50 protein-coding genes, 1 tRNA gene, 1 rRNA gene and 1 riboswitch are annotated in these 50,757 nt (G+C 45.5%); of the genes, 32 read left to right on the top strand and 20 right to left on the bottom strand.

Features of this window, described 5'->3' with window-relative positions; all coding sequences use genetic code 11:
* A 5S ribosomal RNA gene (gene rrf / locus AACT18_RS18135) occupies positions 1–85 on the top strand; the annotation flags it as partial.
* A gap of 92 nt (positions 86–177) precedes the next feature.
* Positions 178–268 (top strand) — tRNA-Ser (locus AACT18_RS06160).
* Between the two features lie 137 nt (positions 269–405).
* On the opposite strand, the gene AACT18_RS06155 is transcribed toward AACT18_RS06160, so the two are convergent.
* The 5 genes from AACT18_RS06155 to hemC all read right to left on the bottom strand — a co-directional run bounded on the left by AACT18_RS06155 (position 406) and on the right by hemC (position 4,956).
* On the bottom strand, positions 406–549 hold the full coding sequence (locus AACT18_RS06155) for a hypothetical protein (RefSeq protein ID WP_157722350.1): 144 nt from the start codon (positions 547–549) through the stop codon (positions 406–408).
* 357 nt (positions 550–906) lie between these two features.
* On the bottom strand, positions 907–2,088 hold the full coding sequence (locus AACT18_RS06150) for a heme biosynthesis protein HemY (protein WP_094125692.1): 1,182 nt from the start codon (positions 2,086–2,088) through the stop codon (positions 907–909).
* Positions 2,088–3,269, bottom strand: coding sequence for a uroporphyrinogen-III C-methyltransferase (locus tag AACT18_RS06145; protein WP_088720697.1), 1,182 nt, complete (start codon positions 3,267–3,269; stop codon positions 2,088–2,090). Before AACT18_RS06145 ends, AACT18_RS06150 begins: the two co-directional genes overlap by 1 nt.
* A complete protein-coding gene (locus AACT18_RS06140) occupies positions 3,253–4,014 on the bottom strand; it encodes a uroporphyrinogen-III synthase (protein WP_094125691.1) in 762 nt (253 codons plus the stop codon). Before AACT18_RS06140 ends, AACT18_RS06145 begins: the two co-directional genes overlap by 17 nt.
* Before the next feature lie 3 nt (positions 4,015–4,017).
* Entirely contained in the window at positions 4,018–4,956 is a 939-nt protein-coding gene (hemC, locus tag AACT18_RS06135) for a hydroxymethylbilane synthase (protein ID WP_094125690.1), read from the bottom strand.
* A 350-nt stretch (positions 4,957–5,306) separates the two neighbouring features.
* Here hemC and AACT18_RS06130 point away from each other — a divergent pair, with 350 nt between their 5' ends.
* A complete protein-coding gene (locus AACT18_RS06130; protein WP_094125689.1) occupies positions 5,307–7,835 on the top strand; it encodes a class I adenylate cyclase in 2,529 nt (842 codons plus the stop codon).
* Between the two features lie 44 nt (positions 7,836–7,879).
* Here the strand turns inward: AACT18_RS06130 and cyaY are convergent, their stop codons facing one another.
* Positions 7,880–8,194: an iron donor protein CyaY gene (cyaY, locus tag AACT18_RS06125; RefSeq protein ID WP_010319878.1), complete on the bottom strand. Its 315-nt coding sequence runs from the start codon at positions 8,192–8,194 to the stop codon at positions 7,880–7,882.
* A gap of 75 nt (positions 8,195–8,269) precedes the next feature.
* On the opposite strand from cyaY, the gene lptM reads away from it, so the two are divergent.
* From lptM to yigB, 6 genes are read left to right on the top strand one after another with little or no spacing between them, the layout of a single operon-like run.
* Entirely contained in the window at positions 8,270–8,389 is a 120-nt protein-coding gene (lptM, locus tag AACT18_RS18130; protein ID WP_033197445.1) for an LPS translocon maturation chaperone LptM, read from the top strand.
* Between the two features lie 29 nt (positions 8,390–8,418).
* A complete protein-coding gene (gene lysA / locus AACT18_RS06115) occupies positions 8,419–9,672 on the top strand; it encodes a diaminopimelate decarboxylase (protein WP_013855516.1) in 1,254 nt (417 codons plus the stop codon).
* A gap of 11 nt (positions 9,673–9,683) precedes the next feature.
* Positions 9,684–10,514: a diaminopimelate epimerase gene (gene dapF / locus AACT18_RS06110; RefSeq protein WP_094125688.1), complete on the top strand. Its 831-nt coding sequence runs from the start codon at positions 9,684–9,686 to the stop codon at positions 10,512–10,514.
* A 24-nt stretch (positions 10,515–10,538) separates the two neighbouring features.
* Entirely contained in the window at positions 10,539–11,243 is a 705-nt protein-coding gene (locus AACT18_RS06105) for a DUF484 family protein (protein ID WP_019281077.1), read from the top strand.
* On the top strand, positions 11,215–12,147 hold the full coding sequence (gene xerC, locus AACT18_RS06100) for a tyrosine recombinase XerC (RefSeq protein WP_010319873.1): 933 nt from the start codon (positions 11,215–11,217) through the stop codon (positions 12,145–12,147). The genes AACT18_RS06105 and xerC overlap by 29 nt, the downstream gene beginning before the upstream one ends.
* A 3-nt stretch (positions 12,148–12,150) precedes the next feature.
* Positions 12,151–12,864, top strand: a complete 714-nt coding sequence (gene yigB / locus AACT18_RS06095; RefSeq protein WP_064624083.1) for a 5-amino-6-(5-phospho-D-ribitylamino)uracil phosphatase YigB — start codon at positions 12,151–12,153, stop codon at positions 12,862–12,864.
* Here the strand turns inward: yigB and AACT18_RS06090 are convergent.
* The 4 genes from AACT18_RS06090 to AACT18_RS06075 all read right to left on the bottom strand — a co-directional run bounded on the left by AACT18_RS06090 (position 12,850) and on the right by AACT18_RS06075 (position 16,650).
* A complete protein-coding gene (locus tag AACT18_RS06090; RefSeq protein WP_017042049.1) occupies positions 12,850–13,455 on the bottom strand; it encodes a tRNA-uridine aminocarboxypropyltransferase in 606 nt (201 codons plus the stop codon). The genes yigB and AACT18_RS06090 overlap by 15 nt on opposite strands.
* Positions 13,456–14,484: a COG3650 family protein gene (locus AACT18_RS06085; protein WP_094125687.1), complete on the bottom strand. Its 1,029-nt coding sequence runs from the start codon at positions 14,482–14,484 to the stop codon at positions 13,456–13,458.
* A gap of 189 nt (positions 14,485–14,673) precedes the next feature.
* Positions 14,674–15,501, bottom strand: a complete 828-nt coding sequence (locus AACT18_RS06080; protein ID WP_094125686.1) for a Cof-type HAD-IIB family hydrolase — start codon at positions 15,499–15,501, stop codon at positions 14,674–14,676.
* A gap of 150 nt (positions 15,502–15,651) precedes the next feature.
* Positions 15,652–16,650 (bottom strand): alpha/beta fold hydrolase, encoded by a 999-nt coding sequence (locus tag AACT18_RS06075; RefSeq protein WP_026028809.1) that lies wholly within the window; start codon positions 16,648–16,650, stop codon positions 15,652–15,654.
* Between the two features lie 74 nt (positions 16,651–16,724).
* Here AACT18_RS06075 and rhtB point away from each other — a divergent pair, with 74 nt between their 5' ends.
* Entirely contained in the window at positions 16,725–17,342 is a 618-nt protein-coding gene (gene rhtB, locus AACT18_RS06070; RefSeq protein WP_094125685.1) for a homoserine/homoserine lactone efflux protein, read from the top strand.
* A 35-nt stretch (positions 17,343–17,377) separates the two neighbouring features.
* On the top strand, positions 17,378–18,604 hold the full coding sequence (locus tag AACT18_RS06065) for an EAL and HDOD domain-containing protein (RefSeq protein WP_013855508.1): 1,227 nt from the start codon (positions 17,378–17,380) through the stop codon (positions 18,602–18,604).
* 63 nt (positions 18,605–18,667) lie between these two features.
* Here the strand turns inward: AACT18_RS06065 and AACT18_RS06060 are convergent, their stop codons facing one another.
* On the bottom strand, positions 18,668–19,138 hold the full coding sequence (locus AACT18_RS06060) for a Dps family protein (protein WP_094125684.1): 471 nt from the start codon (positions 19,136–19,138) through the stop codon (positions 18,668–18,670).
* Between the two features lie 220 nt (positions 19,139–19,358).
* On the opposite strand from AACT18_RS06060, the gene AACT18_RS06055 reads away from it, so the two are divergent.
* Complete coding sequence (locus AACT18_RS06055) at positions 19,359–20,372, top strand: acyltransferase (protein WP_094125683.1); 1,014 nt, start codon at positions 19,359–19,361, stop codon at positions 20,370–20,372.
* Here the strand turns inward: AACT18_RS06055 and AACT18_RS06050 are convergent.
* Complete coding sequence (locus AACT18_RS06050; RefSeq protein ID WP_017044543.1) at positions 20,369–20,698, bottom strand: DUF2500 domain-containing protein; 330 nt, start codon at positions 20,696–20,698, stop codon at positions 20,369–20,371. The genes AACT18_RS06055 and AACT18_RS06050 overlap by 4 nt on opposite strands.
* Before the next feature lie 220 nt (positions 20,699–20,918).
* On the opposite strand from AACT18_RS06050, the gene AACT18_RS06045 reads away from it, so the two are divergent.
* The 3 genes from AACT18_RS06045 (at position 20,919) to AACT18_RS06035 (ending at position 23,522) form a co-directional block, all read left to right on the top strand.
* Positions 20,919–21,293, top strand: coding sequence for a hypothetical protein (locus tag AACT18_RS06045; protein WP_026028288.1), 375 nt, complete (start codon positions 20,919–20,921; stop codon positions 21,291–21,293).
* A 917-nt stretch (positions 21,294–22,210) separates the two neighbouring features.
* A complete protein-coding gene (locus AACT18_RS06040) occupies positions 22,211–22,834 on the top strand; it encodes a lysoplasmalogenase (protein WP_013855503.1) in 624 nt (207 codons plus the stop codon).
* 100 nt (positions 22,835–22,934) lie between these two features.
* Complete coding sequence (locus AACT18_RS06035; protein WP_017048588.1) at positions 22,935–23,522, top strand: YhgN family NAAT transporter; 588 nt, start codon at positions 22,935–22,937, stop codon at positions 23,520–23,522.
* Positions 23,523–23,597: 75 nt separating this feature from the next.
* Here the strand turns inward: AACT18_RS06035 and AACT18_RS06030 are convergent, their stop codons facing one another.
* Both AACT18_RS06030 and rsmD read right to left on the bottom strand, forming a co-directional pair.
* Positions 23,598–23,864: a DUF1145 domain-containing protein gene (locus AACT18_RS06030; RefSeq protein WP_013855495.1), complete on the bottom strand. Its 267-nt coding sequence runs from the start codon at positions 23,862–23,864 to the stop codon at positions 23,598–23,600.
* On the bottom strand, positions 23,861–24,460 hold the full coding sequence (rsmD, locus tag AACT18_RS06025; RefSeq protein WP_026028287.1) for a 16S rRNA (guanine(966)-N(2))-methyltransferase RsmD: 600 nt from the start codon (positions 24,458–24,460) through the stop codon (positions 23,861–23,863). Before rsmD ends, AACT18_RS06030 begins: the two co-directional genes overlap by 4 nt.
* Before the next feature lie 210 nt (positions 24,461–24,670).
* Here rsmD and ftsY point away from each other — a divergent pair, with 210 nt between their 5' ends.
* The 6 genes from ftsY to glpG all read left to right on the top strand — a co-directional run bounded on the left by ftsY (position 24,671) and on the right by glpG (position 30,159).
* The gene (ftsY, locus tag AACT18_RS06020; protein WP_094124870.1) at positions 24,671–25,873 is read left to right on the top strand and encodes a signal recognition particle-docking protein FtsY; all 1,203 of its coding nucleotides are present in this window, start codon (positions 24,671–24,673) and stop codon (positions 25,871–25,873) included.
* Between the two features lie 62 nt (positions 25,874–25,935).
* On the top strand, positions 25,936–26,610 hold the full coding sequence (ftsE, locus tag AACT18_RS06015) for a cell division ATP-binding protein FtsE (RefSeq protein ID WP_010316903.1): 675 nt from the start codon (positions 25,936–25,938) through the stop codon (positions 26,608–26,610).
* Complete coding sequence (ftsX, locus tag AACT18_RS06010; protein ID WP_013855492.1) at positions 26,600–27,568, top strand: permease-like cell division protein FtsX; 969 nt, start codon at positions 26,600–26,602, stop codon at positions 27,566–27,568. Before ftsE ends, ftsX begins: the two co-directional genes overlap by 11 nt.
* A 175-nt stretch (positions 27,569–27,743) precedes the next feature.
* Complete coding sequence (gene rpoH / locus AACT18_RS06005) at positions 27,744–28,601, top strand: RNA polymerase sigma factor RpoH (RefSeq protein WP_013855491.1); 858 nt, start codon at positions 27,744–27,746, stop codon at positions 28,599–28,601.
* A gap of 395 nt (positions 28,602–28,996) precedes the next feature.
* Complete coding sequence (gene glpE / locus AACT18_RS06000) at positions 28,997–29,317, top strand: thiosulfate sulfurtransferase GlpE (protein ID WP_010316900.1); 321 nt, start codon at positions 28,997–28,999, stop codon at positions 29,315–29,317.
* 8 nt (positions 29,318–29,325) lie between these two features.
* The gene (glpG, locus tag AACT18_RS05995) at positions 29,326–30,159 is read left to right on the top strand and encodes a rhomboid family intramembrane serine protease GlpG (RefSeq protein ID WP_047690446.1); all 834 of its coding nucleotides are present in this window, start codon (positions 29,326–29,328) and stop codon (positions 30,157–30,159) included.
* A gap of 31 nt (positions 30,160–30,190) precedes the next feature.
* Here glpG and AACT18_RS05990 read toward each other — a convergent pair whose 3' ends face one another.
* Complete coding sequence (locus AACT18_RS05990; RefSeq protein WP_013855488.1) at positions 30,191–30,598, bottom strand: flagellar basal body-associated protein FliL; 408 nt, start codon at positions 30,596–30,598, stop codon at positions 30,191–30,193.
* Between the two features lie 236 nt (positions 30,599–30,834).
* Between AACT18_RS05990 and AACT18_RS05985 the strand changes: the two genes are divergently transcribed.
* Positions 30,835–31,389, top strand: a complete 555-nt coding sequence (locus tag AACT18_RS05985; RefSeq protein WP_013855487.1) for a chorismate lyase — start codon at positions 30,835–30,837, stop codon at positions 31,387–31,389.
* On the top strand, positions 31,386–32,240 hold the full coding sequence (gene ubiA / locus AACT18_RS05980; protein WP_094124869.1) for a 4-hydroxybenzoate octaprenyltransferase: 855 nt from the start codon (positions 31,386–31,388) through the stop codon (positions 32,238–32,240). Before AACT18_RS05985 ends, ubiA begins: the two co-directional genes overlap by 4 nt.
* Positions 32,241–32,321: 81 nt before the next feature.
* Here the strand turns inward: ubiA and plsB are convergent, their stop codons facing one another.
* On the bottom strand, positions 32,322–34,745 hold the full coding sequence (gene plsB, locus AACT18_RS05975) for a glycerol-3-phosphate 1-O-acyltransferase PlsB (protein WP_094124868.1): 2,424 nt from the start codon (positions 34,743–34,745) through the stop codon (positions 32,322–32,324).
* A gap of 319 nt (positions 34,746–35,064) precedes the next feature.
* Here plsB and lexA point away from each other — a divergent pair, with 319 nt between their 5' ends.
* From lexA to dinF, 3 genes are all read left to right on the top strand, one after another.
* A complete protein-coding gene (gene lexA / locus AACT18_RS05970) occupies positions 35,065–35,688 on the top strand; it encodes a transcriptional repressor LexA (RefSeq protein ID WP_010316891.1) in 624 nt (207 codons plus the stop codon).
* 94 nt (positions 35,689–35,782) lie between these two features.
* Complete coding sequence (locus AACT18_RS05965) at positions 35,783–36,601, top strand: class I SAM-dependent methyltransferase (RefSeq protein ID WP_094124867.1); 819 nt, start codon at positions 35,783–35,785, stop codon at positions 36,599–36,601.
* Positions 36,602–36,663: 62 nt separating this feature from the next.
* Complete coding sequence (dinF, locus tag AACT18_RS05960) at positions 36,664–38,007, top strand: MATE family efflux transporter DinF (RefSeq protein ID WP_094124866.1); 1,344 nt, start codon at positions 36,664–36,666, stop codon at positions 38,005–38,007.
* A gap of 103 nt (positions 38,008–38,110) precedes the next feature.
* Here the strand turns inward: dinF and sthA are convergent, their stop codons facing one another.
* Positions 38,111–39,511, bottom strand: coding sequence for a Si-specific NAD(P)(+) transhydrogenase (sthA, locus tag AACT18_RS05955; RefSeq protein WP_017048582.1), 1,401 nt, complete (start codon positions 39,509–39,511; stop codon positions 38,111–38,113).
* A 286-nt stretch (positions 39,512–39,797) separates the two neighbouring features.
* Here sthA and fabR point away from each other — a divergent pair, with 286 nt between their 5' ends.
* Both fabR and AACT18_RS05945 read left to right on the top strand, forming a co-directional pair.
* Positions 39,798–40,439 (top strand): HTH-type transcriptional repressor FabR, encoded by a 642-nt coding sequence (gene fabR, locus AACT18_RS05950; protein WP_017048583.1) that lies wholly within the window; start codon positions 39,798–39,800, stop codon positions 40,437–40,439.
* On the top strand, positions 40,439–40,816 hold the full coding sequence (locus AACT18_RS05945; protein ID WP_017042075.1) for a YijD family membrane protein: 378 nt from the start codon (positions 40,439–40,441) through the stop codon (positions 40,814–40,816). Before fabR ends, AACT18_RS05945 begins: the two co-directional genes overlap by 1 nt.
* 159 nt (positions 40,817–40,975) lie before the next feature.
* On the opposite strand, the gene AACT18_RS05935 is transcribed toward AACT18_RS05945, so the two are convergent.
* Positions 40,976–44,077, bottom strand: a complete 3,102-nt coding sequence (locus AACT18_RS05935; protein ID WP_094124865.1) for a beta-galactosidase — start codon at positions 44,075–44,077, stop codon at positions 40,976–40,978.
* A gap of 453 nt (positions 44,078–44,530) precedes the next feature.
* On the opposite strand from AACT18_RS05935, the gene AACT18_RS05930 reads away from it, so the two are divergent.
* Positions 44,531–44,722, top strand: a complete 192-nt coding sequence (locus tag AACT18_RS05930; RefSeq protein ID WP_094124864.1) for a hypothetical protein — start codon at positions 44,531–44,533, stop codon at positions 44,720–44,722.
* Between the two features lie 39 nt (positions 44,723–44,761).
* Here AACT18_RS05930 and trmA read toward each other — a convergent pair whose 3' ends face one another.
* On the bottom strand, positions 44,762–45,871 hold the full coding sequence (gene trmA / locus AACT18_RS05925) for a tRNA (uridine(54)-C5)-methyltransferase TrmA (RefSeq protein ID WP_094124863.1): 1,110 nt from the start codon (positions 45,869–45,871) through the stop codon (positions 44,762–44,764).
* A 160-nt stretch (positions 45,872–46,031) separates the two neighbouring features.
* A riboswitch (cobalamin riboswitch) is annotated at positions 46,032–46,227 on the top strand.
* A 47-nt stretch (positions 46,228–46,274) separates the two neighbouring features.
* Here trmA and btuB point away from each other — a divergent pair.
* From btuB to murI, 3 genes are read left to right on the top strand one after another with little or no spacing between them, the layout of a single operon-like run.
* On the top strand, positions 46,275–48,110 hold the full coding sequence (btuB, locus tag AACT18_RS05920; protein ID WP_094124862.1) for a TonB-dependent vitamin B12 receptor: 1,836 nt from the start codon (positions 46,275–46,277) through the stop codon (positions 48,108–48,110).
* 45 nt (positions 48,111–48,155) lie between these two features.
* Positions 48,156–48,845, top strand: a complete 690-nt coding sequence (locus tag AACT18_RS05915; RefSeq protein ID WP_441351397.1) for an ATPase — start codon at positions 48,156–48,158, stop codon at positions 48,843–48,845.
* Between the two features lie 30 nt (positions 48,846–48,875).
* Positions 48,876–49,679, top strand: a complete 804-nt coding sequence (gene murI / locus AACT18_RS05910) for a glutamate racemase (protein ID WP_026028285.1) — start codon at positions 48,876–48,878, stop codon at positions 49,677–49,679.
* Here the strand turns inward: murI and AACT18_RS05905 are convergent.
* Positions 49,642–50,097 (bottom strand): RNA recognition motif domain-containing protein, encoded by a 456-nt coding sequence (locus tag AACT18_RS05905; protein WP_017044858.1) that lies wholly within the window; start codon positions 50,095–50,097, stop codon positions 49,642–49,644. The two genes, murI and AACT18_RS05905, sit on opposite strands and share 38 nt — an antisense overlap.
* Between the last annotated feature and the right edge of the window lie 660 nt (positions 50,098–50,757).

Here is a 50,757-nt window from a genome sequence, read left to right as displayed (position 1 = left end):
ATTCCATGCCGAACTCAGAAGTGAAACACAACAGCGCCGATGGTAGTGTGGGGTCTCCCCATGTGAGAGTAGGACATCGCCAGGCTTTGAATATCGCTTACATATCATTAAAAATATGAAAGCAAAACTAAAAATATAGCATTATCAAAGTAAGACTAATTTTTAGTGACAATTTGTGGAGAGATGGCTGAGTGGTTTAAAGCACCGGTCTTGAAAACCGGCGATGGTTAATAGCTATCCTAGGGTTCAAATCCCTATCTCTCCGCCACTTTTAAAGAAAAAACCGCTGTTTTTACAGCGGTTTTTTTCGTTTTATATCAACATGCCAATCTGGAAAATTAATAGCTTAATTCAATCCCTCGAACATATCTTGATCACCCTATCTGTACTTTCCAAAAATCGATTTTACACATTGAACACCTCAGACATAATGTCGTTGTGATCCGCAAAACTTTGTTGGTTAGCGTGAGCCAACTGCACACTTGCTCTATTGGATTTAGCACGGTGAGTAGGAAGAAACGTGATGACACTGACATGACTAAACTGCACTTATATACCTACCAGCACCATCCATTATAACGACGGCCTCACCTATTCCTTTTTATAGGGGCATGCCGACCCAAATAAATACGCATATTCAAATCGCTGCGGCTTCACAGTTCGAGGTTTTGTGCCGTGCTCGGCCTTAAGTTAAATGGCATTTTGATCAAGAAATTATCCAGGAAATCCCAGGTGTTCAAGCGGGTAATAGTAGAATTAGGATGGTTTTTGTTGGCTCGCCAGCGTTTTAAAATCGGTGCTATTAAGGCTATCCATCGTGATATTTAACAATGGCTAGATAGCCTTAATGAGATCGTACTTTTCTTTAATTGGTATAAGGTTATTTTTAGGTGCTTAGATTGCCATTTAAACATGCTCTATCATGGTCAGTGCCTTACGTGAGACTTCTGCGGCGGCTTTAGGGTAGTTTTGTTTTTCAAGGCTATCGGCAAGATAAGCGTAATCAGATACATTGGCACGGAGAGATAACGCTTTTTCCAAATGGTTTTGCGCCTCTGCCCATTTTTGCTCTCTCATATACAATTGAGCCAGTGCGCTGTGTGCTTCGGCGTTACCACTATCCTTACTAATGGCTTCTTGTAACAACAAAATTGCTGGGTATCTATCTGGCAAATTGAGCTCTGCCAATAATGAATACAGAGCTGGCATTGGATGTTTTTTTAATGTTTCTTTAATGACGGTAAATGCTTGCGAGTCTGCTTTTCGTTGGATCAACTGTTCGATGAAGCATTGAGTTAAAATGACGTCGTTTTTGGTTTTCCTTGGGAGCTTGTCCCAATGATTGATTAAGCCTTCGCTACCTTGTTGCTGGGCGACGTTTTTTAGTAAACCGCATTGTGCTTTTTGGTTCAGTTGTTGGCTCTCGTCCGCATTAATCTGTTTTGCTTTTTGGAGCTTAGGTAAAAGCTCAAGCAGCGGTTGCCATTGTTCTAGGTGCACGTATGTTGTCTTGAGTAAGTTGAGCACGATGGTGTTATTCGGATGAGTGGCTTGTAAGGCTGATAAAGTGCTTAGCGCCTGCTCAAACTCTCCTTCTCGTACTTGTTGTTTGGCACGAGTTAATTCAACGGCTAGGCCTGCGTTACTTTGTTGACTAGCGAGATCTAAATAATAATCTCGTTTTGCTCTGTCGCCCATTCCCTGCGCGGCTTCCGATGCAACAAGATAGCAGAGTAGCGGCATATCATGGTGGTTCGCCCAGCGAGTGACTTTCTTTTCTGCCTGCTTCCAGTCTCCCTCTAGAAGTTTAATGATACCTTCATTGGTATAACGGCGAGAGCGCTTTAACTTACGTACGCTGAACCAGTTTAATGTGTTTGAACTGGCGTAGCATGCTTTTTTGAGGAGATACTCTAAGCTAAATAATCCAGAGAGGAGTGCAATCACAAAGATCACTAAGGTGGTCACGCTCATCTCTATTGTTCTATTAGCTATAGAGATAAGAACATAACCTTGCTGGCCAGCATATTGGGTTCCGACAAATAAACCGGCCCCTAATACTACAAAAAGAAAGATGACTCTAAACATTACTTATCCTCCGTAACGCTCATTGGAGAGACTTCACGGCGTAGGCGTTCAGTGATGACATCAGCGAGTTCGTGCTGAGTTTCAAGTTTAACTGGATATTGCACTTGTATATTTTGTTTACTGAGCTGCAATAGCGCGTGATTAAACTGCTGCACACTCTGATCATCGGAATTAAAGAAGCTGGCTGACCATTTATCTGCCGTGCTCAGTGCCGTTGTATAAATTTCTTGTTGTTCTGCGTATACGGCTTTAATGGCGGTTTCTAATTTTGCTTTGAGATTTTCTTTTAGATAGAAGTGCTGTTCAGGTGACAGTAGCGGAATGGCATTACCGTCTCGAGTGCGGAAGGTAATGAAGTTCTCCGAGAAGTCTTTCAATGAGCTAACGAGATTATTTTGCCAGTCGTTAATATTTTCGGAAACTTGTGGTGCTGATTGCTGCTGAGTTTCAGGCAACATGGCATTGGCCAGCGGTAGAGTGTCAACTTGTTGCTGTAAGGTTGTTAAGCGTAACACTAGCCCTTCACGATCAATCAATGGGATGATTTTGAGCTGAGTAATGTCACGCGCCATGGCTTTGCGTAGCGGCACTAAGCTTGGGTCATTCAATTCAGCAATACGCTGATCAGCGCTTTCCATTAGCTTGGTCGCGCTGACGATGTCATGTTCCAGAAAAAGTTTACGGCCTGCTAGTTTCACTAAGTAATCTGCTTCTGCTAGTAGCCAGTCGTTGGGACGGCGGCCTTTGATATCAGCTATCGCCAGTTGCAAGCTGTCGATACTTTTTTGCTGTTGATTCAAGGCTACGTCAGTTTTGTGAGTGAGTTGGTCCGCTTTGGCTTGTGTTTCTTGCTTTATTTGATTGATTTCAGCCGCGAGCTGACTTTGGGTTTGTGTTAATTGAGTCTGCAATGCGTTGATTTTGGCTTGGTAAACAGCGTCTTTTTGCTGCATTTGATAGGCTATACCACCACTGAAAATGATGGATAGGCTAATTGCAATAACAGAAAGTTTGATGCTGCGCTTTGCTCGTTTATCACTCTTTTCTTCAGGCTGAGAAGTGGGATCCTGCACGTAACTTTTTGGTGAATCAAGGTTATCCGTTGCGTCTTTTTCTGTAACCAGAGGAGGTGTGGCTGCTTTTTCAGGTTCAATATGCGGGTTATTATTTTTGCTTGTCATGCTTAGAGTCCTGTCTAGATTGGCTAATACTAGCCGCGAGTTCTGTATTGGAGGCGCTTCCCACGTTCGTGACGCACCCAAATCCCATGTGCAGCGCCTCTTGTCGAATTCGCTCGCTTGGGACAAAAAGAGCTAAATTTAGCAGCCAGAGTCGTTGTGAATCAGAGAATTGATCCATCATAAAATTGAGTTGACCTGAGCTGGTGACAACTAACTGAGTGACTTGCTGTTGCTGCCACAGAGATATCGATTCAGCGGCACAGAAGGTGATCGTATCGCGTCGATACACTTCCTTATATACCACATCAGCACCACGCTCGATTAAGCTGTCGTGGATGAGCTCACGTCCGCCATTACCACGCAAAATCATCACCTTAAGGCCCGATATTGATTGCAACTGCGGTAGGGCAAGCAGGTGTTCACTGTCACTTATCTGCGGATAGTGTACTTTTTGTTGGCTTAATTTGCTGAAAACATGTGCGGTTTTTTGACCAACGGCAAGGTATCTGGCGTCATTTGGCCAAAAATATCGGTGATCTTGCAAAAATTGATGACTGAACGTCACCGCGTTTTGGCTAACCGCAATAATAATGTCGCATTGCTGAAGTTCTGGGAGTAAATACGGGAGATCGGCTCCTGCATTAATCTGAATCAATGGATGGTGAACGGAGCGGATACCGAGATCCGCTAATTGTTGGCAAAGTTCAATCCCTTGATTTTCGGGGCGAGTGACCAACACCGTCATGCTTTATTCGTGCTCGCAGTAGAGTTTGGACAGAATATCTCGCGCTCCATCATTGAGCAATTGATGGGCAAGCGTGATTCCTAGTTGCTCGGCATCGGAGCGGTGGCCGCGAATTTCACCTTGTACAATCTTAGAACCATCAGGCTCACCGACTAATGCTCTTAACCAAATATGATCACCATTGAGCAATGCGTAGCTACCGATAGGTACTTGGCAACCGCCTTCTAATGTTAGGTTCATGGCTCGTTCACATTTCACGCGATCAGCCGTGTCAGAATGGTTGAGTGGCGCAAGCAATGCTCTTAAACGTTCGTCATCTAAACGGCATTCAATCCCGACTGCACCTTGCCCTACTGCAGGAAGCGATTGTTCTGGTTCAATAATGCTGCGAATGCGATCTTCAAGCTTCAAACGTTTTAAACCTGCTGCGGCGAGAATAATCGCATCGTATTCACCTGCATCGAGTTTTCCAAGACGAGTACCGACATTGCCACGCAATTCTTTAATCACAAGGTCTGGTCGATATGCTTTGAGTTGGCATTGGCGACGTAGGCTGCAGGTGCCGACGATGGCACCTTGAGGCAGTTGTTCAATGCTTTGATAGGTGTTTGAAACAAAAGCATCACGTGGATCTTCGCGTTCACAAATCGTCACTAGTCCAAGCCCTTGAGGGAAATCGACGGGAACATCTTTCATTGAATGCACTGCCAAATCGGCACGGCCTTCAAGCATAGCGACTTCCAACTCTTTGACAAAAAGCCCCTTACCACCCACTTTAGCTAAAGGCGTATCTAAAATGACGTCGCCTTTGGTTACCATGGTCACTAATTCCACTTCTAGGCCAGGATGAGCCGCTTGCAGCGCATCTTTAACATAATAAGCTTGCCAAAGGGCGAGCGGGCTTTTACGTGTGGCGATTCGAATGGGTGTTGCGTGAGTCATGATAATCCCGAGTGTAGGTAATGGATGGTTTAATCCTATCATTCCCGCTATGAAAGGTTTACTACTAGATCGTAGCTGTGAAGGATTGATGAAGAGATAGCATAAATTGGTCAAAATTGTGTGATTTATATCTCGTTTATATAATGAGCTATTACGACAAAGTGTAAATAGCTACGACACTATAGCCAAGGTCATTGGAGCGCATTGTAGGCATGCTCTGCCTGAGTGTGATATGCATCGAGAGGGCTTTACCAAATGGAAAGAAAATGTTAGATTGATCACGTTTTTTTGGTGCTTTAGAATAAAATATAATCAAAGCGCGTGTTAATGTTTCAACCAAGGAATCAACCTTGCAGGCTTACACCAAGACGTTAATTCAACGATTAGACAATCTCAACCAGCAACGTACCGAGCGTGCGCTGGCGCTTATGGATTTGCAAAGTCAACGTGTATTTCATTTCATTCCTGCATTACTGCACTTCAATCACCCGATTATTCCCGGCTACTACGATGCAAAAGTCCCTTATGGTGTCTATGGTTTTGAGCCTAACGACATCCAACGTCAGCTGGTTGAAGATACAGAACTCACCTTAGGTCAACCCTTACCGACCGCAGACACCCCCGCTATTCTTGCTCTGTATACCATGGGCAGTACCTCGTCGATCGGTCAAAGCACCTCGAGTGACTTAGATATTTGGGTATGTGTAGCATCGAGTATGAGCTGTGATGAGCGGGAAAGCTTAAGCAACAAATGTTTGTTGATCACTGATTGGGCAAAGAGCCAAGGGGTGGAAGCTAACTTTTTCTTGATGGATGAGCTACGTTTTCGCAGTAATCATTCTGAGCAGATGACAGGCGAAAACTGCGGTTCATCGCAGCATCTTCTGCTATTAGACGAGTTCTATCGTTCTGCTGTTCGGTTGGCAGGTAAGCGTTTACTGTGGCAAATCGTGCCTCCTGAAATGGAAGAGTGCTACGACGAATACGTGCATGAATTGTGCAACAATGGTTACATCAACTGCAGTGAATGGATCGATTTTGGTAAATTGAACCGCATTCCTGCTGAAGAGTATTTCGGCGCAAACCTTTGGCAGCTTTATAAAAGCATCGACTCGCCTTACAAGTCAGTGTTAAAAGCGATTCTGCTTGAGGCGTATTCGTGGGAGTATCCACACACGCAATTATTAAGCATTGATACCAAACGACGGTTTTTTACTCATGAACCTGATTTGTACAGTATGGATGCTTACTATTTGATGCTTGAAAAAGTGACGCGTTACCTTGAACGCATTGGTGATTCTGCCCGTCTTGATCTGGTGCGTCGTTGTTTCTATCTCAAAACGCATGAAAAGTTATCACGTGAACCAAGCTTAGGCTCCGTGGCATGGCGTCGAGAAGCATTAAGCCACATGATTCAGCAGTGGAATTGGTCGGAATCTGTTGTTCAAGAATTAGATAATCGCCGTAATTGGAAAGTTGAACAAGTTAAAGTCGTCCATCATGCGTTGTTAGATGCGTTGATGCTGAGCTATCGAAACCTGATCCAGTTTGCGCGTCGTAATGACATCACCTCGGCCATTAGCCCACAAGATATATCAATCCTCGCGCGTAAGTTGTATGCGGTGTTTGAGGTGTTGCCGGGTAAAGTCACGCTACTGAATCCACAAATTTCGCCAGATCTGCACGAGCCGGATCTCTCGTTCATTCAAGTTCGAGAAGGGCGAACCAATAAGGCAGGCTGGTATCTGTATAAACAGCCTCTGGTTGCCCATCGTATGATTGGCCAACCTTTCCTTGAGCATAATGAATACCTCAGTAAGCTGGTCTCTTGGGCCTTCTTTAATGGTTTGATCACGGAATCAACTCATTTGCATTCAGTAGTACGTGACGCACAGTTGGATATTGATAAGTTCTATCAAATGGTTAGCGATTTGCGTAATACCTTCTCGTTGCGTAAGCGGCGGCCGACCATGCAGGCCTTAGCGAGCCCTTGTGAAATCAGCCAACTGGCGATGTTCATCAACTTTGAAAATGATCCTACCGCGGAATTAAGCGGTAAATCGCTCAAAATTGATTTGAAAAATATAGATATTTTCAGTTTCGGATCTGAACAAAAAAGCTTAGTCGGTAGTGTCGATTTAGTGTATCGCAACTCGTGGCATGAAGTACGGACTCTCCATTTTACTGGCGAAACGGCGATGCTCGACGCGTTGAAAACCGTGCTTGGCAAAATGCACCAAGATGCGCTACCGCCAGAGTCTGTCGATGTATTTTGTTACAGCAAAAGTCTGCGTGGCGTGATGCGCAACATGGTGTACCAGTTGCTGGCGGAATGTATCGATTTGCGTTTGAAACCGGTAGAGCAAGAGAAACGTCGCCGTTTTAAAGCGTTACGCATTGGCGATCAAATGTATGGTCTGTTTTTTGAGCGGCGAGGGGTTTCGGTACAGAAGTTGGAAAATTCGGTAGATTTTTACCGCAGTATTTCAACCAACAAATTGAAAGGTTCACCGCTGTTAATGCTCGATCGCGATCAAGATTATCAACTGCCGGAAATCGTCGATGGTTTTGCTAGTGAAGGCTTAGTGCAGTTTTTCTTTGAAGATACCGATAAAGGCTTCAACATTTATGTGTTGGATGAGTCGAACCAAATTGAAGTCTATCACCAGTTCAGCGGCGAAAAAGATGAGATGATCGCCAACGTCAACAGCTTTTATACCTCAGTGCGCGACGGTAACCCACTCTCCGCTAAACTTATTAACTTCAATCTGCCGCAGTATTATCAAATCGTCCATCCAGAAGAAGGGGAAAGCTATATTGTCCCTTATCGTAACGATTCCGCGCTCTATTCTCGTCCTTCAAAAGCGGTCAACGCTTAGTTCGGTAGCGCCAAGTCACACATCTGTCACTTGGCGTTGTTGCTTTACACCCAGTCGATCGTTTCGCCAGCGTGTTTTTCACATTCTTGTTTCACCATCGCAATCAATTCCAGCCCTGTTTTTGAACAAATCCAGTTTTGGTCGATCAGTTTGAAATGGAAACCGCCTGACTTTGATGCCAGCCAAATTTCATGCATTGGCTCTTGGCGGTTAATAATAATTTGGCTGCGGTCATCAAATTCTAACGTCATCACATTGCCTGAGGTTTCGTAATCAATGTCGGCACCTGCGTCGTCTATCGCTTGTTCAATGATTTCTAGCTGCTCATCGACAAGTTGGTGAAATTCAGTATCGTTCATCCTGTCTATCCTATTGCTTTTCCTGATTGTGGTGCGATTATAGGGGGCATTGACTCAATAATCACGACATGCAAAATGAAAAAATCAATCGCTGCACTTTTTATGTTGTCACTCCTTGCTCTCGCAGGGTGTGGTCAAACCGGGCCGTTATACATGCCAGCAGAGCCTGAGCAGAGTGAACAACCTCAGCCATAGTCATTGATTTAGCTTAAAGGAAACGAATTTTGGATTACTTCAATTATCAGGACGATGGTCAGCTTTGGGCTGAAAATGTCGCATTAACAGAGTTGGCTGAGCAATACGGCACGCCTTTGTATGTCTATTCTCGCGCTACTTTAGAGCGTCACTGGCATGCTTTTGATAAGTCGGTAGGCGAACACCCTCATCTGGTGTGTTATGCGGTGAAGGCTAACTCAAACTTAGGCGTATTAAACACGTTGGCGCGTTTAGGGTCAGGTTTTGATATTGTTTCGGCAGGAGAGCTAGAGCGTGTTGTGGTGGCGGGTGGTGACCCGGCGAAAGTGGTATTTTCTGGCGTCGGTAAAACGGAAGCTGAAATGAAACGCGCGTTGGAGCTCAAGATTAAATGCTTTAACGTTGAATCCGAGCCTGAATTAGCACGTTTAAATAAAGTGGCTGGCGAGCTGGGTGTCAAAGCACCGATTTCACTGCGCATCAACCCTGATGTGGATGCACAAACCCACCCTTATATTTCAACCGGTTTGCGTGACAATAAGTTTGGTATTGCTTTTGACCGTGCACTGGATGTTTATCGCTTGGCACAAAGCCTAGAGAATCTCAGCATTCACGGTATTGATTGCCACATTGGCTCTCAACTGACCGCCATTGCCCCTTTTATTGATGCAACCGATCGTTTACTTGCGTTAATTGATCAGCTTAAAGAGGAAGGGATCACCATTAAACATTTGGATGTTGGTGGTGGTTTAGGTGTGGTGTATCGCGATGAGTTACCCCCGCAGCCTTCCGATTATGCCAAAGCCTTGTTGGCGCGTTTGAGTAACCATCAAGATCTCGAACTGATTTTTGAACCGGGACGTGCTATTGCGGCTAACGCGGGCGTGTTGTTGACGAAAGTAGAGTTTCTCAAACATACCGAACACAAAAACTTTGCCATTATTGATGCGGCGATGAACGATTTGATGCGTCCAGCGCTTTATCAAGCTTGGCAAGATATTGTTCCTGTTGTGCCGCGCCAAGGTGAAGCGCTAACCTATGACTTGGTTGGGCCTATTTGTGAAACCGGTGACTTCTTGGGTAAAGATCGTTCATTGGTCTTGGATGAGGGAGATCTACTGGCGGTTCGCTCAGCAGGAGCTTACGGTTTTGTGATGTCTTCGAACTATAATACACGTACTCGCGTGGCGGAAGTGATGGTGGATGGTGCACAAACCCACCTTGTTCGTCAGCGTGAAGCACTATCGAGCCTATGGGCATTAGAGCGTATTCTGCCGGAGTAAATTGAAGCATTATGCATTTCCATTTTTCTAAAATGCACGGTTTGGGTAATGACTTCATGGTCGTTGATTGCATTACACAAAACGTCTTCTTCTCCCCTGATTTGATCCGCCGCTTGGCGGATCGTCATACTGGCGTGGGGTTTGATCAGCTATTAGTGGTTGAAGCGCCGTATGATCCGGAAAGTGATTTTCACTACCGTATTTTTAATGCCGATGGCAGCGAAGTCGAACAGTGTGGCAACGGCGCACGTTGCTTTGCTCGCTTTGTGCGGATGAAAGGGCTGACCAATAAGTACAGCATTGGAGTCACGACTAAAAAAGGCAAAATGGTTTTAAATGTTGAAGAGGATGATCAAATCACCGTCAACATGGGCATACCAGAATTTGAGCCTAATAAGATTCCATTTCGAGCCAAACAGGCAGAGAAAACCTACATCATGCGCGTTGAAGAGAAAACCTTGTTCTGCGGGGCGGTGAGTATGGGCAATCCGCATGTGGTGACAGTGGTGGAGGATGTGACAACCGCTGAGGTTGAAATTTTGGGTCCACTGCTTGAATCCCATGAGCGTTTTCCAGAGCGTGTTAACGCAGGCTTCATGCAAGTGCTGAATCGCAATGAAGTGAAGCTACGTGTTTATGAACGTGGCGCGGGTGAAACTCAAGCGTGTGGCAGTGGTGCGTGTGGCGCGGTTGCCATTGGTATTCTTCAAGGGTTATTGGCGGAAGAGGTGACAGTACACTTACCTGGTGGCTCGTTAGAGATCCACTGGCAAGGGCCGGGTAAGCCACTCTATATGACAGGCCCTGCGACTCATGTGTTTGATGGTCAAGTCTCTTGTTAGGGTTAAGTAAGATAAGGAATCATTTTGTCACACGTTGAAGCGGATGCACTCACAGCCGAAGTTGTGGCTGAATATTTACGAGATCACCCAGATTTTTTCCTCCAGCGTTCAGAGCTGGTTGACAGGCTCTCCTTGCCGCACCATCAACAAGGTGCGGTCTCTTTGGTGCATGTACAACTGAATCGTCAGCGCCAGAGAATTGAGGAGTTAGAGGAAGAGATCACAGCCTTTATGTCATTAGCGGCCAATAATGACCGCACTTTCCACGAATTTATGGATCTGCAAGAGCAGATCTTAAAATGTCATTCAATGCCGCAAGTATGCAAGGCAATAGAAAACAAAGCGCAAACCTTAGGTTTGGTAGCGTATATTCGTTTACTGGCCTCGCCTGAAACCGATTATCAATTGACCCAAGAGCAATGGCAGCGTTTTGCAACTAACCATTTTAATGGCAAAAATGCTTATTTAGGGCGTATGAAAAAGTTGGATCGCCAAGCGTTATTTGGTGAACAAACTGCTGCGCCAGAAATGGGTTCGTATGTGGTGCTACCATTAGGTAAGCGCTCATCACAAGGTGTGTTAGCGTTTGCAAGTGAAGATGGCGGCCATTTTCAACCGAGCATGGATACCCTCTTTTTACGTCATTTGGCGTTAGTTCTCTCTCATTTAATTGAGACTCTACCTTGGCAACCGATTGAGCATGACCGAATCAGCCACACCTCTGCCTAACGGCTTACAGCAGCCCTTAACTCGCTTCTATGAATATCTGCGGAGCGAGAAAGGGTTGAGCTTGCACACCCAACGCAATTACAAACAACAGCTGGAAACCATGGCGCAGCATTTAGTGCAGATGGGGCTGAATCAATGGCAACAAGTCGATGCCGCTTGGGTGCGACAGCTGGCGAGCAAAGGGATGCGTGAAGGGATGAAAGCCAGCAGTTTAGCGACGCGTCTCTCTTCATTGCGCAGTTTTTTTGATTTCTTGATCTTGCGTGGTGAACTGACAGCTAACCCGGCCAAAGGCGTTGCAGCACCGCGTAAAAAACGCCCGTTACCGAAAAACTTAGATGTGGATGAAGTCGCGCAACTACTCGAAGTCAAGGATGATGATCCGCTATCAGTGCGCGATCGAGCCATGATGGAATTGATGTATGGTGCTGGGTTGCGTTTAGCGGAGCTCGTCAGCATTAACGTAAAAGACCTGAGCTTTAGCCGCGGCGAGATTCGAGTGGTGGGTAAAGGGGATAAAGAACGTAAGGTGCCTTTTGCTGGCCAAGCCAAAGAATGGGTGGCGCATTGGTTGAAAATACGGACGCAGTTTGCGAACGCTGATGAGCAAAGCTTGTTTGTTTCAAAGCTGGGTGTTCGTATTTCTCATCGCAACGTACAAAAACGCATGGCCGAGTGGGGGCAAAAGCAGGCGGTGGCTAGCCATATTAGCCCACATAAACTGCGCCACTCTTTTGCGACTCACATGCTTGAATCGAGCAATAATTTACGTGCTGTCCAAGAGTTGCTGGGTCATGAGAACATTTCGACGACGCAAATCTATACTCATTTGGACTTTCAACATCTTGCGCAGGCCTATGACCAAGCGCACCCAAGAGCACGTAAAAAGAAACAGAGCGAGTAACGCATGCACTTTTATCGCAATATCGGCCCCATTAAAGCGATGAGCTTTGATTTGGACGACACGCTGTATGACAACCATCCAGTGATCCGTCATGTTGAGCAGCAAATGGTCGTGTGGCTGCATACTCATCATCCGCTTTCCGCGACGCGTCCGATAAGTTGGTGGCAGCAACTTAAACAGCAACTGGCGCTGCAAGAGCCACTGCTCGGCCATGATGTCACTCAGTGGCGATTTAAGCAGATAGAACAAGGCTTAATTCAATTAGGCTATTCGCCGCAACTTGCTTTACAGGCTGCGCAGAATGCCATTGAAGAAGTGTTGCGGTTACGTCACTTAATCACGGTGCCAGAGAAGACGCACCGCGTGATGACCGAACTGGCAAAGCGCATGCCGTTAGTGGCGATTACCAACGGCAATGTTGACCCGCACAAAATTGGCTTGGGGCATTATTTTCAACAAATTTTTAAAGCGGGTCCCGATGGCTTGGCCAAGCCGTATCCGGATCTTTTTGACAAAGCGCAGGCTGCATTACAGCTACCTGCAGCCTCGATTTTACACGTTGGTGATCATCTGATAACCGATGTGCAAGGCGCAAAAAGCAATGGTTTCCAAGCCTGTTGGTATAACGATCAAGGCCAAACCTTGCTCGCCAGTCGTAAGGCCAAAGTGTTGCCTGATATTGAAATCCATCAACTGGATTCACTACTGCAGCTTTAGGGCGTGACCGCTTTTATCCGCTTGAAAAGCTTTGAGATAGTAAGTGAAAAACGCGCGTAACTCTCTCGCATTATTTGGTTCTCCGAGAGAGTTGAGCAGCTCAACGCCCACTTCTAATGTGCATAAATGGCCAGCATCTTGATTTCGCCTTAATCCATACTGAGAGATTTGATTTGGGGTGAGGTGTAGCTGCGGTAAATCGGATAACCAAGGGCTCTTATTGAGCATCTTCTTGGCTTCTTGCCATGTCCCATCCAGGATAATAAACACGATTTCTTGAGTGTCAGACGTTGAGAGAGATTGGTATTCGGTGAGCGATTGACTGCGCGTCGAAGGGAAAATAACCACAGCGTTTAACTTCTCATCTAGAATTCTCTTTTGTAATGATTTCGCCGTAGAGACTCGGTCCCAGATGTACACAGAGGAATTGGGCAAGCTACGCAGCAGCAGCTTGCCAGTATTGGTCGCTCGATGCGGTTCATTTTCATGCATCAGTAGTGCAATGCGCAGTTGGCTATCCAGTGTTGGTTGCAGTGAACAGAGGCATTGATAGCTAAAATGGCAAACTGGGCAAGGGCACGGTCTGGTCACTTATGGTGTCTCGATATTTTCAGAAAATAACGTTAAACCGCCATTGGCGATAGGGTAGAGAACATCGCCCACCTTCTCTTTTTCTGCTTTCAGTTGGTAACCAGTGCGAGTAAAGAGACGTTCAGAAAGCAGATATTGTTGCTGGTGGCGCGTCATGACAACTTGGATCTGATTTAGGTTTAATGGTTGCCAAAACCCCTTTTCGACGGTCGATGGCTGACCATCGTTGTAGTCATAATGAGTGCTAGCGGTATGATCCGCATTCAGTTGCAAACGAATCGTGAAATCCCTATTTTGGGTCGAAGTAGCATGATAAGCCCCAACCCATGGAAGCGTCGCATCACTATTACCTAAGGTGGCGCATCCCTGATAGCTTTTCTCACCGACCTTCAAGGTGGAACTCCAGCCGTACAGCGAGTCACTCATCCCGTCACTGCACATTTTTTGTGTGAGGAGCAGCGAACCTTGATTTATTTGGTACTCACGCTTAGTTTCAGATAGCTGACTTTTTGTGATAGCGAATGTTTGAGTTTCACCGCTGATGGTTTGAAAGTTAAGGTTTTTCCCTTCAAAGTGGATGGACCATGACGGTTCGTTGCCAAAAGCGCGTGTCGGTTTGAGTGGTTGATTGCAGCGTTTAGGATTTTCAGCACTGAGCATATTGATGCTGGTCACGTTGAAACGTGCGCTGGAATCGGCATCGAAGCCTGTGCGGCTTGGCGCTGATAAAGTACCAATGAGTTCGCCATACAAAGGCTGATAAGGCGAGCGAGCCAAACTCAAGGCTTGCTGAGTCTGCTGTGGCGTCAGTGCTAGCCAATATTGTTGATTGCTACCACAAGGTGTAAAGGTTTGCGCCTCATGACCTACCACGACTTCTCCACGCATAATAAAGGGCTGTGCTTTGATTGAGCTGGGTTTATCCAAACTCGCCATCGGTACGGCTGGTGGCAGTGATGCGTTGTGTGTCGCACAGGCTTGCAGCATTAATGTGGTCAATAACAGCGCGGAACAGTGAAGCACTTTCATAGCAGACTCTTTTTGGGCAATGCAACGAGGCTAGATTATGGCACAAAGGCGCTGGCAAATTGAACTGATGGGTGTGAATTTAACAACCCGCGGACAAGAATCAGAGATAAATCGTGAAGCCGTTATGAACAAAAAAACAGCGCTCAAATGGCGCTGTTTTTTGTGACCACTCGTTACTGCAGGCTGCTGTTACAATAAATGTTCACGCAAATAGTGAGCCACGGCGTCTTCTGAATTGCTACCAATCACGGTGTTATTAGGCAGTGCATTGAATACTTTTTGATGCGATGTGCCCATCACCAAGCCTTTACCAGCCATCGACAGCATTTCCACATCGTTCATACCATCGCCAAACGCAATACAGTTATCTAGGGTCAGGTTTAATGATTCTGCAACGGCTTTGAGCGCATCCCCTTTCGACACTTCTGCTGCCATCACTTCCAAACACCAAGGTGTTGAGAAGGCGACGTTCAGTTTGTCGCCAAAAATATCGTTTAAGCGTTCTTCAAACTGAGCTAATAACTCATGATCTTGCGCTGGGTGGGTGAAGAATATTTTGGCGACGCCCTCGGTAGGTGCGTTATTGACATCAAATACTTGGTAGCTAAAGCCGGATTCTTCGTGGAAATCACGCAGCGTTTCATCTTCTTTATTCAATAACCACGATTCATCTTGATAGATGTGAACAAAAATATCAGGGTTTTGCTTAAACACGTCAATGACGGGCTGTACCAATTCTTGCGGTACATTTTTACTGTACATCAGGTTGTCATGTTGATCGTGAACGCGCGCGCCATTGGAAGTAATCATGTAGGCTGGAATGCCCGCTAACTGGCGAATACCCGCCACATCAACGTGATGGCGACCGGTAGCGAAGATGAAAGTAAAGCCTTTTTGGTGAAGTGCTTGTAGCGTTTGCTTGGTGAATTCGCTCAATTGGTGGTTTGGCGCAAGTAGTGTACCGTCGAGATCGGACGCCACGATATGAATCGCGTGCTCTTTACATTCGGTGGTCATAAAACCCTCATTATCATGGTCGATTTGGTTTGCAGATCGCAGATGGTGGAGAAACTTTGGTGTGGCCTAGTTTACGCCATCTTAAAGAGGAAAAAGAGGGTAAAACTCTCAATTGAAATTTCCTCTATTTGCTCAGTTCTAACATCGTGATTAAACCGTGTTCTCAAGAGATTGGAATTGCTTAAATAGCTCATCAAGTGCTTGGTTTCGATAGCAATCCTTTTCAAAAAAGAGCTCATGCTTTGCTCCTTCAATGATGACCAGCTTGCTAGATGGATTGGTTTTCGCCAGCTTAGTGACAAAGCGGATTTGATCCGCATTACTGACAATCTCATCCTGCCCTGCTTGCAAGATGAGTGTTGGTAACTTCACTTGACGAGTCATCAGTTGGCACAGCTTCGCTGCCATTAGCCCTTGCCATACCCAGCGCGTGCTAGGGCCGCCAACTTGCAATTCGGGTTTGCGTTGGTACAGGTCTCGAAACCATTGGTAACGCACCTGACTTTGACTTAATGGGTTAATCTCAAAAGGCTTTGCCGAATAGGCTTGATAGCCCGGCGCATAGGTTGGTTTGCTATACATCGCCGTCAGCACTTGGCTCAGTGTCATGGCGATAGGACGTAATTGCCATGGCATGTTGACACCAAACATTGGCGCGCTGAGCACCATAGCCGCAAATGGGTGTTGAGGGTATGTTTGTACATACCTGGTCGCAATGGCACCGCCCATCGAGTGGGCGACGAGAAAACGTTGTGCATAATGGCTTAAGTCAAAGTGCTCAATGACACGCTGCATGTCTAAAATGTAGTCATCAAATTCACCGACATGGCCGATTTGTGGATCGTCGATTAATCGATCAGAAAGCCCTTGTCCACGGTGATCAAAAGAATAAATATCATAACCTTGTTGGAAAAAATCATAAAATAGCTCCTGATATTTCCAGCAAGATTCAATTCGTCCGTTGACGACGAAGATCGCCTTTGAGTGTTGAGGCGAGGTAAGTTTGCACCAATAAAGTTTTGTTTTATCAGCAGATTTGATAAAACCTTCTTCTCTGGAGTGCCAGAAATCGGCAATCGTGGTATTGATCACTTGCTCAAAGAAAGACTCTTGAGTATAAGGTGGGGAGTTTGGACTCGTCTGATTCATAGATTATTCTTATTGGACAGATTCGAGGAATAGTTCATTTTTAGGCTAGATTAGTCTAGTTGAGAGGAATTGCAATGGATACTCATGTTTGGCTTGCCTATGTGGTGACCGCGATACTGTTTAGTTTGGCGCCGGGTTCAGGTACGGTCAATTCCATCAGCAATGGCCTTAGCTACGGTACACGTAAATCACTAGCCGCGATTGTGGGTTTACAATTGGGGTTGGCTTTTCACATCATGTTGGTGGGAGCCGGAATTGGTGCCTTAGTGGCACAATCAGCCATGGCATTTAGTGTGATTAAGTGGGTTGGTGCTACGTATCTGGTGTGGTTAGGTGTTCAAAAATGGCGCGATCGTTCAAGTATGATGGCCAATGCAACGGCTCAAATGCAAACGAGTTGGTCTTTATTGCGTCGAGCGGTGTTGATCAACCTGACAAATCCTAAATCCATCGTCTTTCTGGTGGCGCTTTTTCCACAATTTATTGACCCAACCCAAGATCAGTTCATTCAATTGTTGGTGTTAGGCGTGACCACGGTAACCATTGATTCGATTGTGATGCTTGGTTACACCTCCTTAGCCGCACGAATGGGGCGCTTTATTCGTTCAGAGAGTGTCATGAGTAAGATTAACCGAGTATTTGGCTCGATGTTTATTGGTTGTGGAGCGCTACTGGCAGTGGCGAAGTCCTAGATGGCTATGTCTCAATTATTAGTTGTTAATCACTAATGCATTATTCTTATGTCGCACGACAACCGATCTTAAATGCCAAGCAGCATACGCTTGGCTATGAATTGCTCTTTCGTGATGGGGAAAAAAACGCGTTTCCAGCGCACATTGAGTCGAATCGAGCCACGTATCGCTTGATCGTCGAAAACTTTCTTGCGGTGGGGATCAATCCCAATATTCCCAAATCACGTTGTTTTATTAATTTTCCCTACAAGAGTTTAATTCGCCGTCTGCCTTTAACGTTGCCGCGAGAACAAATTGTGGTGGAAGTGCTCGAAACCTGTGAGCCGACGGATGAACTGCTTGAGGCGATTAAAGAGTTGTATCGGCGTGGCTATCTGGTGGCGCTGGATGACTTTGTGTATGCGCCAGAATGGGAACGCTTTCTGAGTTATGTGCACATCGTCAAGCTCGATATTATGGCGCTGGGCTTAGATCACGCTTGCGAGTTTGTACGTCAGCGTTTAGCGGAAGGCAGTAAGCGTCGTTATTTAGCGGAACGAGTTGAAACGGATCACCAGTTCACCGTGACACGTAATGCCGGTTTTAGCTTTTTCCAAGGTTATTTCTTTAGTAAACCAGAAATGATCAAGCAGCGTTATGTTGGACCAGAGCAGATTATCGCCTTAGAGCTGTTTCGAGAAGTTTGTAAGCCAAATGCTGATTTTGAACGGATTGAATACATTGTCGCGCAAGATGTAGCGCTCTCATACAAGTTGCTCAGATTCGTCAACACTATGTCTGATCGCTTATCCGTGCCAATTTCCTCTTTTCGTCAAGCTTTGGTCTATCTTGGTCAAGATAAACTCAAAACCTTTGTATCACTAGCCGTTGCTTCATTTGTCTCAGCTAAAAAGCCGAAAGAGTTGTATAACCTCTCTTTGCAACGTGCTCAATTTTGCCAATTAATGTCTGGGCATCCTTCATTTCGTCAACATCGCGAGCAAGCTTTTTTAATTGGTCTTTTTTCTGTGTTAGATGCCTTACTGGATATTTCAATTGAAGAGCTGGTTGCGCAGTTACCCTTGTGTGACGTGGTCAAACTAGCACTGCAAAAGCGTGAAGGACCCATTGGCGAGCTGTTGGCACTTGAGGAGTGTTTTGAGCAAGCGGACTGGCAAGGAGTGGAAAGCCATTGTGATCTGCTAGGGCTTGAATTAAATCAAGTCAGTGATGAGCTTTCGGCGGCGCAGCGCTGGAGTCAAGATATTCATCGTTTGCTGTAATAAATTTCGTGCGAATATAAAAACCGCCGTCATGAGCGACGGCGGTTTGCCCAAACTTAGGGTTTATTGCAGCCAAGCATTCAGCATCCATACCAGTTTCTCTTGTTCGCGGATGTAGTCACTCATCAGTGCTGAAGTGCCTTCATCTCCCGCCAGCGTCGCAATTTCAAGAATTTCTCGTTGCTGGTGGATCAATACACTGAATCCCTTAACCAATCCTTGCATGGTTTCTTGACCATTAGTTGCGTTAGTGTGTTCTGACACTTGTGCTGTTGCTAAATAGGCGCTGAAGCTATGCAACGGTTGATAACCTAAAGTCAAAACTCGTTCCGCTAACTCATCAATTTTGACCTGTATGTCAGTGTAAATCTCTTCAAATTTTGCGTGCAGTTCAAAGAACTCTTTTCCTTTGATATTCCAATGATAACCACGAGTATTCATATAAAACACTTGGTAGTTAGCCAATAATTGGTTTAACGCTTGTGCAAGTTGTTGGCTTTGGTTGGTATCTAAACCGATCAAATTTGTTGTCATGTGTTCACCTCGTTGTCATGGATAAGTGATTTCTCTTGTTAAGCATTAGATTGCACCTTGAAGTGAACAAAATAAATTCGTTTTGATTGATTTATTCGATAGGTATTAGCTATTAATTATAATGGCGTTAGTGATCCTTTACCGATAACTGACTTGCGGATTACATAGCCAACTATTTCAACTTTATAGTAGAAACCTTAAAACACTGTGGATAGGCACTATGACCAAACGAGTTATTTTTTTTGATTTATTGCGCTGTTTGGCTGCTGTAGCGGTGATCGGTATTCATGTGTTGGCCCCCTATCGGCAGCAACTCGGCGATATTCCTTTTGAGCAGTGGGTGGTTGCGGTTGGCATCAATAGTGTAAGCCGTTGGGCTGTGCCAGTCTTTATATTGATCACTGGAGCCTTAATGCTCAGTGATCGTCGCCCTTTTGATGCGCGTTATTATGTTCAGCGACGTCTTGGCAAAGTTTTGCTGCCATTTATCGTTTGGTCGCTCTTCTATGCTTATTTGTCCGGCTGGAGTGCGAGTGGATTTGATGGGCAAGTTGCAAAGGCGGTGCTGAGTAACAGTACGCACCACGCAACGTATTACCATTTAGGTTTTTTCTATTACTTTATCCCACTCTATTTTGTGATCCCTTTTCTACAACTGCTGGTCCGAAGAGTTGATGATAAAGCGCTGTACGCATTAGTTGCCATGTGGCTGCTGACGACCACCTTATTTTTATGCGGTATTGATGGCCCTTGGAGTAATGAGCTATGGCTGTTTACTGGTTATTTACCGCTGGGTTACTTGCTCTATCAGAAGGTGCCACTCAAGCGGGTAACGCTATGTATGGCGATTCTGCTTGGCTGTCTGGCACTATTGACGACGGTATGGATGGTAGTCAGCCACAGTGTCGCAGCGGGTGAGTATACGATTGGTCGCTGGCTCTCTTATAAAACACTGAACGTTGTGTTAGCCGCCAGCATGATATTTATAGTGTGTCGATATTTTGCTGAGAGATTGCCCGCTCGTGCTAAGCAAGTCGTAAGTGTGATAAGCCAGCACAGCTTAGGCATCTATTTATTACATCCCATCTTTCTATGGCCTGTAAAAGAGTATGGGTGGGATCAAGGGAATCCCGCATGGGTGATCCCGTTATGGATTCTCGTAAGCGGCGCAGGATCACTGGCGGTGAGTATATGGGTTGCTCGCTCTGCAAAAACACGTTGGTTATTACCTTAACGTTTGAGTGCAAAGTGTAGAAACTTGTGTCCGCAATAAGTCAGCATTCCTTGGTCGCCTGGGTTAAGTGCATGGTAATAATGCACGCCGACTTGAAATTCCCGCTTTGGGCCAAGTTTGCCTTTTTGGACGTAAATCCAGAACTCCTGATCCTCTTCCCCAGGGCGAGCATGAGGGATGACGATGGCTTGCTTGTCGATAATCGTGACATTAGCAGTGCGTTCGGGGGCGTTTTCGCCTTGCACATGGCGACGATAGAAATAGCTAAATACCCAAATAGCAGAGATAACTAACAAAGCGACAACGATAAGTAATGAAAGCGGCATGGTGAACTCCTTAGCGATGAAGGCGACATTTTAGCGTGCAACATATGGCAAAGGGGTGTTGCTTGCTACTAAAGCGTGAGTTTGATTGGTTTGACGGTTTTTTTTCCGGCGGATATCACATTTCCTCGGCAGGTTAGCGAGCAAAAATGCTCAACTATCTCGTGGGGAAGTATGATAAAAATAGATGGAGCGCCACCAGAGTTGGCACAGGAGGGCGATAATGTCAGATATTGAGAAAGTGGTTTTGCGAACGCGTCGATTGGAAAGCTTGTTGAGAGAGCAATATCACGCTGAGGGGAAGGGGTTACATCAATTGGTGACCAGCTGTGAAGAGCGTTTACCACATGATGTGGTGGGCAAGCTGAGGTTCATTGCCACTATTCGTAACAAAGTTGTGCATGAAGATAACTATCAGTTAGAAGATCGCAAAGCATTTCTTCGTGTGTGTGATGAATGTGAGAAAGAGCTGACTCCGCGCAGCGGTCGTTTTATTTGGCGCGTAGCCATTTCATTAATGACCTTAATCACGTTAGCGGCGCTTCTTTTTTACTATCTTCATTGGGAAGCCCTATCGAAACACGTCACAATGCCATAAATGGTATTAGGTTGTTTTACTCAATCGTTAGATAAAAAAAGAGGACACGAAAGTGTCCTCTTTTTTATTGGGAATTAGATACTTAGTACATCATTGGCAGTGTCATTAGGCCTACGATAACCGCGATCATTACAAGTCCCTGTTTTTGAGATGAAGAAATCATAACACTGCTCCTTTATTCTGTGGTTTCATTCTATGAATATGAGAATAGCACTACTTTGTTTGGTTGATCAACCTCAATTTGATGAAGCATCCAAAATAACACCTTAATATCATCATATTCAGGGAATATTGGCAATGTTTAGTGCTTGTTTTGGTGTGTTTATATAATGTTCTTCTTGGTTCTGTTTTAATCTGTATTTATTTAATTCGTTGAATTTGTTTAATTTTATTAGGTTAATGTGATGTTGCTTGTATGGTTTTTTTTGGTTTTACTATCTTAGGTGGCCTATCATTGTCAGAGTTTGGTGAATTCTCATTTTTCGAGAAAAATTAATTTAATAATGAGATGTTCTCGCAAATAAAATTGGTTAAACCAGTTTTTTTGCTAGTTAGTAAGTCAGTTGTTGCTGTTTTTTTATTAGAGGATTTGAGTTCTAGTTTTTCTTTTTGTTTTTTACCTAAATCATTGTTTTTATTTTTATTTTTATTTTAATAATTTCTGTTTTAGTGTCGTTTTTTGTTGGTTTTCCTTTGTTTGTGTATTGTAAATGAGTGGAATGTCTCTGGGTAGCATTGTGGTGATTGAAAGTGAGGGTTGGTGAGTAAAGAGTGAGCTTTGATTGTTTTCGCCACTCTTTGTTGTTGAATAAAGCCAACGTTCTGATTCGCTAGCAAGATCCAATTTTTGCGTTCATCTGCTGGACTTCAATGATGACATGCCTACACTGACCGCAGATTTTTAAAGGGGAAATGAGATGTGGAGTTGGCTCTCCGTTGCTTTGTCTGGATTCATTAGTATTTCGGCTGTTGAAAGTAACAAAATCAAGCAAGCGGTAATGTTTAAAACACTCAGTATGCTGTTATTGGTGGCGATAGTTCTAAACCATACCACGCAGCTCACTTCTCCTATCTTATGGGTCACGCTCGGTCTGCTTATTTCCGCAATCGCGGACACATTGCATCTGTTGCAACGCTACTCAAAACTCTGTTTTGCTAGCTTTCTTGTCGCACAGTTGATGTACAGTAAAGCCTTCTGGGCGCAACTTTCTGACACTATGGTGTGGTGGCTACCTGCCCTTTTGATTGCGACCAGTATTGTGGCTTTTTTCCTATTGCTACCGCAAATCGACACCTTGATCTTTCCCGTAACCATTATGGGTATGATGTTAGTTCAGTTGGCGTGGGCGGCGGGAGAGTTGTGGCTGCAGACGCAAACAGTGCCTGCCTTTGCCGGGTTTGTTGGCTGTCTGGTGCTGATGCTCTCGGCCAGTTTGTTAGCCATTCACGATTACCGCAGGCCATTGCCTTGTGGGCGCTATCTTATTTCTGGCAGCTATTTATTAGCGCAAGCGTTAATCTCTGCCTCGGTGGCCTTGTAAACATTATCGATTCATCTATATCGTTACTTTCAGGAGCATCGAAATCTCATGACTGGGCTGATATACTGCTGCCACTTTAAATCGATGTGAGTAGTGAGAGATGGATATTTTATCGGCGGCGACCATGCTTTTTTTGATCATGGACCCGCTTGGCAACCTGCCGGTCATGCTCTCCATCTTAAAACACCTTGATCCCAAACGTCGCCGTGTTGTGCTCGTGCGCGAACTTTGTTTTGCGTTGATCATTTTGATGTTGTTCCTGTTTGCTGGCAAAAACATCATGGGTTTTTTGCACGTGCAACCGGAAACTCTCAGCATTTCTGGCGGTATCATTCTCTTTATCATCTCGATTAAAATGATTTTCCCTAGTGCAGGTAGCATTACTGGATTAGCGGCGGGGGAAGAGCCCTTCATCGTACCGATGGCAATTCCGATGATCGCGGGTCCTTCAGTGATTGCGGCCTTACTGCTTCTTTCGACTCAGCACCCTGACAAACTCCTTGAGCTGTCAGCCTCTGTACTGCTCGCGTGGGGCGCTACTTTCATCATTTTGATGTTCTACGGTTTCTTCCACAAAGTGCTGGGTGAACGTGGTTTAAAAGCGGTCGAGCGTTTGATGGGATTATTGCTAGTGATGATCTCAACGCAAATGTTCTTAAATGGCGTAAAAAGCTATATGGGGCTGTGATTCGGGGATAAAAAAGCCGCCTATCGTGTGAACTTGAAGCGGCTTTTCCTATGTTGCTTTCTTTATGCCGTTAACTTACGTCATGTGTTTGCGGCGGATATCGAGCAGCGCGAAGACTCCAAATACCAGAATCGACCATTTTTCCCAACGGCTCATGCTGATCTTGTCACCAAACGCACCGATAAAAATCAGCATTTGTAGTCCGTGCATAATGAACAAAAATGCCGTCATAATATAAAGTGCAATCGCCGCTTTACCGGGGAACGGCATGAAGATATTCAGTAATAGAATCAACCAAACAAAAGCAATCGCCGCTTTTGCAAGTACCAGTAACACTCTCATTCCGAGCTCCTCTCAAATAGTCGATAACTGACTTGGCCTGCGTTTTTCTCACGGTGTAGATGCCAATTAGCAGGGATGCCTTCTAGCGCCAATTCTTTTTCCGTCTCAATATAAATTAGCGCTTCATCGGCAAGCCAGCCATTTTGTTCTAAAAGCGAGACGGCTTCGCTTAATAAGCCTTGGCGAAACGGCGGATCGATGAACACCACGTGGTGAGGCGTCCCTTGCTGCTTGAGAAAGGCCAGCGCATCACTATTTATCGCTCGTAAGTTGGTCGCGTTGAGCGCACCAATATTATGTTCAAGCTGTTTGAATGCCGTCGGGTTGAGTTCAATCAGCGTCACGGATTCTGCTTGCCTTGAGGCGGCTTCAAACCCAAGGCTGCCAGAGCCTGCAAATAAATCTAAGCAGTGTGCACCAGGGATCTCCTGTGCTAACCAGTTAAAAAGAGTTTCTTTGACGCGATCCGTCGTGGGACGCAGACCTTGGGCATCATGAACAGGCAGTTTACGACCTCTCCATAAGCCACTAATAATGCGAACAAAGCCCGTTGAAGGCTTATTTTGTGATGAGTTTTGTTGGCGACGTCTTACCATAGATTTTTTGACCGCTAATAAAGTGATACTATACCCAATCTGCCAACCCGAAACGGGTTTGGTATAGCCATTGAATTTCAATAATGACAAAGTTTACCAATCTAATTGGAAAGTTTTCACTGCTTTGTCATTTTTCTTTTTCTTACGAGGGATAATCCTTCAAGAAAAGGGTCGTAGTTAGTTAGTTAGGTAGATCTAGGATATCCCCAGATGACGGAAAAAAAGAAACGTGGATTACTCTCTTGGCTCGGTTTTGGTGACGAAGAATCAAGTAAATCAACCAGCGAAACAGAACAAGTGCTTGAGCCATCTACGCTTGTAGAACCAGTTGATTCTGAGCAAGAACAAGAAACGACGGCAGTTGCTCAACCCATCGAAGAGCCACACACTGCGCTAGCAGAAGCAGAAGCAGAAGCAGAAGCAGAAGCAGAAGCAGAAGCAGAAGCAGAAGCAGAAGCAGAAGCACGAATTCAAGAGCAAGAAAAACCCAGCGAGAGTTTTTTCGCACGCTTAAAACGCAGCCTTAGCCGAACCAAAGCCAATATTGGTGCGGGTTTCTTTGGTCTGTTTAAAGGCAAGAAAATTGATGATGAGCTGTTTGAAGAGCTGGAAGAGCAACTGCTGATTGCCGATGTTGGGATGGAAACCACACTCAAAATCATCAGTAATCTGACAGAAAAAGCCTCTCGCCACGCGTTGAAAGATGGAGAGGCACTCTACGGTTTATTGAAAGACGAAATGGCTGACATTTTGGCTAAAGTAGAGCAACCGTTAGTGATCGATAGCCAAAAAACGCCCTACGTTATTTTAATGGTCGGCGTCAACGGTGTAGGCAAAACGACCACGATAGGTAAGTTGGCCAAACAGTTTCAAGCTCAAGGTAAAAAAGTGATCTTAGCGGCGGGCGATACTTTTCGTGCTGCGGCTGTTGAGCAGTTGCAAGTGTGGGGCGAGCGTAACAACGTACCAGTAATTGCACAGCACACTGGCGCAGACAGCGCATCAGTGATTTATGATGCGATTGAGGCCGCCAAAGCACGTGGCGTGGATGTGGTGATCGCCGATACCGCTGGTCGCTTGCAAAACAAGAGCAACCTCATGGAAGAGTTGCGTAAAATTGTGCGCGTCATGAAAAAAATTGATCCATCAGCGCCGCATGAAGTGATGCTGACGTTAGATGCCGCTACTGGGCAAAACGCCATCAGCCAAGCCAAACTCTTTAGTGAAGTGGCCCCGGTGACTGGGATCACCTTAACCAAGCTGGATGGCACGGCGAAAGGCGGCGTTATTTTTGCGCTGGCCGATCAGTTTGAAATTCCGATCCGCTTTATTGGGGTTGGTGAAGGGATTGACGATTTACGTCCGTTTGAAACGCAGCAATTTATTGAAGCTCTGTTTAGCCGCGAAGAGTAAGTGTGCGTGGGTGCTCAATGAGCACCTCATCATCCAATGGAGACTGGTGAGAGGAATAGCGAGTGATTAAGTTTCAACAAGTCAGCAAAGCGTATCGCGGAGGCCGTCAGGCGCTGCAAAAGGTCGACTTTCACCTACGCCGAGGAGAAATGGCGTTTTTGGGTGGGCACTCCGGAGCCGGTAAAAGTACCTTGTTGAAGTTAATCTGTGCGATTGAGCGTCCAACCGATGGGCGTATCAGCTTTAACGGTCACGATATTACGCGTATTCCCAATCAAGATATTCCCTTTTTACGCCGCAACATCGGCATCGTGTTTCAAGATCATCGCTTACTGATGGACAGAACGGTTTACGACAATGTGGCATTGCCAATGCGCATTGAATCGATTTCAGAAAATGAAATTAAGCGTCGCGTCTCAGCCGCGCTGGATAAAACTGATCTATTAGACAAAGCACGCTGTTTACCGAGCCAACTTTCTGGGGGTGAGCAGCAACGAGTGGGTATCGCAAGAGCAGTCGTGAACCGACCTACCTTACTGCTGGCCGATGAGCCTACGGGTAACTTAGACCCAGAGCTTTCTAACCGTGTGCTTAAACTGTTTGAAGAGTTTAACCGTGCCGGAGTCTCTATTTTGCTTGCGACGCACGACATCAGCTTAGTCAACACGCGTCCTCAATATCGTCATTTAGAACTTAACCAAGGTTTTTTAAGCGAGGTAGAAGACTATGGCCGTTAAGTCGTCGAATAAAAGGAACGCGAAAGCACGTGAACCGAAACGGGCCAAAACCGATAGTTTTTTAGCCATCCACTTTAAGCAGGCCAAGGCCTCATTTTCAAGTTTATGGTCACGCCCACTCGGCAATATTTTAACGCTCGCCGTTATTTCGATGGCGCTTGCGATGCCAGCCTGTATGTACCTGCTGAGCAAAAATATCGCGTCTGTAGCCAATAATGTCACCAGCCCTGCTCAAATCAGTGTCTATCTACATGAGCGCACACCTGAAGCACGAATTATGGTGTTGAAAGATGAGTTAGAAAGTTTGGCCGATGTCGCCAGCGTGGAGTACATCTCACCGCAGCAAGGATTGGATGACCTGAGTCAATACGCCGGGTTTGAACAAGCCATTAGTTTATTGGATGATTACGCTTTACCTGGCGTGCTTATTGTTACCCCGCAGGTTGAGCAGCAAGAGCAAATCAAAGCGCTGGCGAAAAAAATACAAGCAGAACAAGACGTCACGGATGTACGCTTGGATGAAGATTGGCTTGCTAGGTTAAACGCCATTCGAACTTTAGCGGCGATCATTGTCGCGAGTTTATCGGTATTGATGTTGGGCGCTGTATTTCTCATTGTGGGCAACACCTTGCGCTTTAACGTACAAGCCAATAAAGAAGAGATCCAAACCATGAAATTGATCGGTGCCACCGATCGCTACATTTTGCGTCCTTATCTCTATGCTGGTATGTGGTTTGGTTTATTGGGCGCATTCGCCGCTTGGCTGTTAACCGCTTTTGTGACTATTTTATTGAACGGTGCCGTTGAAGATCTTGCCCTACTGTATGACAGCCGTTTTCGTCTTATTGGCCTAAGTTGGGATGAATCCTTACTGCTGTTGATGCTCGGTACTTTCTTAGGATGCGTAGCGGCAAAAGTATCTGCGCAGCGTCATTTAAAAGAAATTGAACCAGTTTAGTTGAATATTGTCATATGTAGGCAATAACTGTTGGCTAGCTTTAGCCACAGCACTTGTATAGGCGACTTGTTTATGCATAATAGTTTCCCCTTGCTTGAATCTTGTTCATTTTAGGTTCAAGATTGTCGGGTTAAAAACATCCATTACTCCAGATCAGAAATTGATGAGGAATTGAATGACAAACCAAACGTATCAAATGGCTCTCGTTTCACAAGACAGCTTAGACAGCTACATTCGTTCAGTGAACAGCTACCCAATGCTGAGCGCGGAAGAAGAGCGGTCACTCGCAGAGCGATTACATTACAAAGGTGAAATTGAAGCGGCGAAAGGGTTGATCTTATCGCACCTTCGATTCGTTGTTCACGTTGCTCGTGGCTATTCTGGTTATGGCCTGCCCATGGCGGATTTAGTTCAGGAAGGCAATATTGGCTTAATGAAAGCGGTGAAGCGTTTCAACCCAGAAGTTGGGGTGAGACTGGTTTCCTTTGCTGTGCACTGGATCAAAGCTGAAATTCACGAATACGTGTTACGCAACTGGCGCATTGTAAAAATAGCGACCACGAAAGCGCAACGTAAGCTATTCTTCAACCTACGCAAATCGAAAAAGCGTTTAGGCTGGTTTAATAGCGGTGAAGTGGAAGCGGTTGCCCGTGAGTTGGGCGTTGACCCGGCTGAAGTGCGAGAAATGGAATCACGCTTAGCCGCGCAAGATGCCACCTTTGAAATGTCGGCGGAAGACGATGATTCGAGCTCTTCTTACACGGCACCTGTGCTTTATCTCGAAGATAAGCATTCGGATCTTGCGGATAACATTGAAGCGGCGAATTGGGAGCATCACACCAACAATCGTTTAAGCTTGGCGTTGGCTAGCTTAGATGAACGCAGTAAACATATTGTGCGCTCTCGTTGGTTGGATGATCAAAAAGCTACGCTACAAGAGTTAGCGGAAGAGTATGGTGTCTCAGCTGAGCGTATTCGTCAGCTAGAAAAAAATGCAATGAAGAAGCTAAAGGATGCTGTCGGCGAGTTCTAATCACTGACTCATTGTGAAGCGCATTAAAAACCGAGATCTTGCGATCTCGGTTTTTTTATTTTTGATCACTTAAAGTGATCAAATTTTCAGCGCGCTGATTGTGGATAACTCTGTGACAAAATTATTCGTGAGCTGTCATCAAGTCGGTTAAATCAAGGCTTGAACACCGTTTTATATTTGGGGATATGTATTGTGTTACACACAGAAAAGTAAGGATCATCACTACATGTTGTGGATCTATTTCTCATTTACTACTTTATCAACGCAATCCACAAGATTATCCACAAACGGCGAAAAAGTGATCAGTGGTGGATAACCTTATAAAGACCGTGTACTTGATTGCCTTGGGATAGGTTACAATCAAATGCTAAAAATAAAACCAATCAGAGGAAGCGATGGATCAGTTTCAACATATCAATGCTCAAGCAGCACAAGCTTTAATGGAACAACATGATGCGCAATTAGTGGATATTCGTGATGCGCAATCTTTTGCGGTTGCACATGCAAATGGCGCATTCCACTTAACCAACGACAGCATGGTTTCATTTATGGAAAAAAGCGAATTTGACCAACCCATTTTAGTGATGTGTTATCACGGTATTAGCAGCCAAGGTGCGGCACAGTATCTGATTAACCAAGGTTTTGAACAGGTGTATAGTGTGGATGGTGGATTCGAAGCTTGGCATCGTGCAGGCTTGCCCGTAACCAGCAATTAGGATGACTTATGTTAAGACTGATCACGCTCAATAACCCAAGAATGGCGCAAGCCTTTATTGATTACATGGCCTCTCGTGAAATTGAGATTCAAATGATGCCGGAAGGGAGTGGTCAATTTGCGTTATGGTTACTTGATGAGCAACATCAGATTGAAGCCGAAGCGGAACTCAACCATTTTCTGCACAATCCAAATGATAGAAAGTATCAAGCCGCTTCATGGGATGTGGCTGAAAGCCGCAAAAGTCACTTTCAATATCGTTCACCGAGCATGTTGGCGATGCTCAAAGCCAAAGCAGGGCCTTTAACACTGGGCGTGATGATGGTATGCGCCATTATCTTTGCATTGCAGCAGTTTGGGCTAGCCAATCAAGTATTTTCCGCATTACATTTTCCTGCTTTGGCTGGGCAGCAATGGCAGATTTGGCGCTGGTTTAGTCATGCTTTACTTCATTTCTCTGTGCTGCACATCGTCTTTAACTTGTTATGGTGGTGGCAGTTGGGGGGCGATGTTGAAAAACGGCTTGGCTCATTCAAACTTGGACAGCTATTTTTAGTGTCAGCACTGTTGTCCGGTGCGGCTCAGTACTGGGTTGAAGGAGCCAATTTTGGTGGTTTATCGGGTGTGGTCTATGCGTTGGTCGGTTATCTATGGATGCTTGGTTGGAAAGCCCCTCATCTTGGCTTGCAAATGCCCAAACCGGTGATCGGTTTTATGCTGGTGTGGTTGGTGCTCGGGTTTGTACAACCCTTTATGGCGATTGCCAACAGCGCGCATTTAGCGGGTCTATTTGCAGGAATCGCCTTTGGATTAAATGACGCCAGCCGTCATCGAACTCGTTAAGCAAAACATCAATAGAGCGGCAATCGCTGCTCTATTGATAGATGTATTTAGTAAACAGTAGGTCAGCAATAATGGTTCGGCCTATTTCAGGCAGTAACACCGCGTTGAGCTCTGTGACCAACGTTTTTCTTAAATCTTCCCGACCTGCGAGTGATTTTATCGTCTCTTCGGTCTGTTTACCGAGTAGCTCGACGATGGCATCACGAATCAGTGGTTGATGCCGTTCAACGGCGGGTAAATCGGCGTCGCTGGATACCATCACGTCGATACGAACTTGGATGTAACCTAACTTATTTCCTTTGGTGAAAAAGTTGGTGGTGAGATCCGGCTCTAAGGTAAAGTACGCTAGCCTAGGCGCTTTTTCATCTTGTGCATAACTTGGTAACGCACAAAACAAGCTTAGGGCGATAATTATTTGGGCTACATAACGTTTAAGCATATTTCTATCTTTTCTTTAGTTGGTTCACGATACTCGAATCGCTTGAGTCTTGTTACAATAGAGCATCGGATTGTAATCAAAATGCTTATCTCGTTGTTTGGAATATACCGCAGTTGTCGCTTCCCGTTTTTACAAGCGGGTTTTTAACCTCCAACCGAGGGATTCTGTGAGTGAGCGCTTTTTATGGTTGTGTTAACCAAAAATGGACCTTTATTGTATGTTGATAAAGCCACTAATTGAATACTAGTATGAATCAATCAATTTCGCTCTATCTGTCTGCTTTGCGAGAAGTAATTTGGCAACAACCTGACGTTTTTTCTTTTCCTGATCAGGTTTCTCAGTCTTGGCTTTTAGAGCAAGGATCATTATCTCGCGTGTTAGAGGCGCAGTGTCAGCAACTGAGCGTTGAACTACTGCACAATAAGCTCGTTGAGGCAGAAAAATTACAGGGCGATGAGATGGCTCTGTTATCTGATGAAGCCTGTTTGTTACGTCAGGTTGTGCTGCGTGGTGATCAACAGCCATGGGTTTTAGGCCGTACTTTAATTCCTCAATCTTCGATGCTGGGTCAGCAATATGACTTAGCGCGCCAAGGTGATATTCCGCTTGGGTTAACGGTTTTTCGTGCTGAGCACGTTAAGCGTGACGCACTACAAGTGGGCTGGGCAATGATGGAAGAGGGGCCGTTGCTTGCACGCCGTTCACGATTATGGATGAATAATAAACCGATGTTAGTTGCGGAGCTGTTTTTACCCTTTTCACCGATTTACTCTAAGGAGAGAGTGTCATGACTTTGGTTAAGGCGCGTGCTTATTGGCAACTGATGCGCATGGATCGGCCAATTGGTTCTTTGCTATTGTTGTGGCCAACCTTATGGGCATTGATTTTAGCCGCGCAAGGTTTCCCCGATCCTAAAGTATTATTGGTATTCGTGTTGGGGGTGTTGTTGATGCGCTCAGCGGGTTGCGTGATCAACGATTTTGCTGATCGCAGAGTCGATGGACATGTTAAACGAACCAAACAGCGGCCTTTGCCTGCCGGGCGTGTGACAACCAAAGAGGCGATTGCACTGTTTTTAACGCTAGGTATCACTTCTTTCCTGCTGGTTTTGACCATGAATTCACTCACGGTTCAGCTCTCCTTTGTCGGTATCGCATTAGCGTTTGTTTATCCGTTCATGAAACGTTATACACACCTTCCGCAGTTGGTATTAGGGCTGGCCTTTAGTTGGTCTATTCCGATGGCATGGGCGGCGCAAGCCAACGAATTGCCAGCGGTGATGTGGGGGCTATTTTTGATCAATGCGTTGTGGACTGTGGCGTATGATACGCAGTATGCGATGGTTGATCGTGATGACGATATTAATATCGGAGTCAAATCGACCGCTATTTTATTTGGTCGTTTTGATAAAATCATCATCGGCATTTTACAGTTATTGGTACTGGCGTTGATGATCGCACTTGGTGGTTATTATCAGTTAGGGGCGAGTTTTTATTGGTCAGTATTGGCTGCAGCGGCTCTGTTTGTTTATCAGCAGCGTTTAATTCGTCATCGTGATCGTGATTTATGCTTCCACGCTTTTCTCAATAACAATCACGTTGGCATGGTGTTAACGTTGGGCCTGCTTTTTGCGTTTTGGTAAGTAGTTCACTAGTTTTTGTAAGTACTTCACGAATAAAGTAAAGGCATCCATTGGGATGCCTTTACTGTTTCTTACGACCGATTAGTTCGCTTGGCAGAGACTTTCTTGAATGGTTAAGCGAATTTCAGGATAGAGCATCGAGTAAAGTAGGCGTGCTAGCTGAACGGTTGGTTCTAAATGGCAATTGCCATCAACATCCAAATAGCCCTGCTCTTTGAGCGTGACAAACATGGCGGAGAATACCCCTTTATCAAAAAACTCAGGGGCATTGATGCCATGCAAACGGCCAAGACGTTGTGCAATTTCTTGGCTTTTTTGCTCTAAATCAGATTTGCCCACTTCAGGGTTGGCAACCAGTAGATTGAGAGCAATCGCGTAGCGTTGTAGGGTTTCTGAAATGGTACGACCGAGCAGCATCAACACTTGTGTTTTGGCTTGATTAATAGCCACGACACCCTCTTCTAGCGTTACTAATTGTTGACGTTGCAGTTCGTTAACGTAAGCGTTGACTACATCTGCGAGTTCATCTTGCGCAAAGCTTAAAAACAGCTCCTGCTTTAAGAAGGGATAAATCAGTGCCACATTGGCGGTTATCTGCTCTAGTGATAGCGTTTGCTGGCGGATCAACATCTGCGCAATCAGCGAGGGAATGGCAAACAGATGAATGATGTTATTGCGATAGTAGGTCATCAAAATCGATTGATTGCGATCAAGGGAAATAATCTCACCCATGGTATCGGATTCAATTACAAACTTGTCGAGCGACTGTGCGTGGTTAACCAGTTCTTCCGCACTGGCTTTAGGCACAGTGCAGGTTGCTGAGTAGCGCACGTTATTTAGTAGCGATAAATAGCAGTCGATTTGCTTAACCAAATTGTCACGAGCCAGTGCGCTTTGGCGTGAAGCAAGTAACGCGGTGGCACACAAAGTTAAGGCATTGGCCGCCGCCGCATCGTTAATGTGCGTCATCATCTTGGTGGCCAGTTGGTTAACAATAGGGTTGATCCACTGCGGCTTGGTGCTACCCATAGGGTCAATATCTTGCGTCCATTCTGGCACTTGCTCGTTAAGGTATTGGTTCAACGGGATCGGTTCGCCGAAATTGACATAGCCTTGGCCAAAATTACGCAGCTTGCGAATCGTGCGCAGCACTAAACCCGCATTTTCTTTCTCTTTGCTTTTGCCGCGTAGCTCTTTGGCGTAAGTGCTTACTTCCATCACGTGTTCATAACCGATATAAACCGGCACGAGGGTCACCGGGCGGTTAAGGCCGCGCAACATGGCTTGGATGGTCATCGCCAGCATGCCTGTTTTCGCTGGCAGTAAACGGCCAGTGCGTGAACGGCCACCTTCGCTAAAATATTCAACTGAATAGCCTTTGGCAAATAGCTCGGCCAGATATTCGCGGAAAATGGTCGAATAGAGCTTATTGCCTTTAAAGCTGCGACGAATGAAGAATGCGCCGCCACGGCGGAAAATCGGACCTGCTGGGAAAAAGTTCAAGTTGATTCCGGCAGCAATATGCGGTGGCACCATACCTTCGCGATACAGCACATAAGAAAGTAAGAGATAATCCATATGGCTGCGGTGGCAAGGGACATAGACAATCTCGTGTCCATCTTGCGCAAGGCGACGCACGGTGGCGGCATTATTTATATTAAGCCCTTGGTAAATGCGGTTCCATAACCAGCCCAGTATGCGTTCTCCTTTCTTGATTAAGGAGTAAGAGAAATCAGCGGCAATCTCATCCATGATGTCATGCGCTTCTTTGCGCGCTTTTTCGAGGGAGATATTGTTGGCTTTCGCTTGATCTTCAATCGCTTTTTCAATCGCTTGTGATTTAATTAGGCGGTTAAACAGCGCTTGGCGATTGGGCAAATTTGGCCCAGAAGCTGCCAGCTTTTGGCGAGAGAAATGAATACGAGCCACTCGTGCCAATTTATGCGCGATAGATTCGTCGGTGCCGTGTGAATCAGCCATATAGCGCAGTGAAACCACTGGGCTAAAACGCACCATGCAATCGCGTCCAGCAAAAATTACCGCGAGTGCTTTTTGTGGGCCATTTAAGGCTTGGAGATAGGGTTTCTCTTGCCCCTCTTTACCTGGTTTACGTCCCCAAAGCACCGTCGCTGGGATCATTTGAACGTCCAATTCCGTATCAAATTTATGTAGCTCAAGCAGTTCAGAAAAAAGAGCGATAGAGTCACTAGGAACGTGCTGATCATTGCGCATCAAGGTTGGGCGCGCCGAGATGAAAACATAACGGGCAAAAATTTTGCCGTTTAGCTCAAGTGGTTGCAGCGGGTCAGGTAAACCCAGTTCTTTGGCGTGAGTTTGCAAGGTGAGCAAATCAACACTTGAGCGAAAAGGTAAGGCGTAAACAATCGGCTTGTGGATATCAATGCCGTGGTCTTCTATTGGATTAGAAGGGATCGCCGTGCCTTTGACCAACGCAGACAAAGGTAATTTTAGTAGTGAACGAGATAATGAGTGTCCAGAAGACATAAAGGTCGTCGCCTCAAGAATATTTCAATATGCTTAAGCGCATGTCCATTTCCCTGTGAGTTGATACTCAGAGAAATCGATATGCGCCGAAGCGGCTAGCTATTTTTGAGCCGCAAGGATACCAGAAACTGGTCAAACCTTTTAATCATTATTGTTTAGTAAAACAGCATCACTTGCGAGCACGCTCAGTGAATCGGTGAGGTATTTATCGGTCGATTGTGGCATTTTTTGTAAATAGCCAAAAAATAAGCGTCCGCTCTTCCATTTATTCGATTACTGGATATACTCACAGTTAACTGTATAAACAGACAGGTGAGATATGAAGCCGTTAACGCCCCGCCAGCAACAAGTATTTGATCTTATCCGCAGTAAGATCGACGAAACCGGAATGCCACCGACTCGCGCTGAAATCGCACGCGAGCTGGGTTTTCGTTCCGCCAATGCCGCAGAAGAGCATTTAAAAGCACTGGCTCGTAAACAAGCGATTGAAATTATTCCGGGTGCCTCTCGTGGGTTGCGTATCTTACTTGAAGCTGCCAATGAGCCAGAAGATCTTGGCCTGCCTTTAATTGGTCGAGTCGCGGCGGGAGAGCCTATTTTGGCGCAAGAGCATGTCGAAGCGCATTACCAAGTGGATCCCACTATGTTTCGCCCTCAAGCGGATTTCTTACTGCGTGTGCAAGGCGAAAGTATGAAAGATATTGGCATTATGGACGGTGACTTACTCGCAGTGCACAAAACACAAGATGTGCGTAATGGGCAAGTGGTGGTGGCGCGTGTTGAAGATGATGTGACGGTAAAACGTCTAGAACGCAAAGGCTCTACCGTGTTATTGCACGCAGAGAATGAAGCGTTCTCACCGATTGAAGTGGATCTTAAATCTCAGCAGCTCACCATTGAAGGTGTGGCCGTCGGCATTATTCGCAATACCGATTGGATGTGATTTATTATTGAGATCTATTCTCAATAACTTGTTATTCTAACTGATATTCATTATCATCTTCTTTGTTGTTACATCGAGTTGCGACATAAGGAAGATGGTAATGCCTACCGATAAACATTCACTAACCCCACGTCATCATATTCCAACCAATTTAGTTCAACCGCTGTGGTTTCGTAGCCGCGAAAGTTTGGTTGATAACGGGTTAGTGTATGATCCGATCGCTGCAAAGGCCTGCCAGAGCTGTCACTTAGCCCTCGAATGTTTAAGCGGTGATATCGATCAAAAACAATTGCTGCATGCCACCTTAACGCAATTGTGCGATCAACAAGTGCGCGCGTTTATTGAGCGTAACCCTGATGGATGGATCATTAATGTCGGTGCTGGGTTAGATACCCGTTTTTATCGGGTAGACAACGGGCGTTGCCATTGGATAGAACTCGATATCACCGAAAACCTGCTGTGGCGGCAGAAATTGTTTCATCGCAGTGAGCGTTATCAACATGTGTGTGGCAGTGTCGATGATCTTCAGTGGTTGGATGGATTGCCTATTGCGGAATCCTCAGCCGTTTTAATCGTTTGTGAGCATGCGTTATTAGATTGTACGGTGCAGCAACTCACCTATTTTATCCGCGCATTGGGTTTGCATTTTTCTAATGCGGCGGCTTGTTTAATGCTGGCTGGAGACAAAACTGCTTCCACTTTAGGTCAGAAAATGGGCTCAGGCCATTACGGACATGGTTTTGCTAATCCAACCGAAGCGGTACTCAATGTCTTGCCTTGGGCTTCGTCGGCGAAAGCTTTTTCACCGTTTGATCAACATTGTGGCCGTTGGAAATTATGGCAACGTTGGTTAAGTAAGGTGATGGTTTACAAGCTGCGCTTAACACCCGTTTTAGTTTATGTCCGTTGGTGAGTAACCGCTAGCCGTCCTCCTATCACTCCGCTACACTTTGCTCTCACCCATGAGAGGTCAACGTGTTGCAATCTATTTTACAAACGTTATCGAACCGTTCCGTACATCGACAAGTGTTGCTATTGGCGATACCTATGGTGCTGTCCAATATTACTGTACCGCTGTTAGGTTTAGTTGATGCGGCGGTGATCGGTCATCTGGAACACGCTTGGTATTTAGGTGGAGTGGCGCTTGGCGGTACGGTAGTCAGTGTCACTTTCTGGTTACTCGGCTTTTTAAGAATGTCGACCACAGGCCTTGCGGCGCAAGCATACGGTGAACAGTCGCCACAAAAACTGGCGTTAGTCTTGTTGCAAGGGCTCTTGATGGCACTGGTATTTGCGTTGTTGTTTTTGATTCTGCATCGATGGATTGGCGATGCGATTTTTTCAGCCAGCAGTGCCAGTGAGCAAGTAAAGCAATATGGGTTGCAGTATTTTGTGATTCGAGCGTGGAGCGCGCCCGCCGCATTGGCCAACTTTGTACTGCTCGGCTGGCTGTTAGCCACGCAAAATGCCAAAGCGCCAATGTGGATGGTAATCATCACTAACTTAACCAACATCGCGTTGGATATTCTGTTTGTGTTGGGTTTCGGCTGGAAAGTGGAAGGTGCTGCGCTGGCGTCGGTTATCGCTGATTATGCGGGCATGAGCTTTGGTTTACTGTGTGTTTGGCGCTATTGGTTGCGGCATCAACTCCCTTCGCCACTGCAGCTAGGTGTTTTAGTGACACAAGGTCTTAGCCGCTTTGTGAAATTGAATCGCGATATTTTCCTGCGTTCACTCTGTTTGCAGGCGGCGTTCAGCTTTATGACCTTTCAAGGGGCGGCCTTTGGCGATCAAACTGTGGCGGCTAACGCTGTCTTAATGAGTTTTTTGATGATGATCTCCTATGGCATGGATGGTTTCGCTTATGCGATGGAGGCCATGGTTGGCAAAGCGATTGGTGCAAAAAGTGAGGCGCAGCTCAAAAGTGCTCTGATCGGCAGTTTTTTCTGGAGTGCGCTAATCTGTTTAGCGTTAACGGTGATGTTTGCGGTGTGGGGATCGGCGTTGATCACGCTGATCACTGACATTAACGCAGTTCAGCAAGCGGCTAACCGTTATCTACCGTGGCTGGTGGCGATGCCGTTAACCGCGATGTGGTGTTTTTTATTGGATGGTATTTTTATTGGCGCGACCAAAGGTAAAGAGATGCGCAACAGCATGTTTGTCGCGATGTGCAGTTTTTTCAGCGTTTTCTATCTGGCTCAGTCTTTGGGTAATCACGCCCTGTGGATGGCGATGATTAGCTTTATGGCGATGCGCGGCATCAGTTTAGGTGTGGTCTTTATCTCACAATGGCGACGCGGTGTTTTTCTCACTTGATCACCGAATCTATCCCTAAGCACTTCACTCACTAGGTTACCAAAAAGAAAGCCGCACTCGTTAGCGGCTTTCATTCCATTAGCAGGCAGAATTAGGTCGATGATTAGAACAATCGATTCAGGCCATTTAACGCCGCCACGCGGTAGGCTTCGGCCATGGTTGGATAATTGAAGGTGGTATTGACGAAATATTCGAGGGTATTGGCTTCGCCTTTTTGCTCCATAATTGCCTGTCCGATATGGATGATTTCAGCCGCGCGTTCTCCAAACACATGAATACCTAAAATTTCTTTTGTCTCTCGGTGAAACAAAATTTTCAAGCTGCCGATATCTTTGCCAGAAATTTGTGCTCGTGCGAGGTGTTTAAACGAAGAGCGGCCAACTTCATACGGAATTTTGGCCGCGGTGAGTTCTTGCTCTGTTTTACCCACTGAACTGATTTCAGGAATGGTGTAAATCCCAGTTGGAATGTCATCAATTAAGTGCCCTTGCGCTTGACCATGAGCAATCGCTTGAGCGACAAATCGACCTTGATCATAGGCTGCGCTCGCAAGGCTTGGGTAGCCAATGACATCACCGACTGCGTAGATGTGCTCCACCGAGGTTTGATAGTTACGATTGACGGCCAGTTGGCCACGTGAGTCGGCATTCAGGCCCACCGCTTTGAGGTTCAATTTGTCAGTGTTGCCCGTGCGTCCATTGGCATACAAGATACAGTCGGCTTTCATTTTTTTGCCCGATTGCAAATGAACGATCACACCATCGTCAGTGCCTTCAATCTTTTCATGGGTTTCATCATTACGAATCACAATGCCGCTGTTCCAAAAATGGTACGAGAGTGCATCAGACGTTTCGTTATCCAGAAACGACAGCAAGCGGTCACGGGTATTGATGAGGTCGGTTTTGACGCCTAATCCGCGGAAAATAGAAGCGTATTCGCAACCAATGACGCCTGCGCCATAAATGATGATGTGGCGAGGATCGTGTTTAAGCGAGAGAATCGAATCGCTGTCGTAAACTCGTTCATGAGTAAAATCAACATCATCAGGTTGATAAGGGCGTGAGCCAGTCGCAATCACAAATTTGTCGGCGCTGTATTTTTCGATGCTGCCGTCAGCGTGCGTAACCGCCACGGTATTTTTGTGGGTAAACTTAGCGTTACCAAAAATCAGCGTACACTGATTGCGATCGTAAAAGCCTTGACGCAAGCGAGTCTGTTTATCAATCACAGATTTAGCATGGCCTAAAATATCAGAGAAGGTGAGATGAATGCTGGTGTTGTTTTTACAAAACAGAGGGTTACTGTTGAATTCGATGATGCGGCTGACCGCATGGCGTAACGCCTTGGAGGGAATGGTGCCCCAATGGGTACAACCTCCGCCAACACTACTCTCTTTTTCGATAATGGCGACATTAAACCCCGCTTTAGTCAAACCCATTGCGGCGCCTTCTCCGCCTGGGCCGCTACCAATTACGATGACATCGAAGTGGTTTTGGTTCGCCATACTCTATTCCTTGTTGTATTTGTTTAACATTGCTGTAGCGAGATTTTAACTGATCCATCAGTGCGGTAAACGATGTTGCCATCAGAGAGTGGAGAGGATCACGCTCGAGAGGTGAAAATGCCACTTTATGCTATTGCTTTGCCCATCTTACTGTGGCGAGTGATTGAAATTAGGTTAGGTGACTGTTTAATTGGTCACTTTGTCCAAAGAGGCGATGTTGTGGCTTAGACAACGTGCTCAATCACGTTATAGTATGGCTCAGATAGTAAAAGAGAAGCGACTGAATATGAAATCGATGGGAATTCGCGCATTACAAAAAGAAAAAACACGTCGTTCATTGATTGATGCAGCATTTAGCCAATTAAGTGCCGATCGGAGTTTTTCTAACTTAAGTTTACGAGAAGTGGCCCGCGAGGCGGGGATTGCGCCCACCTCATTCTATCGACATTTTAAAGATATGGATGAGTTGGGTTTAACCATGGTTGATGAAGGCGGTTTACTGCTGCGCCAATTGATGCGCCAAGCACGGCAGCGCATTGTCAAAGAGGGCAGTGTGATTCGTACGTCGGTTGAAACCTTCATGGAATTTATTGAAAGTAGTCCCAATGTGTTTCGCTTATTACTGCGAGAACGCTCAGGTACTTCTTGCGAGTTTCGTGCCGCGGTAGTGCGAGAAATACAGCACTTTTCCGCAGAGCTTACCGAGTATTTGATGACGACAGGCATGGGCCGTGACGAGGCATTAACTCAGGCTGAAGCTTCCGTTATTTTAGTGTTCAGCTCCGGTGCTGAAGCTTTAGATTTGGATCGACGTGAGCGAGATGAGCTTGCTGAACGTTTGATCATGCAGTTGCGAATGCTAGCCAAAGGGGCATTTTGGTATCGCAAAGAACGTGAACGTAATCGGCTCAAAGGGGGGATAGAGTAATGTCGAATGAAAACAACACAACCCATCGTGGTTCGGAAAGAAAAACACTTGTGCTAGCGCTCATCGCAGGTATGTGCGGCGATGCTTTGTTGTCTTGGGTAACCATTAGCCAAGTTCCGTTCTCCATTTTCCCATTGATTGCATTAGTGCTTTCTGTGCAGGCGTTGTATCAAGAATATTTGCGCCATCCGGTGGCGGAAGATCTTCCATTGGTAGCGCTTGCCTGTTTCTTTGTCGGTGCTTTTGGTCATTCGGCATTTATCAAAGCACAATATCCAGATTCTGGTTCTAACTTTTTCGCCATTCTCGTACTGCTGTTGTTACTACTCTGGGTTGGAAGAAAATTGGGTTTTCTTGGTCGCCATCACGCCGACTAAGTCGTCAATGGCTGGGTAGATATAGCGTGCGATGTGACCGTCATCCAAGCCTATCAAAGACATATCACAGGGATGTGGACGCCGTTTTCTTGTCGTAGCGTCATGCATCCCGCTGCCGCGTAATCGTTGTAAGTGGCGATAGCCATTATCGGTGCGTTTTTAAATACGATGCAAAATTGGCTTGAACGATATTCGGTAAACGTAATTATTGCCAGTTAGCTGGAATTCTTTGTGCACACTAGGGCTCCAAGAATCATCACCACCCACGCCCATGTGCTGATGGTCTAGGCGCACATAAATGGTTTTTTCTGCCATTAAATCACAGGTGTGTTTTGCTTTTGCCAGCGTCTGTTGAGCATATTGACTGACACTAAATTGGAAATCGCCAGATATCGCCAGTTCGTTCACTTGCAGCCATTGAGTACCACAACGTAATCCACTGTCTGTTGGGAAAATGTACGGAGTGTGCATCTCTTCTAGCGTTTGCGTGTGCAAGCCAAAACGTGCTCCAGATAGGCGGTCTGGGTAGTTCTCAAACGGACCTAAACCTTGCCAAGTGATTGGTGTACCCTGCTCATGCAATGGCAATTGCAGCTCCAAGCCGATACGTGGCATGGGTGGCAGATCATCGGCAAGTGTCACATCAACGGCCAACTGCATTTCTCCACTGTTTTTCAGCGTATGCGTCCAAGTGGTGATGGCTTGCACGGCACCGTTGAATTGGTAAGCGAAAGTTGATGTTACTTGCACGGCATGCGCCAACATGTCGCTATGGCAACTGACACATTCGCGTTTCCATTGGCCAATACCAGCCATATCCCAACGACATACCCAAGCGTTTGGATCTACGTTATCCACTTCACTCACACCAATATCGTTATCCAGTGGCGCACGGAAGAAGTTATCTTGCGGTGCCGCCAGCATTTGCGCTTTGCCATCGACTTGCCAATCAATCATCAAGCCTGTTTGACTATCCCAGCACCATTGATGTTTCTCATCTAGGCTGGTGACTACGATCATGCCTTTTTGCTGGCTTATCGCTGGGGCTGGTTGCGTTTCCAATTTAGGCATGGCGAGACCTGAGGTATTGCGTAGCGCAAATTGCTCAGAAGCGCTCACATGTCCCGCGGGTGCCCAAAGTGTTTCAGCCACTAAGGTGATGTCAGTATTCAAGTGGTATCGCGCTTCTGCTTTAGGTGTAAATTCAAAAGCAATCTCTACGGTTGCTTGGCTATCGGCTTTGATGTTTAGCACCACTGAGCCAGATTGAACCAATTTGCCATCTTCCAAAAGTGACCAGTTCAATTGCTCGTTGTCCGTTGCACGAAATAGGTTTTCGTTAGTTACTAATAGATGACAGAATCCTTTCACTTGTTCTTGCAGTGACACGCGAATCATACGCTGGCAGTATTTGGCTTCTTCCAATGTTGGATGCACAGTGCGATCTGGGAAGATCAACCCGTTAATGCAGAACTGGCGGTCATTGATTTTATCGCCAAAATCGCCACCGTAAGCCCAGAAGTGTTGGCCGTTCTCGTCCCATTGGCTCAAGCCTTGGTCTACCCAATCCCAGATAAAGCCGCCTTGAAGGCGAGGAAACTCGCGGAATGCATCCCAATATTCATTAAAACTCCCCAAACTGTTACCCATTGCGTGGGCGTATTCACATAAGATCAGTGGGCGAGTTTCGTTGGGTAGAGAAATCCATTTTTTGATTGGCCATTTTGGTACTGCTTCATCTGCAATCGTTGTATTCACACGGGCGTACATAGGCGCAATGATGTCGGTTGCAGCGGTATTGGCACCGCCACCTTCATATTGAACAGGGCGCGACGGATCGTAGTTTTTCGACCAAGCGTACATCGCATTGTGGTTGCTGCCGTGGCCAGACTCGTTACCCAAAGACCAGATGATGATAGAAGGATGGTTTTTATCGCGCATCACCATTTGGGTGTAGCGGCTCATGTATGCGTGCGTCCATTGTGGATTGCTCGAAAGGCGATTCATCGGCTGCATGCCATGGGTTTCGATGTTCGCTTCATCGCACACGTACAAGCCGTATTGGTCACACAGTTCGTACCAACGAGGGTGATTTGGGTAGTGCGCTGTACGTACCGCGTTGAAATTGTATTGCTTCATCAAACAGATGTCGCGGATCATGTCTTCTTCTGCCATCACATGCCCAAGCTCTGGATGATGCTCATGACGGTTAACGCCACGGATCAGCAAAGGCTTGCCGTTGAGTTTCAACTGACCATCAGTGATTTCCACTTTGCGAAAGCCCACATGATAGGCTTCACTCTCTAGATGCATGCCGTTTTCATCTAATAGGGAAATGACTAGGCGGTATAGATTGGGGTTTTCTGCGCTCCATTTGTTTGGCTCACGCACATGCAATGTTTGAAATACCACGTCATCGTATGTGCCTCGCTCGTCAATACGGCGGTTGTGCGGTCGATCAATTCGCGGCTCAGTCACCGCGCATTCACCATCAAAGAGCTGCACTTGCACTTGGTAACAATCTGGCGCTGAAATATGCGTCACGATTGATAGTGAACCATCGCGATAACACGCATCCAAATCTGGCGTGACGAATACATCTTCAATGCAGTATTGCGGTTTAGAAAGCAAAGTTACGTCGCGGAAAATACCACTTAGCCACCACATGTCTTGGTCTTCTAGGTAGCTGCCATCACACCAACGCATCACCATCACGGCAAGTGTATTCTCGCCAGCCACTAGGTAGGGTGATAAGTCGAATTCGGAAGGCAAGCGGCTATCTTGGCTGTATCCCACCCAAGTGCCGTTGCACCATAGGTGGAATGCTGAGTTCACACCATCGAAGATGATGCGCTGGGTATTGGCAAGATCGGCTTCTGAGCGGGAAATCGTAGTGCGGTAACAACCTGTCGGGTTTTCGGCGGGCACGAATGGAGGGTTTACTTCAAACGGGTATTTTACGTTGGTGTAAATTGGTTTGTCGTAGCCTTGTAGCTGCCAGTTGGAAGGGACCGTTATTTCATCCCAGTTCGTGTCATTGAATTTGGTTTGAATAAACTCACCTTCGACTTGTTCTGGCGAGTCGAACACTTTGAATTTCCATTGGCCATTCAGCGATTGACGTTGGGCGTAAACGCCGTCACGGGCATGGTCAATATCTCGGTAACTGGAAAGTGGGCTGTGTGCTTTTAAGCAGTGAATATTCACTGATTGCGGGGTTTCCCAGTCACGTCGTTGGAGAATATCTGAAAATGCCTTCATGGTTTTCCTACTTGATTTTTGTTTCTAACCGTGTTGCGCTACGGTAGTGAATACCGTAATGGATGACTTTTTTGCTCTGGTAATCGACGCTAACGCGGCACAAAAACAGTGCCATACATAGAGTAGCTAATCGTTTTATTTTTTGAGTCCTAGCTTGCTACTCAGTGTAAATAAAATGTGGAAACGTTTCCATGGTGAGGTTTGCATTTTCATAGTAATAACGGATTTATTCTTCTTTCGTGTGATCATCCTCTCTGGAATGTACTTTTAAGCAATTTTAACGGCGAGTGATGAACTTTCCTTGATGAGATTGGCTTTGGATCTGACGTTTATATCAAAATCAATCTGTAAACGTTCCCATGAATTTGGTTTGGCTCACCGATTATTTTGTTCTATTCATTGTGATGCGATGTAATTTCCTGCTTCAAAGTCAGACAAAATGACAGATAACCATTGATTGAATTAACAGGTGAGCAGGTTCTACTGATTGTAGAATTGGGTGAGTATGCAAAGATTCTGCATTGGGGGCAGAAGGTAAGCGGTGATCTCAACGGTTATCGTATGGGCTCTGCATCGCCCGCCCTGATTAAACCGTTAGTCAGAGCGAGCAGCATGATAGGTAATGTTGTCAGTATAAATGCGTGAAAGCCGATTAAATCGAAATTTAAATATTGATTGAAAGTCTTATTTAATCTTCTCCAGCATCACACCTGCTTCCATGTGGTGGGTGTAAGGGAATTGGTCGAATAGAGCGAAACGAGTCACTTTGTGTGTTTCACATAGAGTATCTAAATTCTCTTTTAAGGTTTCTGGGTTGCAGGAGATATACACAATCCGCTCGTAGCCTTGCACCATTTTGCAGGTATCGATATCCATACCCGAGCGCGGTGGGTCAACAAAAATGGTGTTGCAACGATAGCTTTTGAGATCAACTCCAGCCTGTTGCAAACGGCGAAACTCACGTTGACCTTCCATCGCTTGAGTAAATTCTTCGGCAGACATGCGGATGATTTGCACATTGTCTATTTTATTCGCCGCAATGTTGTATTGCGCGGAATCAACAGAAGGTTTGGCTAATTCGGTTGCGAGCACTCGCTCGAAATTTTTCGCCAATGCCAGTGAAAAGTTACCATTCCCACAGTAGAGCTCTAATAAATCGCCTTGGCTCTCTTGCGTGCAGTCAACGGCCCATTCCAACATTTTTTGTGCGACAGTACCGTTTGGCTGAGTAAAGCTGTTTTCCACTTGTTGATAAATGTAACTTTGACCATGTACGTTCAGCTTCTCAATCACAAAATCTCGATCGAGCACGACTTTCATTTTACGTGCACGGCCAATCAAATTGAGGTTGAATCCCTCATCATTGAGACGCTGTTTTAATGCTTTTGCTTGGGTTATCCATTCTTCATCGAGTTGGCGATGATAAAGCAGAGAAACCAATACTTCACCACTAAGAGTGGAGAGAAAATCGACTTGGAAAAGCTTACGGCGCAGTGAGTCGCTGCCTTTAAGTGCATCGACCAAAAGTGGCATCAAATCATTAATTAAACGACTGGCCGCAGGAAACTGGTCAACGCGGTATTTTTCACGCGTTTCTTGGTTGAACATGATGTAGTAAAGCTCATCATCTTCGTGCCAAACTCGAAATTCTGCACGCATACGGTAATGCTGCTCTGGTGATTCAAACACTTCCAACTGAGGCATGTTGTATTGTGCGAACATTTGGGTCAGACGCTCGGTCTTTTCCGCCAACTGTTGCTGGTAGTGTTGTGGGTTTACATCAAGAGTCGCCATGGTATTACCTTTGCTTGGGTATGGTGCATTCAAATAATAAAGAGCGCAGATTTTATTCAATCCCTCGCGCTTGTCCAGTTTTGTCCTGAATTAGTCATTAATTGCGAGCTAACAAAAATAGCTGACACCAATCAGTACTAGACAAATTATCAATAGAGCCATAGTATCGCCCTCAGCTGGTGCTATCTAGCGGTATAGATGGCCGAAAAGGGAATCTGGTGTGAATCCAGAACTGACGCGCAGCGGTAAGAGAGAACGAACACCCAATATGACACTGCAGGAAAATGCTGTGGGAAGTCGGGTTAGTAGGTCAAGAGCTCTCAAGTCCGAATACCTGCCAGCAGCCAAATCTATGCCACCTTTTGGTTGATTTGGTAGGACTTACGCGAATTAGGATCACAATATGAATAAATCCCTTTTAGCGGCGGCTGTAACATCGCTGCTTTCACTTATCTCTAATTTACACGCCCAAGAAGCATCTGCTGACGAAACCATGGTGGTTACGGCTAACCGTTTTGAGCAAAGTACCGAAAGTGTTGTTGCTCAAGTGGAGGTTGTGACACGTCAAGATATAGCCCGTATTCAAGCTAAGTCACTAACTGATGTATTCAAACGATTAACGGGTATTCAAGTTACACAGAATGGTGGTAGAGGCCAGCAAGCTTCGATCTTTGTTCGAGGTGCTAACTCTGATCAGGTTCTTGTCTTAATTGACGGCATTCGTTTTGCTCGCGCTGCAAAAGGTGGTGTCGATTTCAGCCAGCTGCCAATCGCATTTGTTGACCGAGTAGAGTATGTACGAGGTGCTCGTGCTGCTATGTATGGTTCAGAGGCGATTGGTGGTGTGATTAATATCATTACAGTTGTCAGTTCTGACAATGAAGAAACTGTAGTGAGTGCGGGATTAGGCAGCCGTGATTATGAAGAATTAAGTTTTGTTAGTGGTACTAAAGTTGGCGAGAACGGTCATTTAAACGCATCGGTTGGTTACGATTCTGATGAGGGCTATAACGTTCACCCAATGCCCGGAGTAAACGATGGTGGCCGTCATGGGTTTGAATCACGTAATGCTTTGCTCGGGTACGTACATAACTTCGACCAACAGTGGAGTGGCTTTGCGAATTTCCGAATGTTCGAGACTATCTCTCAATATGATGGTTCGTATGTTGATTATAATACCGGCAACCCTGTCCACTCTTACAAAGAAGCTGAAGTACAAAACTCTACTGTTGCTGCTGGCGTTAAATTTAATGGCAGTGAGCTAAAGTCTGAATTCCTAGTTAATTATCAAAACCAAGACAACTGGAATTACGAAAAGTCTCTAGGTAAGAACTCTTCTTCGGCTACGTCTGATGAGCTTGAGCAACTTAATGTTCAATGGGTAAACTCATACAAAGTTACTTCAGCACTGACGTTAAGTGGTGGTGTTGATTGGCGAGATGAGGCCTACATCGTTAAGCCATCGAATACTGAATATGATCGAACCAATGTTGCATACTTCACGGCATTAAACGCAGATGCGGACAAAGTGTTTGGTGAGTTGAGCATTCGTGCTGATGACAATGAACAGTTTGGTACTGAAACAACGTATAACACAGGGTTAGGTTATCGTTACGCAGAATGGCTTGTGGTTAAGGCTGCCTATGGTACATCGTTTAAAGCTCCGAACTTGTATCAACTATATAGTTACTACGGTAATGACAAGCTAGAAGCCGAGAAAGCGGATTCATTTGAATTAACTTTTAGTGGTTTAATCCAAGAGGTTGATTGGTCAATTACTGGATACGATACAAACGTTGAAGACTTAATTGATTATAATTACGCGACGAGTAAGTATTACAACACTGATGGTGAAAGCCAATTACGTGGTGTGGAAATGGTTGTCGGTTTTGATACAGGCTTTATTAACCACCAAGTGAGCGCTAACTTCCAAGATCCAAAAGACCAATCTGGTGAACAGTTAGTCCGCCGTGCTAAGAAGATTTATAAGTATAACGCGGTAGCTAGTTTCGATGATGTTGATTTGTCATTGGGGTACCAATACGTCGGTGAGCGACCAGACTTCTCTGAAGAGTTGGCTGCATACAGTTTGTTTGATGTTTCAGTTAACTACTACGTAAATGAAAATCTTACTTTAAACGGTCGAGTCGAGAACCTTACTGATGAAGAGTACGAGACAGCTGGTGGATACCCATCTCCAGAGCGTACATATTACGTAAATGCTACTTACCAATTCTGATTTTTGAAACCGCCTGTGGGCGGTTTTTACTTTGCGAGTGTGATGATGAAAAAGAACGTTATCGTCAGTTGGTCTAGCGGAAAAGATTCAACCCTCACTTTAGAGCGATTACTGGAAGATAGCCGTTATTGTGTGGTGGGCATTTTTACCACTTATGTTGAAGATGAAGTGCCCTTTCAAGCCACCCCTTTGTATGTAATTGAGCTACAAGCACGACTTTTAAAATTACCCGTTGTCAAAATAGAGCTGCCTGCCGTATTTCCAAGTAACGAGCTTTATCAATCGACCATCATCAGCGCATTAAAACAAAGTGGATTAGAGATAGACGCCGTTGCTTTTGGCGATATGTTCTGTAACGGTATTGCGCAGTATCGCAAAAGCTATATTGAACCGGCTGGCTGGGAGTGTGTGTTGCCCTTGTTAGGCGAAGATAGTAGCGCTCTTGCGCGAGAGATCATAAATCGCGGCATCCAAACCATGGTGATGACGACAGATGGTCACAGCCTCACGCCAGACTATTGTGGACAACCTTATGGACGAGCGTTTATTGATTCTTTACCAGCAAAGGTTGACCCGTGTGGCGAAAATGGCGAGTTTCATACACTGGTCACCGACGCGCCCTGTTTTTTGGGTGGAACACTGGAGTTAGAGTTGGCGCATCTCCAACTGGGGGAACGTTTTTGTCACCAAAGATACCGAGCAAGAGCATTGCCAATTGATAAAGAGCGAGTATGATCGGAACGTTTTCATTATAAGGTGCTCAGAGTGTCGCAACCGTCTCAGCTTAATGTGCTTATCTTTGACTCTGGTGTTGGTGGGTTATCGGTTTATCAAGAGGTCCAAGCCAAACTACCACAATTAAACTACATCTACCTGTTTGACAATGAAGCTTATCCTTATGGAGAGCTCAACCAAGAGGTGTTAATTAAGCGTGTGGTTAGGTTGGTAAGCGATGTCGTTGTGAAAGAGCGCATTGATTTGGTCGTTATTGCTTGTAATACCGCAAGCACCATCGTCTTACCCAAGCTGCGTTCTTGTCTTGCTGTACCAGTTGTGGGGGTTGTCCCTGCGATTAAACCGGCCTCGTCACTGGCAAATAAAGCCGTGGGACTCATTGCTACCCCAGCGACTATCACTCGTCAATACACTCACGATTTGATTCGAGATTTCTCATCTGACAAGAATGTTGAATTGCTAGGGTCAACACGCTTAGTGGATATGGCAGAAGAAAAATTGAGGGGCAAAGCTGTCGATCTTGCAGAATTAAAAGAGATTCTTAGCCCTTTGGTGAACCGTATTGATGTGGCGGTCCTTGGCTGTACACACTTCCCATTAATAAAAGAAGAGATCCAAGCCGTATTAGGGAAGAGTGTCGTACTAGTTGATTCTGGAGAAGCTATTGCTCGTCGTGTGCAAGAGCTATTGGGCGTGAAAAGCGAGCCACAATACAAAATCAAACAACACAAGATATTATCAAGCGCACCTCCTTGGGAAGAAAGCGCGCTCAATAGCCGATTAGCTCACTTAGGTTTTACTCCTGTTCAAACATATCGTCATCAGGATGTTTAGGATCATTCGCCACACGTACTTTTAATGTACGCTGCATATAGTCTTTCTCATTCAAAGCTGAAATAGCACCATCTACATTTGCAGAAGCCATCACAACAAAGCCAAATCCACGCCTTTTGCCCGTTCGCTTATCTTTCATCAAACGTACGGCAAAGACCTCTCCATATTTGGCAAAAAGTTCACGAACATGAGCTTCATTCGCTTTGTATGGCAAGTTACCGACATACAGTGTTTTCGTTGAGAGTTTTGACTCCTCATCATCGGTTAGCGTTTTGCTGCCAAAAAATTTAAAAACAAGAGCGGAAGAGACAACACCAAGAACAAAAGTAATTGCGGGAGAAAGCGCGACCAGAGAAAAAAGGATTGCGCCTATTATTGCAAGAGATGCAACCAGTAAAATCGATTTATTAGAGTTCATATTGGAATACTACATATCAAGTAAAAGAAGAAGGATGTCTAGGATTAACAAAATAGACACATCAATCTTACGTTTATGCTTGGTGTTTTTCCAACCAATTGCTGTGATAACCTTCAAATGTTGAAGTTTTATTCAATAAAACGCGACATTGGTGGCTTTTTAAGCGAATGAAAGGTGATTTTAAAAAAGAACTTGTCACATTGTAAAACCTCCCTATAATGCCGCCTCACTGACACGGAGTGAGGCAAGCCTCACAAACGAGTTACTAGTTGAAAGAGAAAGATAGTTAAAAATAACTCTTGACTCTTAAAAGCTAAAGCGTATTATTCGCACCCCTAGCGACGCGGACTTAACGGTCTTGTTCGACAGGAACGCTCTTTAACAATATAAACCTATCAATCTGTGTGGGCACTCGTTGATGATAATCAAAAAAGATTTATCAATGAACTGAGTGACCAATCAGAATCAAGTTTACTTGATTTTGGCACAGTCAATTCATTGTTGTTCTGTTGGAACAACAATAGCTTTAAAATTACTTTTTTACTTTCGAGTAAGAGCAGTTTTGAAGTCAGTATTCATTGAGCCGGTCTTAGGACCAACAAAACTTTAATTGAAGAGTTTGATCATGGCTCAGATTGAACGCTGGCGGCAGGCCTAACA

The sequence above is a fragment of the Vibrio sp. V04_P4A5T148 genome (genome assembly GCF_963875605.1).
GTDB classification, from domain to species: Bacteria; Pseudomonadota; Gammaproteobacteria; order Enterobacterales; family Vibrionaceae; genus Vibrio; species Vibrio anguillarum.
The sequence above is the reverse complement of the archived record's forward strand: the minus strand, read 5'-3'. Positions and strand labels throughout refer to the sequence as shown.

What these genes read in the sequence shown, in the direction of transcription:
- AACT18_RS06150 (WP_094125692.1), bottom strand. Translation starts at nt 2,088, where the DNA reads ATGTTTAGAGTCATCTTTCTTTTTGTAGTATTAGGGGCCGGTTTATTT.
- AACT18_RS06145 (WP_088720697.1), bottom strand. Translation starts at nt 3,269, where the DNA reads ATGACAAGCAAAAATAATAACCCGCATATTGAACCTGAAAAAGCAGCC.
- AACT18_RS06140 (WP_094125691.1), bottom strand. Translation starts at nt 4,014, where the DNA reads ATGACGGTGTTGGTCACTCGCCCCGAAAATCAAGGGATTGAACTTTGC.
- hemC (WP_094125690.1), bottom strand. Translation starts at nt 4,956, where the DNA reads ATGACTCACGCAACACCCATTCGAATCGCCACACGTAAAAGCCCGCTC.
- cyaY (WP_010319878.1), bottom strand. Translation starts at nt 8,194, where the DNA reads ATGAACGATACTGAATTTCACCAACTTGTCGATGAGCAGCTAGAAATC.
- lptM (WP_033197445.1), top strand. Translation starts at nt 8,270, where the DNA reads ATGAAAAAATCAATCGCTGCACTTTTTATGTTGTCACTCCTTGCTCTC.
- dapF (WP_094125688.1), top strand. Translation starts at nt 9,684, where the DNA reads ATGCATTTCCATTTTTCTAAAATGCACGGTTTGGGTAATGACTTCATG.
- xerC (WP_010319873.1), top strand. Translation starts at nt 11,215, where the DNA reads ATGACCGAATCAGCCACACCTCTGCCTAACGGCTTACAGCAGCCCTTA.
- yigB (WP_064624083.1), top strand. Translation starts at nt 12,151, where the DNA reads ATGCACTTTTATCGCAATATCGGCCCCATTAAAGCGATGAGCTTTGAT.
- AACT18_RS06085 (WP_094125687.1), bottom strand. Translation starts at nt 14,484, where the DNA reads ATGAAAGTGCTTCACTGTTCCGCGCTGTTATTGACCACATTAATGCTG.
- AACT18_RS06080 (WP_094125686.1), bottom strand. Translation starts at nt 15,501, where the DNA reads ATGACCACCGAATGTAAAGAGCACGCGATTCATATCGTGGCGTCCGAT.
- AACT18_RS06075 (WP_026028809.1), bottom strand. Translation starts at nt 16,650, where the DNA reads ATGAATCAGACGAGTCCAAACTCCCCACCTTATACTCAAGAGTCTTTC.
- rhtB (WP_094125685.1), top strand. Translation starts at nt 16,725, where the DNA reads ATGGATACTCATGTTTGGCTTGCCTATGTGGTGACCGCGATACTGTTT.
- AACT18_RS06065 (WP_013855508.1), top strand. Translation starts at nt 17,378, where the DNA reads ATGCATTATTCTTATGTCGCACGACAACCGATCTTAAATGCCAAGCAG.
- AACT18_RS06060 (WP_094125684.1), bottom strand. Translation starts at nt 19,138, where the DNA reads ATGACAACAAATTTGATCGGTTTAGATACCAACCAAAGCCAACAACTT.
- AACT18_RS06055 (WP_094125683.1), top strand. Translation starts at nt 19,359, where the DNA reads ATGACCAAACGAGTTATTTTTTTTGATTTATTGCGCTGTTTGGCTGCT.
- AACT18_RS06050 (WP_017044543.1), bottom strand. Translation starts at nt 20,698, where the DNA reads ATGCCGCTTTCATTACTTATCGTTGTCGCTTTGTTAGTTATCTCTGCT.
- AACT18_RS06045 (WP_026028288.1), top strand. Translation starts at nt 20,919, where the DNA reads ATGTCAGATATTGAGAAAGTGGTTTTGCGAACGCGTCGATTGGAAAGC.
- AACT18_RS06040 (WP_013855503.1), top strand. Translation starts at nt 22,211, where the DNA reads ATGTGGAGTTGGCTCTCCGTTGCTTTGTCTGGATTCATTAGTATTTCG.
- AACT18_RS06035 (WP_017048588.1), top strand. Translation starts at nt 22,935, where the DNA reads ATGGATATTTTATCGGCGGCGACCATGCTTTTTTTGATCATGGACCCG.
- AACT18_RS06030 (WP_013855495.1), bottom strand. Translation starts at nt 23,864, where the DNA reads ATGAGAGTGTTACTGGTACTTGCAAAAGCGGCGATTGCTTTTGTTTGG.
- rsmD (WP_026028287.1), bottom strand. Translation starts at nt 24,460, where the DNA reads ATGGTAAGACGTCGCCAACAAAACTCATCACAAAATAAGCCTTCAACG.
- ftsY (WP_094124870.1), top strand. Translation starts at nt 24,671, where the DNA reads ATGACGGAAAAAAAGAAACGTGGATTACTCTCTTGGCTCGGTTTTGGT.
- ftsX (WP_013855492.1), top strand. Translation starts at nt 26,600, where the DNA reads ATGGCCGTTAAGTCGTCGAATAAAAGGAACGCGAAAGCACGTGAACCG.
- rpoH (WP_013855491.1), top strand. Translation starts at nt 27,744, where the DNA reads ATGACAAACCAAACGTATCAAATGGCTCTCGTTTCACAAGACAGCTTA.
- glpE (WP_010316900.1), top strand. Translation starts at nt 28,997, where the DNA reads ATGGATCAGTTTCAACATATCAATGCTCAAGCAGCACAAGCTTTAATG.
- glpG (WP_047690446.1), top strand. Translation starts at nt 29,326, where the DNA reads ATGTTAAGACTGATCACGCTCAATAACCCAAGAATGGCGCAAGCCTTT.
- AACT18_RS05990 (WP_013855488.1), bottom strand. Translation starts at nt 30,598, where the DNA reads ATGCTTAAACGTTATGTAGCCCAAATAATTATCGCCCTAAGCTTGTTT.
- ubiA (WP_094124869.1), top strand. Translation starts at nt 31,386, where the DNA reads ATGACTTTGGTTAAGGCGCGTGCTTATTGGCAACTGATGCGCATGGAT.
- plsB (WP_094124868.1), bottom strand. Translation starts at nt 34,745, where the DNA reads ATGTCTTCTGGACACTCATTATCTCGTTCACTACTAAAATTACCTTTG.
- lexA (WP_010316891.1), top strand. Translation starts at nt 35,065, where the DNA reads ATGAAGCCGTTAACGCCCCGCCAGCAACAAGTATTTGATCTTATCCGC.
- AACT18_RS05965 (WP_094124867.1), top strand. Translation starts at nt 35,783, where the DNA reads ATGGTAATGCCTACCGATAAACATTCACTAACCCCACGTCATCATATT.
- sthA (WP_017048582.1), bottom strand. Translation starts at nt 39,511, where the DNA reads ATGGCGAACCAAAACCACTTCGATGTCATCGTAATTGGTAGCGGCCCA.
- fabR (WP_017048583.1), top strand. Translation starts at nt 39,798, where the DNA reads ATGAAATCGATGGGAATTCGCGCATTACAAAAAGAAAAAACACGTCGT.
- AACT18_RS05945 (WP_017042075.1), top strand. Translation starts at nt 40,439, where the DNA reads ATGTCGAATGAAAACAACACAACCCATCGTGGTTCGGAAAGAAAAACA.
- AACT18_RS05935 (WP_094124865.1), bottom strand. Translation starts at nt 44,077, where the DNA reads ATGAAGGCATTTTCAGATATTCTCCAACGACGTGACTGGGAAACCCCG.
- trmA (WP_094124863.1), bottom strand. Translation starts at nt 45,871, where the DNA reads ATGGCGACTCTTGATGTAAACCCACAACACTACCAGCAACAGTTGGCG.
- btuB (WP_094124862.1), top strand. Translation starts at nt 46,275, where the DNA reads ATGAATAAATCCCTTTTAGCGGCGGCTGTAACATCGCTGCTTTCACTT.
- AACT18_RS05915 (WP_441351397.1), top strand. Translation starts at nt 48,156, where the DNA reads ATGAAAAAGAACGTTATCGTCAGTTGGTCTAGCGGAAAAGATTCAACC.
- AACT18_RS05905 (WP_017044858.1), bottom strand. Translation starts at nt 50,097, where the DNA reads ATGAACTCTAATAAATCGATTTTACTGGTTGCATCTCTTGCAATAATA.